Below are 41,335 nucleotides of genomic sequence, written 5' to 3' on the forward strand. Positions count from 1 at the left end.
CCTCAACCTGATCCTCATGAGCTGGGCCATCGGCTTGCTGGTCGCAGGAGTCGTCATGCGCTACGGCCTGGGCGCGGAAAGCATTGCCTGGGTGGCGATCTTTGCACTGCAACCCTTGAGCGGCGTGTACTACCCGATCAGCGTTCTGCCGGAATGGCTACAACCCCTCGCCTGGGCGCTGCCCTCAAGCCATGTGTTCGAGGGTTTGCGAGAGCTGCTGTTTCACCAGACGTTTAATGTCGGCATGCTGATTACCGCCGCGTGGATGAATATGTTCTACCTGGCCGGCGGCATCGCCGCTTTTCTGGCGTTTTTCCATGCGGCAAGGCAAAGAGGGCTGCTGCTGCACGTCGGGGAATAATGTAGCGCAGGCGTCCTCGCCTGCAACAAACCAGGCATCATTTGATCGAAATGCAGGCGAGGACGCCTGCGCTACAAGAAAAGGAGACTGAAAATGTTCAATCGCCGCTTGTTCCTGATTGCTCTTGTCACAGCCCTGTGCGCCACCAGCCCTGCCGTCGCCCAGGATATCCTGCAACAAAAAAACATCTCCCTCGCACTAGCTAGCGAAGCCGCCACCGCCGCGCTACAATTCTGTTCGGCCAAAGGATGGAAAGTTTCGGTCGCGGTCGTCGACCGCGCCGGCCAGCTTAAAACCCAGCTCCGCGCCGACGGCGCCGGCCCACATACTCTCGACTCCAGCCGCCGCAAGGCCTACACCTCGGCCTCACTGCGCGAAGGCACCAGCAAGCTGCTCGAAATCGTCCAGAAAACCCCCGGCGCCGCCACCTTGCCGATGATCGACGGCTTGCTGATTCTGGGCGGCGGCCTGCCGATCCGCGTGGGCGATGAAGTCATCGGCGCCATCGGTGTCGGCGGCGCACCCGGCGGACATCTGGACGACCAGTGTGCGGAAGCGGGGATTGCGAAAATCAGCGACCGGCTCCAGTGAGCGGAAGCAGGAAATCACCCCAGTGAAGAGATATCCATGAGCAAGGCCCATCCAGCTTTTCTGCTCTGCTCCCAACCTATCATTTCCATTGCGTGCTTTTCATGAAATATTTCCTCACCGCTCTACTCATGTGGCTAACCCTGCACGCCCATGCCGCCAATTGGGAAGATAGTCCCGCCGTCGGTGAGCTTTTCAGGAACGCCGGGGTGACGGGCACCTTCGTGCTTTACGATGTCAGCCGCCAGAAGTTTATCGGCTACGATCCAGCGCGTGCCGAAACGCGGTTTATTCCGGCCTCCACCTTCAAGATTCCCAATTCGCTGATCGGCCTTGCAACGGGCGCGATTCAAAGTGTTGATGAGGTGTTGCCGTACGGTGGCAAGCCGCAGCGTTTCAAGTTTTGGGAAAAGGATATGAGTCTGCGCGATGCCATCAGGATTTCAAACGTGCCGATTTATCAGGAGCTTGCCCGGCGCATCGGGCTGGAGCGCATGCGCGAGAATGTCATCAAGCTGGATTACGGTAACCGGGAAATCGGCAATACGGTCGATAATTTCTGGCTGGTCGGCCCGCTCCGGATCAGTGCCATCGAGCAGACTGAATTCCTCGCCAAATTGGCGCAGGATGAATTGCCTTTTGCTGCGGATACCCAGAAAACCGTGCGCGAAATCGTGCGTATTGAGCAAGGCGGCAACTGGACGCTCTATGCCAAGACCGGATGGGGCGGCGATACCAGCCCGGAAATCGGCTGGTGGGTGGGTTGGGTGCAAAAGGAAGGGCGCGTTTACGCGTTTGCGTTGAATGTTGATGTTTATCAGGCATCCGACGCCGACAAGCGCCTACCCTTGGGCAAGGCCAGTCTCAAAGCATTGGGCGTATTGCCCTGATGCCAGGCCAACCGCCGTTTATGACTAAGCCGTGCGCTCCGGCTGGCGATCCCCGCCTTCTTCCAGCAGCCTGATCTCCTGTTGCGGAAGCGGGATGACGATATTCCTGCTTCTGAAGGCTTCGACGATGGCTTTGTTCACCTCGCCTCTCGCCTCGATGTAATCCGGCACGCCGACCCAAGGCTTGACGGAAATGGTGATCGAGAATGGCGCAAGGGTGCTGACGGCAACAACCGGGCGCGGGTCTTTCAATGTGCGAGGATGCGCCTGCAGCAACTCGTTGACGACCGCCAGCGCACGGTCCAGATCGGTGTCGTAGGCGACACTCACCGCGATATCGAGCTGCCGTATCTCGCCGTAATTATGCAATATCTCGCCGACGATCTTGCGGTTGGGAATCACCAGCTGCGACAGGTCCGGGTGGCTCAACACCGTCGAGAAAAGGCTGATATTCTCGACCCGGCCTTCTTCTCCGACGATGGATATATATTCTCCGACGCGGAACGGCTTGGTAAAGATGATCGTCAGCCCCGCCACGATATTGCTGAGCACGCCCTGCATGGCCAGCGCGATGCCCGCCCCGGCGACACCCAGGCCGGCGATGAGGGGCAGCAGTTCCACCCCGAGATTCTGCAGCGCCATGATCGTGAACAGCGCGAGCACCAGCACCCGCACGATGCGCACTAGCAATTCCCGCACCGGCGGCTCCAGATGGAAACTGCTGAACCCTCTATCGGCCGCTTTGCCAGCCCAGCGCCCGGCATAAATACCCGCCACGATGATCGCAATCGCAACCAGCACCTTGGGGCCAAACCGCACCGCCAAGTCGATGGCCTCGCGCTGTACGTGAGTCAAGGTGTCGAGTTGATCGTTCATACGGATTGCCTCAATGAAATTCACTATGAATCAACTTGCAAAAAGTACGTAATATCGGTTCGATTGTACTAGTTTAGCGCCTGGCTTAGAACGCGCTCAGCAACATGCTGTCGACATCTGGTCTTTGTTCAGCCCAATTTGTTATCCGCGATGTGATAGTGCGGATCTTCAAAGGAGCTGACTTCGACCATTTCCTTTGCATTGTTCAGCAACTCCAGGCAGTCCGGGCTCAGATGGCGCAGGTGCACGCGTTTGCCAAAAACGCTATAGCGCGAGGCAAGGCCGTCGATGGCTTCGATGGCAGAGTGATCCATCACTTTTGCGCGCCGAAATTCGATCACCACGTCATCCGGATCTTCGCGCGGGGAAAATAGCGCCTGGAACCCAGCGGCCGAAGCGAAAAACAGCGAGCCTTCGAGCTCGTAAATCTTCCAGCCTTGGTCATCCACCCAGGTTTTCACGCCGATGTGCTTGGCGTGCTCCCAGGCGAACACCAACGCTGAAATGATCACGCCAGCCACAACCGCAACCGCCAGATCGGCCACCACGGTAATGCCCGCCACGGCGAGGCCAACCACGATATCGGGCTTGGGCACCTTGCCGAACAGCCGGAAGCTGCCCCACTCAAATGTTTTTTCGGAAACCACGAACATCACGCCAATCAGCGCCGCCAGCGGGATCTGTTCAATGAGGCTGGAGCCGAACAGGATGAACGACAGCAGGAACAATGCCATCGCGATGCCCGACAGGCGCTTGGTCGCGCCATTGTTCACGTTGATCATGCTCTGGCCGATCATCGCGCAGCCGCCCATGCCGCCAAAAAAGCCGGTCACGACGTTGGCCGCGCCCTGCGCCATCGACTCGCGATTCGGCTGGCCGCGCGTGTCGGTCATGGTGTCGATCAGGTTAAGCGTCAGCAGCGATTCAATCAGGCCGATGGCCGCAAGAATGACCGCGTAAGGGAAAATGATCTTCAGCGTTTCCAAATTCAGCGGCACATCCGGCAAATGGAAGCTCGGCAGACCGCCGGCGATGGAGCCGAGATCGCCCACCGTTTTGGTTTCGATCCCCATCCCCACCGCCAGCAGCGAAGTCGCGAGTATGCCCACCAGCGTCGCCGGCACAGCCTTGGTCAATTTTGGCAGCAGGTAGATGATCGCCATGGTCAGCGCGATCAGCCCCAGCATGGTGTAAAGCGGCGCGCCTTGCATCCACTGCTGCGTGCCGTCCACACCGGTAGTTTTGAAATGTCCGAATTGCGCCAGGAAAATCACAATCGCCAGCCCGTTCACAAAACCCAGCATCACCGGATGCGGCACCATGCGAATGAACTTGCCCAACTTGGCCGCCGCAAACAGTAATTGGAGAACGCCCATCAGCACCACGGTCGCGAACAGATATTCCACGCCATGCTGCACCACCAGCGCCACCATCACCACCGCCAATGCACCCGTCGCGCCCGACACCATGCCGGGTCGGCCGCCGAAAGCCGAAGTAATCAGCGCCACGATAAACGCCGCATACAGCCCGGTCAACGGCGAAACATGCGCCACCAGCGCAAACGCTATCGCCTCCGGCACCATCGCCAGCGCCACGGTCAGGCCGCTCAATAAATTGGTCTTGATTTCCTGCGGGTTAAGGGCAGTCAATGTGCTTCTCCTTCAGAACAAAACAGCTCCACACCAGAAAAACGGTGAGGAGTTACAGCAAATGGAATGAAATAGTCGTCCGGTCAAAATCACGGACAAAAACGGCAAATCTCGGGAAGGGGAATGCAGAGTTACATTGGTATGGCCGGGGGTTGTCTGGAAACTAAGCGAGACGACATTATCCTTCAAAACAGACACCTGCGTCGAGCATGCATCCCCCCTTTCCGGCCCCATACCCCATGCAGGAGAAGGTTCGCTTGCCGGGGGAAAAGGCCGCCAGGCAACACAATCTCGCCTTCTTCGGCAATGCTTTAATCAATCCGGGTCTGATTGTATGAATTCCTTTAAGCTTTATGAGCTCCGCACAGTTGATTCCGCCCAGGCCCCTCGCCTTCACTCAGAAGAGCGTTCGACAGGCTTGTCGTGAGCACTGTCGAACGACTCACCACGGACGGAGCCAACCAAGTTACCGTTCGTCAGCTTCCCTAGATTGACAGTCTAGTCTGCGACTTCGTCTAATAGACCAACCGTTCTATTGGAGCCGTACATGAAACCCTCCCCCACCCGCGAAGCCTTGCTCGAAGCTGCCTGCGTGCTGTTTTACCAGCGCGGAATTCATGCCACCAGCGTGGATGCGATTCTGGAAAAGGCTGGCGTGGCGCGGCAAAGCCTGTATTTGCATTTCACTTCCAAGGACGGACTGATCGCGGAATTTCTCAAAGTGCGGGACGAGCGCTGGCGCGGAGCGATGCAGCGGTACATCGCAACAGCCGGAGAGCCGGACCAAAAGCTGCTGGCGATTTTCGATTTTCTTGCGTCATGGTTCGCCGAACCGGATTTTCACGGATGCGCCTTCATCAATACCGCCGTCGAATACGCCGACCCGCAGCATCCGTTTCACCAGCTCTCCGCCGAGCACAAAGCGCGCGTTCGCGCAGACGTCCTCGCTCTTTGTCTGGAGGCCGGCTTGAGCGAAGCGGAAGCCGTCGCGGGTCAACTGGCACTGCTGATGGAAGGAGCGACAGTCACCGAGCAGGTTACGCGAGGCAGCCAGGCCGCACGCCAAGCCCGGCAAATCGCAGAAATTCTAATCTATCGTTCAAAAGGGGAAACCGATGCATGCGTTAATTGAAAAATTTCGCGGAGACAACGCCGCACTGCCCGCCAAGGCATCCAGCCGAGCCATTCTGCTTGCCTGGCTGGGCGGCTTCATTGCCATTGCGGTGATCGCCGGGCTGTTCGAAAGCACGGCCTGGCCGCTGGTGCTGGGCTCGTTCGGCGCGAGTTGCGTGCTCGTTTTCGGGTTCCCCGACGTGCCGTTCTCGCAGCCGCGCAATGTCGTAGTTGGCCATTTTCTCAGTTCGCTTTCCGGCCTGGTATTCCTCAGTTTGTTCGGTCCGCATTGGTGGAGCGTGGCGCTGGCCGTGGGAACCGCGATTGCGCTGATGATGATGACCCGCACCGTGCACCCGCCTGCCGGTTCCAATCCCGTCATCATTTACTTGTTGCAGCCGGGCTGGGGATTCCTGCTGATGCCGACATTGCTGGGTGCAGTGGTGCTGCTCCTGGTGACGCTGATTTACAACAATGCGGCGCATGAAGGACGCTATCCGAAGTATTGGTAGGCACTAAAACCCTGGCGATTTCGTTCGCCTTGTCCTACAGTTAGCCATGACTTCGCCCGTTAGCGCGTTGCGAGAGCGGGCCGCCACCTCCTGCAAACAAGGACACGTCATGGCTACTACCAGCTGGTTCTACTGGGCGCTGCTATCCGCCGTATTCGCGGCGCTGACGGCGATTTTCGCCAAGATCGGCATCCAGAATGTTGATTCCGACCTGGCGACGCTGATACGCACCGCCTTCATTATCGTGATCCTGGCGGGCTTCGTCTGGTTCGCGGGCAAGTGGAGCAATCCTTTGGCGCTTTCGGCCAAAACCTGGCTGTTTCTCGGCCTTTCCGCGGTGGCGACCGGGGCTTCGTGGGTATGCTACTTCCGGGCGCTCAAACTGGGCGATGCCTCCAAGGTAGCACCCGTGGATAAACTGAGCCTCGTGCTGGTCGCCGTGTTCGCCTTTGCGTTTCTGGGCGAGCAACTTACCTTGAAAGATTGGGCAGGCATCGCGCTGGTTGCTTCCGGCGTGCTGCTGCTCGCCATCAAAGGTTGAATGATCATGAAACCTCGTATTACCGTCATCACGCTGGGCGTGGACCATCTGGAAAAATCCGTGGCTTTCTATCGCGACGGGCTGGGCTTGCCGACCGAAGGCATCATCGGCCGGGAATTCGAGCATGGCGCGGTGGCGTTTTTCGATCTGCAATCCGGAATCAAGCTGGCGCTCTGGGCGCGCGATAATCTGGCATACGACAGCGGCCTGGCGAAGACGCCGCCCAGCCCGACCGAACTCTCGCTCGGCCATAATGTTGCCAGCAAAGCGGAAGTCGATGACGTCATGGCGCAAGCTGAACGCGCAGGCGCCACCATCGTCAAGCCTGCGGGCGATACCTTCTGGGGAGGATATGCGGGTTATTTCCAGGATCCGGACGGGCATTTGTGGGAAATCGTCTGGAATCCACAATTCGCTATCGAGCCATAACCGGCGCGCGGGTTACTATTGCAGGATATGCAAGCCGTCGGTAAAAGACAGGCTGCACGAGCGATACCGGAGAACGAAATGAATAAAAAACTTCGCACAATCCTGAGCGGCAGGCGATTCAAAATTGCGGCCGGACTGATCCTTGGCCTGACGGCCGCGTATTTCCTGCTCGGTTATTTTGCCGTCAATCCCATCGCCAAGCGCATGCTGCCGTGGGTGGCCGAGCACAAGCTGGCGAGCCGCATGACGATGGATCAGGTGAAATTCGATCCGCTGCGCCTCATCTTGACGGTAGACAATCTGCGCCTCAGCCAACCGGGTGGAAATGCGCTGGCAGGTCTTGAGCATCTGCATGTCGATCTTGAATCGGATGGGCTCTTCCGCCGCGCCTGGCATCTGAAAGATATCCGCCTTGCCGCGCCTTACGGTCATCTGGATATCGGCCCGGACGGCAAGCTCAACTGGGCCGATCTGCTCGCCAAGCTGAACGAGGATAAAGAGCCGGACGACGACAGGATTCCGCGCGTACTGATCGATCATCTGCTGATCGAACGCGGCAATCTGGAATATACCGAGCGCAATCGCCCCACCCCTTTCAAGGCCGAACTGACGCCGCTAGCGTTGGAATTGGATGGATTTTCTACATTGCCGCAGGATCGCGGCGATTACCTGATTGCTGCCCGTATGCCCGATCAGGGAGCCACGCTGCGCTGGAAAGGGACTTTCGGGGCGAATCCGCTGGTTTCCGTCGGTGCGGTGGACATCCAGGGCTTGAAGCTCGCAAAACTGATGGAAGTGGTACGCCGCGAGACGCTGCCGATCACATTCACCGAAGGCGCCATGGGCACGCGCTTCAATTACCGCTTTGCGATGGTGGACGGTAAAGCGGAGCCATACCCGCAAGCGAAGCTGAGCGACATCGCAGTCGAGATCGCACATCTGGCGGGAAAGCTGGGCACAGAAAACAACATGACGTTGGCAGAGGCAACGGCAACATTACCCGGCCTCGATCTGGCGTTGAATAAAGGCGAGCACATCCATGTGCAAGGGCTGAATGCAGCCGTCAAGCAACTGGCGCTGACAAACAATAGCGGGCACTTACTCAAGCTCGATCAGGCCGCAGTCAACGGTCTCGAATACAACCTCGCGCTCAATCAGCTCAACATTGCCGAGATTCTGCTGAAGCAAGGCGAGATCAACGCCACGCGCGCCAAAGACGGCAGCATCGATTGGCAGCATCTCGTGCCGTCCGGGCCGGAAGAAGCGGTTGCCGCAACGGAAGCGCCGCAGACTGAGGTGCAACCTTTCCGGTTTGCCATTGCCAACGTGCAACTGCAAGGCTGGAAAGCGGCCTATGAGGACCAGACGTTCGTGCATCCGCTGCGTGCGGAAATTCAGGATATCAACATTGGCCTCAATGTGCAGGAAGCGGAAAACGGCATCGCCGTCGCCGCACTCAATTCCGAATTGGCATCGCTGACGCTGCGTTCCGCGCTTTATCCGCAGCCGGTCGCGAGCCTGGCAAAAATCAGCCTCAAGGATGGAGCGGTAAGCCTGAAGGACAGCACGGTCAAATTACCCGGCATCCAGCTTTCCGGGATGCAAACCCAGGTGATGGTGGATGCGAAGAAAAACATCAACTGGCTCGCCGTGCTGGAGTCGGTGCCGCTGGCGGCTGCCAAAGCACCCGCCGAGAAAAACACGGCCCCGGGCTGGAAGGTCAACCTCGATACCTTGTCGTTGGACAACTCCACCGTGCATATCGAGGATAAAAGCACCGGCGCCGCGGTGGCGCTGGACGTGCAGGGCGCCATGCTGGAGGTGCGCGATGCATCGCTGGATTTCGCCAGGCCGGTGTCGGTCAAGGCCAGCTTTCAACTCAAGCAGGGCGGAAGGTTCGAGGCGGCCGGCAAGATGGCCCTGGCGCCGATCAAGGGCGATTTGCAGGTCAAGCTGAGCGGGTTGCCGCTCAAGCCTTTTTCACCCTACCTTTCCCGCTACACCTTGCTCAAACTCACGGGCGGCCAGGCCGGCCTGCGCGGCAAGCTGTCGCTCAAATCCGAAAAGGGCCTGAGCGGCCGTTTTGCGGGCGGCTTCAACATCGACCAACTTGCGATCAACGAAGAAGTCGACGACCGGCTGTTCCTGGGCTGGCAATCGGTTTCCAGTGACTCGTTGCGGCTTTCCCTCGCGCCCGACAAGCTGCACATGGACGAACTGCGCGTCGTGCATCCCGTCGGCAAGATCATCATCTTTGAGGACAAGACGATGAACGTGCAGCGCATCATGCGTCCACAACCGGCAGCAGAGACTCCTGCCCGCGCCGCCCCGGCGAAGGATCCGAACGCACCGGAAAAATTCCCGGTGACAGTGGACCGCGTCAGCGTGGACAACGGCGACCTCGAATTCGCCGACCTGTCGCTCGTCCCGCAGTTCGGCACGCACATGCATACGCTGGGCGGCGTGATCAATGGACTTTCCACCGACGCCGCCAGCACGGCGCAAGTCGAGCTCGACGGCAAGGTGGACGAATACGGCTCGGCGCGCATTCGCGGCTCTATCCAGCCTTTCCGCGCCACCGACTTCACGGACTTGACCCTGGCTTTCCGTAACCTGGAAATGAACCGGCTGACGCCGTATTCGGGCAAGTTCGCCGGACGCAAGATCGATTCCGGCAAGCTCTCGGTCGATCTCGAATACAAGATCAAGAATCGCCAGCTCACCGGCGAGAACAAATTCGTCATCAACACACTGAAGCTCGGCGAGCGCGTGGAAAGCCCGGATGCCGTCGACCTGCCGCTCGACCTCGCGATTGCATTGCTGGAAGACAGCAACGGCGTCATTGATCTCGATTTGCCTATCTCCGGCAGCTTGGACGACCCGCAATTCAGCTACGGCAAAATCGTCTGGAAAGCCATCGTCAACGTCATCGGCAAGATCGCCACGGCGCCTTTCCGCGCCTTGGGCAAGCTCTTGGGCATCAGCTCGGAAAAACTGGAAGCCATCGCCTTCGACCCCGGCAGCGCCACGCTCGCCCCGCCGGAGCAGGAAAAGCTCAAGGCCATCGCCGAGGCCATGAGCAAACGCCCGGCGCTGGCATTGCGCATCGCTCCGGCCTTCGACGCCGCCGCCGACAAGGCCGCCTTGCAGGAAGCCGCGACCCGCCGCGACGTGCTCAAGGAAATGGGCCTGACACTCAAGGAAGGCGAACAGCCCGGCCCGCTGGACCTCAACAACGTCAAGGTGCAAACCGCCGTGGAAAACCTGCTCAAGGATAGCAAGGGCGAAAAGCGCAACCTCAAGGCGCTGGACGCGGTGCGGGATTACTTCAAGAAACCCAAGCCGGAAGATATTCCGAAATACGAAACCATGCTGCAGCAGCTCAAGGCCACCGCCAATATCACCGATGCCGATCTGGCCGCGCTCGCCAAGGCACGGGCATCGGCCATTCAGGGCTATTTGATCGACAAGGCCGGGCTGGATGCCCGGCGCGTAAGCGCGCAGGAGCCCGAAAAAACCACCGGCGACGGCAAGACGGTTCCGGCAAAAATGGAACTGGGCGTCGCCAAGGGCGGAACCTCGTAGCGCAGCGGGGATGCCTGCGCTACCAGCTGACGAAGAACACTATTCCTGGCAAACGGATGAACTGAATTCCCAAAATGGCATCCATTCGATAAAGCTGCACTCCTGTTTTCATTCACTTGCGAGGTTCCCATGGTCGCTTGGCTTCCGGCATTCAAAACCATACTTCCCTACGTCACGCAGATCGTCACGCTGGCCGTGCCGGCCTTCACCACAAAAAGCGATGCCGGCGCATCGCAGGAAGTCGTCAGCAAACAGATTGCGGAACTGCAGGATGCCGCGACCCGCAACACCGAAGCCGTCAAGGTGCTCGCATCGCAGTTGCAGAAGGCAATTGCCGATATCGAAACGGGCGCCGCGCGCATCGAAAAGGAACTCCAGAAAACCCGTCAATTGTGTTTGGTGGCGATCACGGTTTCGGGCATCGCCATTTTGCTCGGGATAGCAGCACTGGTCGCAGGCAATTGACCGGTCATTCGAATCCATTCGCTTGGAAGGAGACAGCATGGCGACGCAAATTTTCGTCAATCTACCCGTGAAAGACCTGCAACGATCCGTAGCGTTTTTCACGGCATTGGGCTATGACTTCGACCTGAACTTCACCGATGAAAATGCCACTTGCATGATCGTCGGCGAGAACATTTTCGTCATGCTGCTGGTCGAGCCTTTTTTCCAGACCTTCATCAAAAAGGAAATCTGCGACGCGCGCAAAAGTACCGAGGTGCTCGTCTGCCTCTCGTGCGAGAGCCGCGCCAAGGTGGATGAACTGGTCGCCAAGGCTATTGCGGCCGGCGGCACGATACCGCGCGAAACGCAGGACCTCGGCTTCATGTACAACTGCGCCTTCGAAGATCTGGATGGGCATATCTGGGAGCTGGTTTACATGGAACCCACCGCTGTAGGCCAGGGCTGACGGCAAGCCCGGCCATCCGTTACGCCGCAGGAGTCGGAATGACCAGGTGCTGCTCCAGAAACCTGATCAGCAATTGCGTCTTCAGCGGCAGGTGGCGGCGCGAAGGATAGACCGCATACAGCGACTGCTGCCGGCCAGGACGGAACTGGGGCAATATCAGTTTCAATTCGCCGCGCTCGATTTCGTCGTGGATCTGCCAGTAGCACACCATGCCGACGCCCAACCCGTCCTTGATCGCGGCAACCAGCGCCTCGCTGTAGTTGGTCTGGAAGTTGCCGCGCACCTTCTGGTGCAACACCTTGCCTTCATGCACAAATTCCCAGTTGTAGTTTTCGTTGAGCACGATGCAATTGTGGTGCTCGAGGTCGGCGGGATGCGCGAGCAGCGCGGTGCGGGAGAGGTACTCTTCGGTAGCGCACAGCACTTCGGGCGAGGGGCCGAGTTTGCGCGCTATCAGACTGGAGTCGTTCATCTGCGCACCACGGATCGCGAGGTCTATGCCCTCGGCAACGATGTCCAGCACCTTGTCCGACAGCTCGAAACTGATGCGTATCGAGGGATAAAGCCGGATGAATTGCGTGATCAGCGGCATCAGGTACAACCGCGCGAACGAGGCCGAGGCGGTCATGCGAATCTGGCCGCTAGGCTGGGTTTTCTCGCCCCACTCGCTTTCGTACTGCTCCACCAGTTCCAGCAGGTTCACCGACTGCTCGAACAGCCGCTGCCCTTCGTCCGTAGGTTGGATGGTGCGGGTAGTACGGTGAAACAAACGCGTGCCAAATTCGGTTTCGAGCCGCGCCAGGCGCTTGCTGATTACTCCCGGCGTGGTCTGCGCGATCATGGCCACCGCCGACAGGCTGCGTTTTTCGTAGATCTGCACGAACAGCTTCAAGTCATCGATGGATTTGAACATTGGCCGCCTGCCGGTTCGCTTTCAGTATTCGTAAATCGAGAAATAATACCTGCCACAGGCTGACAGGCGCACCGCGATATCGTGCCACCAGCCACGCAAATGCCCTTCGCCATTTTTGCTGCCGTTTGCCGTGAATCTCATATCGCCTCCTCGCGTCGGATGATACGAATAAGGGCCGGTACGTTCCGGCCCAGGCCTTACATGGCCGTGACGAACGCGTGGCTCACCCAGACGAATCCGCAAGTGGTGATCATGAAGCTCAGTGCAGTGTAAACCTTCCACAGCACGTTATTCCAGAAGTCGGTCTTGAGCATCGCGATCACGAAGATGCTGGGATTGGTCATTCCGCCGATCACCACCAGCCAGCAGGCGGCAGCGGGCAAGTGATAGCCGCCGGCCGTCGCCGCGCCGTAAAACGCGAAGCAGAACAGCGCCATCAGGATGTAGTCGATGTGTGCCTTGATCAGCAGGCCATAGTCCTTGACCACCCCGCCATCCACGCCCTTGATCACGAACCAGCGCGCAAACGTGCCCAGCCAGGCGAGCACCAATGCTGCGCTCACCATCGCGATACCGCCTTTCAATAAAATTTCCATTTTTAACCCCTCCAAAATTAAGAATAGTGATTGATTGCCCTATGGCGTTCAGTGGCTGTGGAGGTGGAAGACCTTGTTCATGATTTTCCATTCGCCGTCCACTTTGAGCAGGTTGAAAAAGTCGGTGAAACGATGCCCGGTCCAGTTATCCGACTCCACCCGCACGCTCGCCACCGTGCCGACCACATCGATGTGCACGATGCGCGTCTGCAGATTGCTGGCCGGACCGTTCTCATCGTTCCAGTCGTACAGGTTCTGGATTGGGCCCGCGAACAGACTGTCCTCGACGTAGCCATAGATCGTGGCCTCCGCATGGAACGCCGGCTTCATGCGCTCGCCCTCGCCGCTGATCGCGCCATCGACGTAATGCTGGATGGTGGCGGCGATTTCTTCGTACTCCGTGATATCGGTTGCCGTATTCATGATGTCTCTCCGTGTTGGTGGTGAAACGCATCTTGTTCTTTTTCTTATTTGGGATAAATAACAGCATAGGAACAATACTTATCCCCAACTGGGAACAGTAGGCGCAAAAAAAGGCCGGGGAGGAGAGACCCGGCCAAGTGGCAAAACGGAGATGCGAAAAACAGGGAAATGCGGTTATCGGGTCGCGACTTCCTCTGTCGCTGTGCGGGAGCCCCAGCCGCCGCCCAACGCGCGGATCAAACCCACCGACGCCACCGAGCGCTGACCCATGCTCTGGCTTTGCGCCCGCTCGGCAGCGAGACTGGTCCGCTGCGCGTCGATGACCTCGAAGTAGCTCGCCGAACCGTTGCTGTAGCGCACTTCCGCCAGATGCGACGCACGCTTCGCCGATGCGATCGCCTCATCCTGAAAGCCGATCTGCCTGTCCAGCGTGCGCAATGCGCTCAGGTTGTTTTCCACCTCCTGAAAACCCACCAGCACCTGTTGCCGGTAATTGGCCACCTGCGTTTCATAGCCGGCATCGGCACGGGCGAGATTGGCCTTGTTGCGGCCGCCGTCGAAGATCGGCAGGCTCAGCGCGGTGCCGACCAGCGGCCCCAGCAGCCAGCTGCGGCTGGACCACTTGAATAGCTCCGACAATTCGTCGGAGGCGTAACCGCCCGACCCGGTCAGCACCAGCTTGGGAAAGAACGCCGCCTTGGCCACGCCGACACGGGCGCTGGCCGCCGCCAACTGGCGCTGCGCCTGCGCGATGTCCGGGCGGCGTTCCAGCAGTTCCGATGGCAGACCAGCCGGCACGACCACCGTAGAAGGTTGCAAAGACGCGAACGCCAGCGTGAATTGCGCGGGGGCTTTGCCGAGCAAAATCGCCAGCGCATGATCCTGCTGAGCGCGTAAGCGCTTCACGCTCTCCGCCTCCGCCTGCACAATGGAAAGCTCGGTACTGGCCTTGGCGACGTCGAGCTCGCTGGTATCGCCCATATCGAAGCGCACCTGTACCAGCCGCACCTCTTCCCGGCGCAGCGCGATGGTTTTTTCCAGGATCGCCAGCTCGGAATCGAGCGAGCGGATGGAAAAATACTGCTGCGCCACGTCCGCCTGCAACGCGAGCAGCACGGAACGGTAGGCGGCTTCCTGCCCCTCGGCGTCGAGTTTTGCGGCGCGGCTTTCATCCGACAGGCGACCGATCAGGTCGACCTCATACGAGGCGTTCACCTGCGCGCGCCATTCCGTCGTCGGCGACGTGGTGCTGTCCCGCAGGCGCGTTGGGCCGATGCCGCCGTTGAGCTGGAAGCCGCGATTGGCGTCCACCACCCCGGCCGTCGCCCGCGCCTCCTTGACCCGGGCCAGCGCAATCGCCAGGCCGGGGTTGGCCTCCGTCGCCTGGGTGATCAGGCCGTTCAGCTCCACGTCGTCATATATCTTCCACCACTCGCCGCGATCCGCCTGATCGGCGGGTGTGGCAGCCTTCCATGCGCCTTCCAGCCCGGCGGCTTCGCGGTACTGCGCCGGAAGATCGAGCGTCACCTGCTCCGGCGGCTTGACGGTGCTGCAGCCGGCCAGCACCAGCGTGGCCGCCAGTGCCGTCAGTTTCCAGTTGTATCGTGTCATGCTCAGACTCCCTTCTGCGGCTCGGCGGTCAGTACGGCGGCGGCCGGCGCGTCTATTGTTTTGGTTTCGTGCGTGCATTTGGCGACCAGGGTGCGCAGCAGCACGTAGAAAATCGGCGTCAGGAACAGGCCGAATATGGTCACGCCTATCATCCCGGCGAACACCGCCAGACCCATCGCGTGACGCATTTCCGAACCGGCACCGGTGGACAGCACCAGCGGCACCACGCCGGCGATGAAGGCGATGGAGGTCATCAGGATGGGGCGCAGGCGCAGGCGGGCCGCCTCGATCGCCGCCGCATAAATCTTGCGGCCCTCGAGCTCCAGTTCGCGCGCGAACTCGACGATCAGGATCGCGTTCTTGCATGCCAACCCCACCAGCACCACCAGGCTCACCTGGGTGAAGATATTGTTGTCGCCATCGGTCAGCCATACGCCGAAAATCGCCGACAGCAGGCCCATCGGCACGATCAGCAGCACGGCCAGCGGCAGCGTCAGGCTCTCGTATTGCGCGGCGAGCACCAGGAACACCAGCAGCACCGACAGCGGCAGGATCACGAACAGCGTGTTGCCGGCGATCTTTTCCTGGTAGGTCAGCTCGGTCCACTCGAAGCCGATGCCGCGCGGCAGGGTTTCTGCCGCGATGCGCTCCACCGCGGCCTGCGCCTCGCCGGTGCTGTAGCCGGGCGCCGCGCCGCCGTTGACGTCGGCCGACGGAAAGCCGTTGTAGCGCATGGCGCGATCCGGCCCGTAGCTCTGCGTCATCTTCAGCACCGACGACAGCGGCACCATCTCGCCCTTGTCGTTGCGCGCCTTCAACAGCCCGACATCCTCGGCATGCGCACGGAATTGCGCGTCGGCCTGCACGCGTACCTGATAGGTGCGGCCGAACTTGTTGAAATCGTTGACGTAGAGCGAGCCCAGGTAGATCTGCAACGTGTCGAACACTTCCGGGATCGAGACGCCCAACTGCTGCGCATGCGTACGGTCGACGTCGGCATACAGCTGCGGCACGTTGTTCTGGTAGCTGGAGAACATCCCGGCCAGCTCGGGCGCCTTCTGCGCCTTGGCGAGGAACGCTTGCAGCGCATCATTGAGCGCCTCGTTGCCCAGCGCCGCGCGATCCTGGATTTGCAGCTTGAAGCCGCCGATAGTACCCAGCCCTTGTACCGGCGGCGGCGGGAACACGGCGATGAACGCGCCCTGCACCGCGGCGTATTCCTTGTTGAGCTGTTGCGCGATGGCGAAGCCGTTCAGCTCGGGCGACTTTCGCTCGCTGAAGGGCTTCAGCGTTGCGAATACGATGCCGGAATTGGGGCTGTTGGTGAAGCCGTTGATCGACAGGCCGGGAAAAGCCACCGCCGACTCCACGCCGGGATGCTTCAGCGCGATCTCGCTCATCTGGCGGATGACGTCCTCGGTGCGGTCCAGCGAAGCAGCATCGGGCAATTGCGCGAAGCTCACCAAGTATTGCTTGTCCTGCGCCGGAATGAAACCCGCCGGCACCTTGTGCAGCAGAAACATCGTCGCGCCGATCAGCAGCGCATACACCGCCAGCATCACGCTCTTGTGTCGCAATACGGCCGTGACGCCGCCGCCGTAGTTTTCCGAGCCGCGCTGGAACATCCGGTTGAAGCGCGTGAAGAACCAGCCAAAGAGGCCGTCGATGGTGCGCTGGAAGGCGTCCTTTTTCGCGTCGTGCGGCTTCAGCAGCAATGCGGCCAGCGCCGGCGACAAGGTCAGCGAGTTAAAAGCCGAAATCACGGTCGAAATCGCGATAGTGAGCGCAAACTGCTGGAAGAACTGCCCGGTCAGCCCACTGACGAAGGCCAGTGGCACGAACACCGCGGACAGCGTCAGCGCAATCGCGACGATGGGGCCGGATACTTCGCGCATCGCGCGGTAGGTCGCTTCCTTGGCGCTCAGGCCGTGGGCGATGTTACGCTCGACGTTCTCGACCACCACAATGGCGTCGTCGACCACAATACCGATGGCCAGCACCAGTCCGAACAGGCTTAAGGTATTGATGGAAAATCCCAGCCCCAGCATGATCGCGAACGTACCGATAATCGACACCGGCACCGCCAGCAGCGGGATGATGGACGCGCGCCAGGTCTGCAGGAACACGATCACCACCAGCACCACCAGCGCGACCGCGATCAGCAGCGTCTCGATCACGGCGTGGATGGAGGCCTTCACGAACTGCGTCGGGTCGTAAACGATGCGGTATTCCAGGCCTTCCGGCATGTCCTTCTGCAGCTCGGCCATGGTGTTACGCACGTTGTCCGAAATCTGCAGCGCATTGGAGCCGGGCGCCTGGAAGATGGGAATCGCCACTGCCGATTTGTTGTTCAGCAGCGAGCGCAGTGCGTACTCACTGGCGCCCAACTCGACGCGCGCCACGTCCTTGAGGCGCGTGACCACGCCGGTATCGGAGGTACGGATGACGATATTTTCGAATTCCTCTTCCGTAGCCAGCCGTCCGCGCGCATTGACGGAAATCTGGTAGTCCACGCCGGGCAGCGAGGGCGAAGCGCCGATCACGCCAGCGGCAACATCGACGTTCTGTTGGCGGATCGCGTTGACCACGTCGTTGGCGGTGAGGCGGCGCTCGGCCACCTTGCGCGGATCGAGCCAGATGCGCATCGAGTAATCGCCGGCGCCGAACAGCCGCACTTGGCCCACGCCTTCGATGCGGCCCAGCCTGTCCTTGACGTTGAGCACCGCGTAATTGCGCAGATAGGTCATGTCATAGCGGTCGTTGGGCGAGAGCAGATGCACGACCATGGTCAGATCGGGCGAGCTTTTCACGGTGGTGACGCCCAGCCGCTGCACTTCCTCAGGAAGCCTCGGTAACGCCTGATTAACGCGGTTCTGCACCAGTTGCTGCGCGAGATCGGGCGAAGTGCCGAGCTTGAAGGTGACGGTCAACGTCATCAGGCCGTCCGAGGTCGCCTGCGAGGCCATATAGAGCATGCCCTCGACGCCGTTGATCTGCTCCTCGATCGGTGCCGCGACGGTCTCGGCGATGGTCTGCGGATTGGCGCCGGGGAACTGCGCCTTGACGATGACCGACGGCGGCACGACTTCCGGGTACTCGGAAATCGGCAGATTGAGCATGGCAATCAGACCGCCGACGAAGATGATCACCGACAGCACGCCCGCGAAAATCGGCCGGTCTACAAAGAATTTTGAAATATTCATTTTTTTGTTCCTGGTTGTCCGAGCAGGCTCAGATCAGTGTTTTCCTGGGCTTGTCCTTCAACTGCGAAGTCTTGAGATTGGCCTGCGGCGGCACCTCGCCGGCGACAACCGGGGCGACCACATCATTCGGATGCACCCGCTGCAAGCCGTTGACAATGACTTTCTCGCCTTCCTGCAAACCGGAACGCACCACGCGCTTGCCGTCGATCACCGGCCCCAGCACCACCGGGCGGTAAGTTGCCTTGTTGTCGGCGCCGACTACCATCACGTACTTCTTGTCCTGGTCGGTACCGACCGCCTTGTCGTCGATCAGCAGCGCAGCTTGCTTTCCGCCGCCGCCGATGCGGACCCGGGCATACATGCCGGGGGTCAGCAGGCTGGCAGGGTTGTTGACGATGGCGCGTACGCGGATCGTGCCCGAGGCCGTATCGACGCGGTTATCGAACGCCTGCAATTGCGCCGGATGCGGATAGCCTTCCTCGTTGCTCAGCCCAATCGCGACCGGAATGCGGGCAACATTGGCATTGCCGGCCGCGCCTTGCGTCGCATAGCGCTGAAAGGTCTGCTCATCGATCTCGAAATTCACATATACCGGCGAAACCGAAACCAGCGTCGTCAATGCCGGCACGCTGGGGCCGACGCCGACGAGGTTGCCGGTGGTGATCTCGGCACGCGAGACGCGGCCGCTTACCGGCGCGGTAATCGCGGTGTATTGCAGATTGAGCCGAGCGGTCATTACCGCCGCTTCGGCCGCCTTGAGGCGCGCCTCGGCTTCCTGCACTGCGCTATTGCGCTGATCCAGCTCGCGCCGGGCGACCGCATGTTCGTCGGCCAGGCGACGCGTGCGCTCGAGCTCGGTCTGGGATAGCCCCAAGGTCGCCTCGGCCTGGGCTTTTTCCGCCTCGGCACGCGCCAGTTCCGCTTCGTACGGACGCGGGTCTATGGTGAACAGCGGATCGCCTTTCCTGACCAGTTGGCCTTCGCGGAAATGCACGGCATCGATGGTGCCGGCCACGCGTGGACGGATTTCCACGTATTCGATAGCCTCGACCCGGCCGGAGAAGTCATCCCACTCGATGACCGAGCGTTCGACAACCGGCGCCACGGTGACGGGCGTGGGCGCTGCTGCCACAGCTTGTGGCTTGGCCGCTTCGCTGTTGAGCGAAATGCCGACAGCGCTGCCAACCAGCGCGAGGCCGATGGCAACCGCGATCAGCTTGCGGGAAAAAATCGGAGTAGTGGTTTCCATGATGAAAACTCCTTGTTATTGATAAGAAACGGGTTGGCAATTCATGCAGGATCGGCCACGAACTGGCCGACAATCTGCACGACTTGGTCGAAATTTGGGTGCTCGGGCTGGACCAGTCGGCCCTGGGCGCCTTGCAGCCGGCGCATCTGCACCGGCACGCCGGCGGCAATCAATTTGGCGGCGTATTGCTCTGCCTCGTCGCGCAATGGGTCCAGTTCCGCGCTGACGATCAAGGCCGGCGCCAGGCCGCCCAAGCGGCGAGAGGTGATGGGCGCGGCATAGGGATGCATCGCATCGCTGGCACAAGGCAGGTAATCACTCCAGGCTTTGCGGCACGGGCAGTCGCCCGCCTTCTGCATCGACTGGGTGGCTTGCTGCGGATCCAGCATGGGGCTGATCAATACCTGGCCCTGCAGTTTGACGGGGCCCATGCCGAGGCCACGATCGCGCGCCATCATGGCCACAACCGCGGCCAGATTGCCGCCCGCCTGATCGCCCGCGACGACGATGCGAGCAGCGTCGGCGCCGAGCCCGGAAGCATGGGCCGCCGTCCATAGCAGTGCCTCGAAGGCGAGTTCCACCGTCGCCGGGAAATGCAGCCTGGGCGCGAGCGGGTAGTCGACGCAGACGGTCACCGCCTCGTTCGCCAATGCGCGGGCCAGGCCGGCCGCGTCTTCCACGCTGCCGCAGTTGAACAGACCGCCATGGAAATACAGGACCGTCGGCCGCGCAGCCCCACCCCCGTCCTTGCCGAATACGCGCAGCCCCACCTTTTCATTGGTGTGTTGCGAGGCAAAATCCGTGAGCCAAGGCTGCATGTCGGCGGTGTTCAAGATCGGTTCCATGGTTGGTTATGAGGCAATAAGTTGTCCGCTCAGCGCAGGCCGCCGGCGATGTACAGCGCTTCGCCGGTAATCCATGCGGCATCGTCCGATGCCAGGAATACAGCAGCCGGCGCGATGTCCTGCACCTGGCCGATACGGCCCAGCGGCGTCTGGTTTTCGATCTGCGTGCGGAACTCGCCCTCGGCGAAGCCGGCGCCATGCAGGCCCTCGGTTTCCACCATGCCGGGGTTGATCGCATTGACGCGAATCTTGCGCGGGCCCAATTCCTTGGAAAGCGAACGGGTCACCGCATCGACGGCGGCCTTGGTCGCGCTATAGACGGCACCGCCAGCGAGGGCATACGTGCCGGACACGAGCGAGCTGATATTGACGATGCTGCCGCCGGCCTCGTTGAAATGCTTGAGGGCTTCCTGCGTGGTGAGGATAAGACCCAGCACGTTCAGGTTGAACTGCTTGTGGAAGTGCTCTTCGGTGACTTCGTCAAGCGGCGAGAATTCGTAGACGCCGGCATTGTTCACGAGGATATCCACCTTGCCGTAAGCCTGGGTGGTTTGCGCGAACAGCCGCTCGATATCGGCCTTGTTGGCGACATTGGCCTGCACGGCAATGGCCTTGCCACCCGCGCGAGTGATATCGGCCACCACTTGTTCGGCGGCCGTCTTGCTGGAGGAATAGTTGACGACCACCGATGCGCCCTCAGATGCATACAGCTTGGCAATGGCAGCGCCTATGCCTTTGGATGCGCCCGTGACAACGGCGACTTTGTTGGCGAGTTTGTTGGCCATGATGTTTCTCCTTTTTGCGAGATTGCAGATGCTTGGAACTGGTGCCCACTATATCTATGCGTTATTTATAGATAAATAAGCCATCAGTAGAAATACTGTCCATTTAAACTGGACAATAGGATCATGGTCAGCCAAAGTCATGGCAGCCCACACTGGTGGATTCAGAGGAGGAATTGCAGTGCCCGTCTTTAAATGCAACGGGCACAAAAAAGGCCTGCTCGCATGACGCGGCAGGCCTCGTATATATCCAGATCAGAGTATCGGGACGATCAAGAGCGCCACGATGTTGATGATCTTGATCAATGGGTTGATCGCCGGTCCGGCGGTATCCTTGTAGGGGTCGCCCACCGTATCACCGGTGACGGCCGCCTTGTGCGCGTCGGAACCCTTGCCGCCGTGATGGCCGTCCTCGATGTGCTTCTTGGCGTTATCCCACGCGCCGCCGCCGACCGTCATCGAGATCGCAACAAAAAGCCCGGTGACGATGGTCCCGATCAAAAGGCCGCCCAGCGCCTGCGCGCCGAGGAACTTGCCGACGATAATCGGGGCCAGCACCGGCAACAGCGAAGGAACAATCATTTCCTTGATCGCGGCCTTGGTCAGCATATCCACCGCACGCGAGTAATCCGGCTTCTCGGTGTGATCCATGATCCCCGGCATTTCCTTGAACTGGCGACGCACTTCCACGACTACCGAGGAAGCGGCGCGACCGACCGCCTCCATCGCCATCGCACCGAACAGGTAGGGAATCATGCCGCCGATGAAGAGACCGATAATCACCATGTGGTTGGAGAGGTCGAATGTGGTTTCGACCCCGCTATGCACGCCCAGCTCGTGCGTGAAATCGGCAAACAGCACCAGCGCAGCCAGACCTGCCGAACCGATGGCATAGCCCTTGGTGACAGCCTTGGTGGTGTTGCCGACCGCATCCAGCGGATCGGTGATGTCGCGGATCGCCTTGGGCAAATGCGCCATTTCGGCGATGCCGCCGGCATTGTCGGTGATGGGGCCGTAAGCATCGAGCGCCACGATGATGCCTGCCATCGACAGCATAGCCGTAGCGGCAATCGCGATGCCGTACAAGCCAGCCAGGTAATGCGCCCCAAGAATGCCGAGGCAGATCACCATCACCGGCGCGGCCGTGGCTTTCATCGAGATGCCCAGACCGGCAATGATGTTGGTGGCGTGACCGGTGGTGGAAGAGCCGGCAACGTGTTTGACCGGGCCATATTCGGTTGCGGTGTAATACTCGGTGATCACCACCATTGCCGCGGTCACCGCCAGGCCAATCAGCGTGGAAAAATAGATATCGAGCGCGGAATAGCCGAGCCCGCTATCCGCCATCATCCAGTTGGTCACCGGGTAAAAGGCAACGGCCGACAGTACGCCGGAAACGATCAGCCCGCGATACAGCGCGTTCATGATCTTGCCGCCTTCGCGCGCCTTGACGAAGAATGTACCGATGATGGAAGCCACAATGGAAATGCCGCCCAGCACCAGCGGATAGGTCAGTGCATTTTCCGAACCCGGCATCAACAACGCGCCGAGCAGCATAGTGGCGATGATGGTCACGGCGTAGGTTTCGAACAGGTCCGCCGCCATGCCAGCGCAGTCGCCGACGTTGTCGCCCACGTTATCCGCGATCACCGCCGGATTGCGCGGATCGTCCTCGGGAATGCCGGCTTCGACCTTGCCCACCAGGTCGGCGCCAACGTCGGCACCCTTGGTGAAAATGCCGCCGCCGAGACGGGCGAAGATGGAAATCAGCGAACTGCCGAACGCCAGGCCGACGAGCGGGCCGGTATTGACCGCTTCTCCTTCGGGCGTGAGCAGCAGGAGGAACAGGTAATATCCCGCAACGCCGAGAAGGCCAAGCCCAACCACCAGCATGCCGGTAATCGCTCCACCGCGAAACGCCACGTTCAGCGCGGCGTTGATGCCGTTATGTGCCGCCTGCGCAGTGCGAAGATTGGATCGAACCGAGATGTTCATGCCAATGTAACCGGCAGCGGCGGAAAGCACGGCCCCGATCGCGAAACCGAACGCCGTCAATCCCCCCAGGGCCACCCAGATGATCGCAAACAACAGCAATCCGACCAGGCCGATGGTCCCGTACTGCCGGTTAAGGTAAGCGGAAGCGCCTTCCTGGATGGCCGATGCAATCTCCATCATTCGGGCGTTTCCCGCCGGTTGAGCCAATACCCACATGATCGTCACGCCGCCGTAGATGATTGCGAGTACAGCACATGCCAAAGCAAACATGATACTTTCCGACATCAACATCTCCTCCTTAGCTGACAGGGCCGAGTCATGGGTCAGCCCAAACCCTTCTTCTAGATCACATCCAAACTGCCTTTCTCAAAACACAAAACGTAGTGCAGGCGTCTCGCCTGCGCTAAAAATTGCGACCACGCTTGCTACTCATTGCGCAAGATAAAAAATGCCGTCTGGGTAGACGGCATTGCATTTACAAACTGAACTCCGGCAACCGCCGTTCCACCGGCATGTTTTTCAGCGAAACGTACACAGGCAAACCATCTTCGTATTTCGGATAATCCTCGCCCTGAATCAGGGGACGCAAGTAGCGCTTGCACTTTTCGGTAATGCCGAAACCGTCCTTGCTGATGAAGTCGAGCGGCATGAATTTTTCGACGTTGGCGACATCCTTCAACTCGGCGTGGCCGATCCTGTATTTATAAGGCTCATCCGACACGCGGATAATGGCCGGCATCACCGAGTTCTTGCCCTTCAAGGCCAGATCGACGGCGGCCTTGCCCAGCTCGTAGGCTTGCTTGACGTCGGTTCTCGAGGCGATATGGCGTGCGGCGCGCTGCAGGTAATCTGCCACGGCCCAGTGAAAGCGATGTCCCAGGGCATTCTTGATCATATTGGCGACGATGGGCGCGGCCCCGCCCAGTTGCGCATGGCCAAAGACGTCCTTGATCCCCTGCTCGGCGATGAACTTGCCATCGGGATAATGGCAGCCCTCGGAAACAACCACCGTGCAATGGCCGTGTTTTTTCACCATCTTGTCCACGCGGGCGAGGAATTTCTCCGGGTCGAACTCGATTTCCGGAAAGAGGATCACCACCGGGAAGCCGTAGTCCTCCACCAAACCGCCTGCCGCCGCGATCCAGCCGGCATGGCGACCCATCACTTCAATGACGAATATCTTGGTCGAGGTCTTGCACATCGAGCGCACGTCGAAGCTGGCTTCCAGCGTGGAGATGGCAATGTATTTTGCGACGGAGCCGAAGCCGGGACAGTTGTCCGTGATCGGCAAATCGTTGTCCACGGTCTTGGGCACGTGGATCGCCTGCACCGGATAACCCATGGTCTCGGAAAGCTGGGAAATCTTGTAGCAGGTGTCGGCAGAATCGCCGCCGCCGTTATAAAAGAAATAGCCGATGTCGTGCGCGCGGAAAACTTCGATCAGGCGCTCATATTCGCGACGATTGGTTTCCAGGCTCTTGAGCTTGTAGCGGCAGGAGCCGAAAGCGCCGGAAGGGGTGGAGCGGAGAGCCGCGATGGCCGCGTCGCTTTCCTTGCTGGTATCGATGAGATCTTCGGTCAGCGCGCCGATGATGCCGTTGCGGCCGGCGTATACCTTGCCGATTTTATCGGGATGCTTGCGCGCGGTTTCGATGACGCCGCAGGCCGAAGCGTTGATGACGGCCGTCACACCGCCGGATTGCGCGTAAAACGCATTCTTGATTTTCTTCGACATCTCTAAAGCCCCACTTCTACTCACGCGTTACACAACCCCGCGCGGAATCCAGCAGGGAACGTCAGAAACCGCTTGGGTGTTGCAGGAACATCCCCAATGGGGATGGGCTAGCTTAACGCAAAACAGGGAGAGGCGGAAGCAGAATGGGCAGGCTGAAATACATAGCCCGGCAAAAGCCGGGCTATGTTTATTGATATTGAAGCTGCAATCAGAACGCCGGCTTGTCCTCGGCGCTATTGTAGCGCTCGACGCCGGCCAGAATTTCCTGGCGGGCGGCGTCGATGCCTTCCCAGCCATCGACCTTGACCCACTTGCCCTTGTCCAGATCCTTGTAGTGCTCGAAGAAGTGGCAAATCATCGTCAGACGCCAGGCGGAAACGTCGTTGTAATCCTTGAAGTGGCTGTACAAGCCGCACACCTTGTCTACCGGCACGGCTAGAACCTTGGCGTCGGGGCCGGCTTCATCGGTCATCTTCAGCATGCCGAGCGGACGGCAGCGCACCACGACGCCCGGGATCAGCGGCACCGGCGTAATCACCAGCACATCGACCGGGTCTCCGTCTTCGGAAAGCGTATGCGGAATATAACCGTAATTGCACGGATACTGCATGGAAGTGCCCATGAAACGGTCGACGAAAATCGCGCCGGTTTCCTTGTCCACTTCATACTTGACCGGATCGCCTTGCATCGGGATTTCAATAATTACATTGAAATCGTTGGGTACGTCCTTGCCGGTCGGCACATTGGTGAATGCCATGTCGAGTTCAGCCCTTCAAGAAAAAGTCCGTAATTATAAAGGATTTAGACTTTGACTTCCTTAGTCCGTGTGGCTATCAGGCTGGCAATGACCGACAGCGTCAGAATCAGCGCAACGAAAGCCAGCGACAGCAGTACCGGCACATGATAGAAATCGGCAATCAGCAGCTTGATCCCGACAAACACCAGCACCACCGCGACACCGTATTTCAGCAGATGGAAACGGTCCGCCATGTCGGCCAGCATGAAATACAGCGCGCGCAGGCCGAGAATCGCAAAGATATTGGAAGTGAACACGATGAACGGATCAGTGGTCACCGCGAAAATCGCCGGGATCGAATCCACCGCGAAAATCACGTCGGAAATCTCCACCATCACCAGCACCGCGAACAGCGGCGTAAAGTAACGGAGCCCGTCCTTCACCACCGTGAAATGCTCGCCGCTGTATTCGTTGGTCATGCGCAGGTGCGAACGCATCCATTTCAGCACCGGATTTCTCTCCAGGTCGGGCTTGTGCTCGGCAAACAGCACCATCTTGAGACCGGTGATCACCAGGAATGCGCCGAAGACATAGAGAATCCACGAAAACTGGCTCACCAGCCACACCCCGGCCAGGATCATCACCGCGCGCAGCACGATCGCACCCAGCACGCCATACAGCAGCACGCGTCGCTGGTATTCCGCCGGCACCGCGAAAAAGCCGAACAGCATCAGGAACACGAACAGGTTATCGACCGACAGCGATTTCTCGATCAGATAGCCGGTAAAGAATTCCATCGCCTTGGTATTGGCGATCTCACGCCCGACGCTGCCGTCGAGATACCACCACAGCAGCGCGTTGAACACCATCGCCAGCGTGAACCAGCCCAGCGACCAGGCAGCAGCTTCCTTCACGCTCACCTTGCGCGGCTTGTTGCCGCCCAGGGCGAACATGTCCAGCACCAGCATGGCGATGACGAAGGCGACGAACGCGCCCCACATCCAGCCTTGTGCGACTGTTTCCATCATTCGATCAACCTTCCGCTTTCAGAACCGCGATACGCTCTTCCAGCGGGGGGTGCGTCATGAACAAACGCTTCAGCCCACCGCCGTTATGGCCGCTGATACCGAAAGCCGCCATTTTCTCCGGCAACGGCTCAGGATGCGCCTGCTTCAGACGCTCCAGCGCATTGATCATCTTCTGGCGTCCGGCGAGGCTGGCACCGCCGCGATCGGCGCGGAACTCGCGCTGGCGCGAGAACCACATCACGATGATGGACGCCAGGATGCCCAGCACCATTTCGGCGACGATCATCGTCACGAAAAATGCCGGCCCCTGACCGCGCTCGGTCTTGAACACGATCTTGTCGACCAGGTAGCCGATCACGCGCGACAGGAACATCACGAAGGTATTCACCACGCCCTGGATCAGCGCCAGCGTCACCATATCGCCGTTGGCGACGTGCGAGACCTCGTGCCCCAGCACCGCCTCGGCCTCCTCACGCGTCATCGATTGCAGCAGCCCGGTGGAAACCGCGACCAGCGCGTTGTTCTTGTTCATGCCGGTAGCGAAGGCATTGACCTCCGGCGAGTTGTAAATCGCCACTTCCGGCATGCCGATGCCGGCTTGCTGTGCCTGACGGCGCACGGTTTCCACCAGCCAGCGCTCACCTTCGTTGCGCGGCGTTTCGATCACCTCCGCGCCGACGGAACGCTTGGCCGTCCATTTGGAAATCGCGAGCGAAATGAACGAACCACCCATGCCCATCACCGCGGCAAAGATCAGCAGGGAGCCGAGATTCAGCCCTTGCGCGTTCAGATAAGGCTCAACGCCCAGCAAACGCATCGTGACCGACAGCACCAGCACGATGGCGAAGTTGGTAGCCAAAAACAGGAATACGCGTTTCATGATGAATTTCCTTTCAATAAGATCGCAGATCAGCTGCCTGCGCCATGCTTCTTGTGTTCGCCCAGCTTGTCCATGACGGCGAACATCAACCCGGAGAATACGAAGGTGACGTGTATGCCCACCTTCCAGGCCAGTTGGTGGTCATCGAAGCTGTTGACGTTGACGAAGGCCTTGAGCAATTCGATACCCGAAATCGCAATAATGGAGCCGATCAGTTTCATCTTGAGATCGGCAAAATCCACATGTCCCATCCAGTCCGGCCTGTCCTCGTGATCGCCGGTATGAATCTTGGACACGAAATTTTCGTAACCCGCAAAAATAATGATCATCAGCAGATTGGCGACCAGCACCAAGTCGACCAGCGACAGCACGCCGACGACGATGCTGCCCTCACCGTGCAACAACATGTGTATCAGATGCACGAACTCCACGCCGAAATACCACAGCAGCACGCCGACCGCACCCACCAGCCCGAGATAGAAAGGTGCAAGCAGCCAGCGACTGCCGAACAGCAGGCTTTCCAGCCAGCCTTCGATTTTTTCCATAGCAGACACTCCTCGATGACGGGATGCGACGCACACGAGCCGCATCTTTTTAAGATACCGGCAATTCTATTCCTAAGTTCTAATCATAAAAATTCGAATATACTTTAATCAAACATCGAAAAAGCCGATCAAACACGCATGAACTACAAACACCTTTATTACTTCTGGACTGTGGCCAAAGCAGGGAGCATCGCCCGCGCGAGCGAACAGTTGCATATCACGCCGCAAACCATCAGCGGTCAATTGAGCCTGTTCGAAAACGTCCTCGGCGAAACCCTGTTCGACCGCTCCCGTCGCCGGTTTGCGCTAACGGATGCCGGGCGCACGGTGCTGGGCTATGCCGAGGAGATTTTTTCCTTGGGTAAGGAGTTGGAAGATGTACTGCGCCACAGCCCGGGCGGACGACCACTGCAATTTCGCGTGGGCGTTTCGGATGCCGTGCCTAAGGCATTGGCCTACAAGCTGATTGAACCCGCACTGCGCGCTACGGAGAATTCTCGCATCGTATGCCGCGAAGGCAAGGTAGCCGGCCTGATGGGGGAACTGGCAATCCACCAGCTGGATATTGTGATCGCGGACAGCCCGATGCCGCCGCGCATCGATGTGAAGGCATTCAATCACTTACTGGGTGAGTGTGGGCTTACTTTCTTTGCAACTTCCCGACTGGCAAAAGAGTTTCCGGGGGACTTCCCGCAGCGTTTGAATGGTGCGCCCTTGTTGTTGCCGGGCGACGATGTCGCAGTGCGCCCCAAGTTGATCCGCTGGTTCGACCAGAACCGCATCCGTCCGCGCATTACCGGCGAGTTCGACGACGGTGCGTTGATGGCCGCGTTCGGTCAGGCCGGCGCAGGGATTTTCTCGGCACCCAGTGCGATTGCGGACCGAATCAGTGATCAGTACGGAGTGGAGGTAATAGGCGCCACGGAGGAAATTACCGAGAGTTTTTATGCGATCTCGGTGGAGCGCCGCTTGTCACATCCTGCCGTCGTCGCCATCAGCGAAGCGGCGCGGCAGGAGCTGTTTCTTTAAGTCAAGGATTCGAACTTGCCGGTGGAGGCATCGTAGGCCACCAGCTTTCCGTGTTCCAGGTCGAACAGCCAGCCGTGCAGATTCAATTTGCCCTGATCGACGCGCTCCTTCAGCCACGGGAAGGTCAGCAGGTTTTCCAGCGACACCAGAATGGATTGCTCCTCGCAGGCACAGACCCGCTCTTCCGCCGAGGCGTCAGGCAGGTCGGCAAGCACGCGTTCCTTGGCACGCCTGGCGATATTGACCCAGTTGCCGATAAATTCTCCCTTGGACTCCGGGGTGCCGTCCTGCATCAACGCACCGATACCGCCGCACTGGCGATGGCCGAGCACGATGATGTGCTCCACTTCGAGCGAGCGCACGCCAAACTCCAGCGCGGTACTGACGCCATGCAGGCCGGCGCCTTTTTCATAGGGCGGTACCAGGTTGGCTACATTGCGGACGACGAACAGGTCGCCCGGTTCGCAATTGGTGAGAATGGCAGGGTCGACGCGCGAGTCGGAACAGGCGATAACCAGAGTACTCGGGCGCTGGCCTTGTTTCAGTTCTTTGAATAGCGCCTTGTTATCGCCGAAGTAGTTCTGCTGGAAACGTCTGAATCCTTCAATGAATTTCGCGATGTCATTCATGCTTGCTCTCCAATTCTTGTCTGCAAGACTCGACGATACCTGCCGGGATCAGCTTGAGCGCGGCATACACCAGCGCCGGCACGATCACCAGATCATCGAGGTGCCCGATCACCGGGATAAAATCCGGGATCAGGTCGAACGGCAGCAGGATGTAACCCACAGCCAGCCCGAGCAGTATTTTTGCCAGTAGCGGCGTTTCAGGATGTTTAAGTACGAGCCGATAGACGGCGAATTCTTTCTTGAGTCTCGCCGCCGTGTCGCGCAACACGCCCATGGTCAGCTGGCCAGGTCGCGGCCTGTCAGCTGCTTCAGTGCCTCGCGATATTTCTCGCCGGTTCCGGCAGCCACGTCTGCTGGCAACTCAGGCCCCGGTGGCTGCTTGTTCCAGCCGGAAGCTTCCAGCCAGTCACGTACGAACTGCTTGTCGTAGCTGGGCGGATTGCTGCCGACCTTGTACTGGTCAGCCGGCCAGAAGCGGGAAGAGTCCGGCGTCAATGCTTCGTCGATCAGATACAGCTTGCCGTCCGCATCCAGACCGAATTCAAACTTGGTATCGGCGATGATGATGCCCTTGGTGAGCGCAAACTCCGCAGCAGCCTTGTACAACCGAATCGCAACATCGCGCACTTTGGCAGCCAGCTCGGCACCCATCAACTCGCAGGCCTTCTCGAAAGTGATGTTCTCGTCGTGCGCGCCGACTTCGGCCTTGGTCGAGGGCGTAAAAATCGGCTCAGGCAACCTGGAGGCCTCTTGCATACCCGTGGGCAATGGAATACCGCAGACCGATCCAGTCTTCTGATACTCCTTCCAACCGCCGCCCACGATGTACCCGCGCACCACTGCCTCGATCGGCAACGGCTTCAGTTTGCGCACAACGATGGCGCGACCAGCTACTTGCGCCTTCTCGTCCTCGCTCACTACAGTGGCCGGATCGATGCCGGTGAGATGATTCGGAATGATGTCCTTGAGGCGGTCGAACCAGAAATTCGCCACCTGGGTCAGTACCGCGCCCTTGCCTGGAATCGCGGTCGGCAGCACCACGTCGAAAGCAGAAAGGCGGTCGGTCGTCACGATCAGCATCTTGTCGGCGTCGATGTCATAGATGTCACGCACCTTGCCCTGATTAATCAGCGGCAGGCTCTTGATGCTGGATTGCAGTAAGGGTTGTGTCATCGCATTCCCGAAGCAAAAACTTTGAAAAGACTCGAATTATCGCCTTTCAGGCGACGCATGAAAAGCTGAGTTTCATTCGCAATACGAATTTCACGCATAGCGATGGGCTATAATTCGGGCTTCGCAATACCCCTACTTCATAAGAGGAACCATGTCCGCGACTCCCGCCTGCCCGCAATGCACGCTCGAAAACACTTACCCTGACGGCATCAACTATGTCTGCGCCGACTGCGGCTACGAATGGCCGATGAACGAAACCGCCGCCACGGAAGAAGAGGATGGCCTGGTCATCAAGGATGCCAATGGCAACGTGCTGAAGGATGGCGACTCGGTCGTGCTGATAAAGGATCTCAAGGTAAAGGGCTCTTCGACCACTTTGAAGCAAGGCACCAAGGTCAAGAGCATTCGTCTGGTCGGCGGAGACCACGGCGTGGATTGCAAGATGGACGCAGGCAACTTCATGCTGAAGGCGGAGTTTCTGAGGAAGGTGTGATTTACTCGCACGAGCCCATTGAGCAAAGAAAGAATCCCACAGGATAGACCATGCGCCGAACGGAATATTTTCGAATAGTGCGGGGGCTATCGGATGAACGTCTCTTCCAATATGCGGACGTCTTGAGTCTACCGCACGCAATGGTCTTAGAAGTTCAAGGCTACCTGTCCATGTTGTTGCAGCAAAAAACGCTAAATTCGTCCGCAGCAAGTGGCTTACTAAAATAATAGCCTTGTATGTGGTCGCACCCTTCCGTTTCCAGAAATACCAATTGCTCCGCCGTTTCCACGCCTTCCGCAATGACTTCCAATCGCAAGCTATGCCCCATGTTGATGATGGTGCGGGCAATCGCGGCATCGTCCGGGTCGGAAGCGAGGTGGCGTACGAACGACTGGTCTATTTTTAGCTTATCGATCGGGAAGCGTTTGAGGTAACTCAGACTGGAGTAGCCAGTGCCAAAATCGTCAATGGCGAGTTGCAAACCCATCGCCTTCAATGTTTGCAACATGGTAATGGTCTGCTCGGCATCTTGCATGAAGGTGCTTTCGGTCAACTCCAGTTCCAGATAGCGGGGCTCAAGGCCGGTCTCTTCGAGAATCGCATGGATTTTATCGGGCAAGTTCTGTTGCAGAAATTGCAAAGCCGAAAGATTGACGGCTATCGGCACCGGCGGGAGTCCCTGCACCTGCCAAGCGCGGTTTTGGCGGCAAGCCTCGCGCAGCACCCAATCGCCAATGGAGACAATCAGCCCAAGTTCTTCGGCGAGTGGAATGAAACTGGCAGGGGACACCATGCCCCGGACAGGGTGCTGCCACCGGATGAGCGCTTCCATGCCGATAACTTTTCCGGTTTCGGAGGAAATCTGTGGTTGATAATGCAAACGAAATTCGCCAAGCGCCAACGCCTGGCGTAGATCGATTTCCAGCGCCAAGCGGGCAAGCGCTTGCTCATTCATGTCCTGCGTGAAGAACCGGTAATCGTTCGGCCCCCGGTTTTGGCCGAATACATGGCGCTATCCGCATTCCTGATGAGTATGTCGCTATTGCGTCCGTCTTCAGGGAAGAGACTGATACCGATGCTTGAGGTCACATATAAAACGTGCTCGCCGAGACTGAATGGGACAGCAAGCTCGTCGACAATTTTCTGTGCGACATATGCGGCATTGTCTGATTTTTGAATGTCCAGCAGGACAACAACGAACTCATCGCCGCCCAGGCGCGAGACCGTATCTCCTTCACGAACACACCCTTGCAGCCGCTCCGCCACTGCTTGCAGCAACAGGTCGCCGACATCATGGCCGAGCGAATCGTTAATATTCTTGAAATGGTCGAGATCGAGGAATAACAACGACAGCTGCTTCTTGTGGCGACTGGCAGCCGCAAGCGCCTGCTTGAGGCGGTCTTGCAGCAGCGCCCGATTTGGCAAGCCGGTCAGTGAATCGAAATGCGCCAGATACTGGATTTTGCCTTCTGCTTCCTTGCGCTCGGTGATATCCGCGAAGATCGCGATATAGTTGGCAACGATATCGCGTTCACCCAAAACCACTGTGATCGCCAGCCATTTTGGATACTCTTCGCCGTTTTTACGCTTGTCCCAGATTTCACCTTGCCAGTGACCAGTGGTATTGAGGGTATCCCATAGTTCCTGATAGAACGCTGCGTCATGCCGTTCGGAACGCAACAGTCGCGGATTCTTACCAATCACTTCACCGGCCTCATAACCGGTAATGCGTGTGAACGCTGCATTAACGGAAACGATATTGTTATCACCGTCGGTGATCATGATCGCCTCGGCCGCGTTTTCGAACACCTGGGCGGCCAAACGCTGTTGTTTATCGGCATGCACGCGCTCGGTGATGTCAGTGGCAATGCCATCCAGGCGCACAGGTACACCCTCGCCGTTATGCACGGCGTATCCACGGTCATGCAACCAGCGTACCTCGCCGTTCGGGCGCAAAATACGGTATTCGAGATCGAGCTTGCCGGTTTCGAGCATCGCTTCGTAAGCCGCCAGTGCGCGCTGCTTGTCATCCGGGTGCAGCGATTCCAGCCACAGATTGGTATTGCGGAAGAAATCGCCTACCGGGCGCTGGTATATTTTTTCGGATCCGGGGTTAAGGTAAAGGAGCTGCGTGCCATCCGGCGTGATGGACCATACCCCATCGTCCAGCGAGGCAAGAATGCCCTGTAGCCGCTGTTCCGTATCGCGCAATGTACCCTCGGCTGCTGCTCGCCGGGCATTCATGACGTAACTGTCCATGGCGAACGAAATGTCGATAGCGATCTGGTTCAGCAGCCCGATCCAGCCCTGCGTAAAAAACCGGGGCTCCACGGCATGCAGGTTGAGTGCGCCCACGGTTGCCCCATCCATTTGCAGAGGAAAGGCCGCCCAAGCCAACAGGCCGCGTTGCGCCATTTCATCGCGCCAAGGCAAGAGAGATGGGTCATTGCTGCAGTCGTTGCAGATAGAAGGGCTGTTCGTGCGAATCGCGGCACCGGTTGGGCCTTGGCCTTCCGGCAGCGCCGCGTCGGTCGAAATGTGGATATGATCGAGAAAATCTGTGCCGATACCGTAACTGGCGGCAGGATATACCTTGTTGTCACCTTCTTGGATAAAGCCAATCCATGCCATTTTGAAGCCACCATGCTCGACCCCGATGCGACAGATTTCGGCAATCAGGAAGTCTTGGCCGCTGCTGCGCACGATGGCCTGATTGGCATGGCTTAACATGGTATACAACCGGTTAATGTTTTCCATGCGGCAACCCCCTCAGTCAGGCGTTTTTATGCGGAATGGGTGCAAAATACTGAAAAACCTGTCAACCGCACCATGGCAATGGTTCTTTACTTTTAAGTCATTAAAAATACGCTACATTTTCTTGTTCAGCAAGTAAGTTACCCTCCTCATCCGCATGGATGATTTGAGATGAGCAGAGTCTTCAGGCAATCTACCGCAAGCTTTCACCCGCACGGCGAGGGGCGCTACTGGAATTTCTCAAACGGTGGGGATGAATAGCGTTGCAACGAATGGCGCCCTTTTAGCCACCTGCCGCATTATTTGGTCAGTGCCAAAAACACCTGCGGCAGCTTTTCCGGCAAACGCTCCACCTGGTCGACCACCGTGTAGGCATTCCCGAAAATATCGGTGACATACTCGTCGGCCTTGGGGTCGAGGTTAATGCAATACGTATAAATCCCCTGCTCGTCGAGCTCCTGCACCGCCTTGCGAGCATCTTCGATCAACAGTCGGCTGTCGGCGATGTCCACGTCGGACGGTTCGCCGTCAGTGAGGATCAACATCAATTTCTTGTCAGCCTTGCGATGCTCCAGCGTATGCGCGGCATGGCGCATCGCAGCGCCCATGCGGGTCGAATAGCCCGCCTGCATCGCGGCAAGGCGTTCCTTGACCGCATCGTCCCACACTTCTCCATACCCCTTGATATGCAGATAGCGCACCTCGTGGCGGGTATTGGAATGAAAGCCGGCAATCGCGAACTTGTCGCCCAGCTGCTCGATTGCCCAGCCTAGCAGCGTGACGGCCTCGCGGCTAAGTTCCAGCAACGTCTGGCCGGTGCCACTGACGGTTTCGTTGAGCGACGCGGATAAATCCAGCAGCAGCATGACGGCAATATCGCGGCCATCGTTGCGGTGGCTCATGTTGATGCGCTGATCGGGCGCGGCGCCGCTCTTGTAGTCGATCAGGGAGCGCACCGCCACGTCCAGGTCGAGCTCGCTCCCCTCCTCCTGATAGCGAATGCGCACCTTGTTCTGCGGCTTGAGCATGTCGAGGATGCGCTGCAGGCGTTTGGCAAGTGCTGCGTGTTTTTCCAGCAGGCGGTCGATGTCCGATGCGTTGCCTGCCGGGTGCAAGGCTTCGTAAACGCTAACCCAGTCCGGACGGTAGCTCTGGCTTTGATAGTCCCATTCGTCGTAATGACGCGGCGGCAGGCCGCTGGCCGTATCTTCAGCGACCGTCTGGCGCTGCTGTTCGAACTGCTCTTCGTCGTCGCTATCCTCGTGGTAGCGCCACAGGTGGCGGTTATCGTCGCGATAACCCACCTCGGTATTGTCGAAAAACACGTTGGGCAACTGATCGCTCTGGCGGCGCGTGCGGGCGCCGAATGCAATAGCCAGATCGGCGATGGCCTGCGTGCCGGGATCACCTTCAACCATCATGGCGTGAAAACGCGCGGCAAACTCGGTCACGTCCGGGTTGCGATAGCCATGCCCATCATCAAGAATGGCGCGCGACAGCATCGCCAGCCGATGGCGCACCGCCGATACGCGCTCCGGGTCGCATGCATCTTCGTCCGGCGCGGGATGCAGCGCCAGGAAGATGCGGCGCAGGCCTAGATATTCGCGCATGGCCAGATATTCCACGCGGCTATCCTCCAGGCATTCGATGGCCATGCGCTGGAATGGGCTGTAGTTGTCGGCGAAGATCGGCGTCGTCCAGCGGCGATGGGCCGCCATATGCGCCAGTGCCGCGCGGTAACGGTCCAGCCCGCTCACGCCACGGTCGTCGTCGTAGACGTCCGGCAGGCGGATACCGAGCGCGTCGTAATATGGCATCGGCTTGCGCAACTCATCGAAAGCAGTGGAATACGGCACGAAATGATCGCTGTCGCGCCACAAGCTGCGGAGATACAGATCGAGTTGCCGCTCGTGGTCGGCCAGCAAGGTGCCATGACGCTCCCGCTGCAGCATCGCCCGGCTGTCCGCCGATTGCAGGCTGAAGTAATCCCGCTGGCGTTCGGGATGCGTGCGGTAATTGCGTATGCCATATTCCACCCAGTTTTTCAGGCCCCCGAACGACAGCTGGCTGGCAAGAAACGGTGTCTTGGCGAAAAAATCCGGCAAGCCCGGGCTGGGGATGGTGGCCTGCTTGCCGTGAATTGAGCTGGACGTGCGCTGCATGAAATCGATCACCAGCGCCAGATAATCCTCGATTTCGGGCTGCGAATGCAGACGGCGCGCGACAGCCGGCAGGGACTGCAGGAAAGGCGCAATCGCGTTGCCGTTGGGCGATTTGAACATCGCACGGATGGCGCCCGAAATCGCCGGCAAAGCCGATTCGCCGAGCACGACGGCGACCGATGGCCACTCTTCGAGAAAAATCAGGATGGGCTCGGCGCCGCGCCCCATGCGCCCGAGAAAATGTGCTTCGTCCAGATACGCCTGCAGGCCCTCCGGCGTCAGCAGCTTGAGCGCATCCTCCATGCAGGCGGCGAATACCTCGCGCACTTGCGGGAAGCCGTTGTTGAGCTTCGTCCAGTAGGTTTGCAGTTCGCTCTCGAATACAGGCGGGGCTTGGGTTGCCATGCGTCAGAGGCCCTAAAGTGAGCGCTTACGCGAACACGGCATCGATGGCGTGATCCAGCGTGACGCGAATGTCCGCGTCATCCGTGATCGGCCGCGCCAACGCCATGCGACAGGCGTCCAGCGGCGCGACGCCATCGTTGATCAGCGTGGCGGCGTACACCAGCAGCCGGGTGGAAATGCCTTCCACCAGGCCGTGGCCCTTGAGATTGCGCGCAGCGATGCCGATCCGGACCAGCTTGCCGGCAGTCTCCGCATCCAGGCCGGTTTCCTTCGCCAGAATGGCCGTTTCCAGTTCCGCCGATGGGTACTCGAAATCGAAGGCAGTGAAACGCTGCCGAGTCGATTGCTTGAGATCCTTCATCAGGCTCTGGTAGCCGGGATTGTAGGAAATCACCAATTGGAAATCCGGATGCGCCGCGATCAGCTCGCCCTTCTTGTCGAGCGGCAGCGTGCGGCGATGATCGGTCAATGGGTGGATCACCACGGTGGTGTCCTGCCGTGCCTCGACCACCTCATCCAGATAGCAGATCGCGCCGTAACGCGCTGCCAGCGTCAGCGGCCCATCCAGCCAGCGCGTACCGCCGGCATCCAGTAAGTAACGCCCGACAAGATCGGAAGCGGTCATGTCCTCGTTGCAGGCCACGGTAATCAGCGGCTTGCCCAGCTTCCATGCCATATGCTCGACGAAACGCGATTTGCCGCAACCGGTGGGGCCTTTCAGCATCACCGGCAGACGCGACCTGTAAGCGGCCTGGTACAACTCTACCTCGTTGGCCTGCGGCTGGTAGTAGGGCTCGTCTTTGATGCGGTATTGATCGATGTCAAAGGTCTGGCTCATGGTGTGTGCTCAGTGATTATCTGGAATTGGAAAAAAGCCCCTATCGACGAAGTCGCAGGGGCTTGAAATCTACTTCACCGGAATCGCAATTTCGGGATGATTTCAATTCAAGACAAGGCGCAGGGGCGCGGACAGTACGCTTAGTACGGCAAGCCCCTTGCAACGCAGTATTGGATTGAAAGCGCCTGAAATTACTTGTGGACGCCGAGCTTTTCGCGCCACCCCGGGAACAGTTTGTCCGCATCCTTCGGGAAAGACTCGAATGCACGGGCGAATTCGCGGTGCTCCTTGGCGAACTCGATCGGGTCGGCACCGGCCTTCCAGCACTCATAGGACTGGCGCAGCGAAACCGCGCCGGCTGCCGGGCTGTCAATGTGACCGTAGGAGCCGCCGCCAGCAGTGTTGATCACGTTGCCGTGGCCCAGGTTTTCGAAGAAACCGGGCAGGCGCAGCGCGTTCATGCCGCCGGAAATAATCGGCGTAGTGGGCTTCATGCCGTACCACTTCTGGAAATAAACCGGGCCTTGGCACTCGTCGCGCTCGATCATGTAGGCGATGTTTCTGTCGTCGCCCTCGCCTTCCATCTTGCCGTAGCCCATGGTGCCGACGTGAATGCCGGAAGCGCCTTGCAGACGCGACATTTTCGCCAGCACGAACGCGGTATAGCCGCGCTTGGCGGAGGGACTGGTCACGGCGCCATGACCGGCACGGTGGTAGTGCAGGTACTGATTCGGGTACTGGCGCCGCGCGGTGGTAATCATGCCGGGGCCGCCGACATAGCCATCCACGAGGAATGCAACCTTGTCCGCATCCGGGCCGAACTGCTCGAGAATATAGTCGGCACGGGCACACATTTCATAATGATCGTCGGCCGTGATGTTGGCGGAGAACAGCTTGGCCTGGCCGGTTTCGTCCTGCGCGCGCTTCATCGCATCGACCACCAGCGGAATGACCTTCTTCATCGGGCAGAAGGTCTGATTGCCTTGCGGTTCGTCGTTCTTGATGAAATCGCCGCCCAGCCAGAATTGATATGCGGCGTGAGCAAACGGCTCGGGGCGCAAACCCAGCTTGGGCTTGATAATGGTGCCAGCGATGTAGCCGCCGTCCTTGACCGGACGGCCGAGGATGCGCCACATGTCGCTGATGTCCTTGGACGGGCCGTCGAACAGCTGAATTGCACGCTCCGGCACATAGAAGTCGATAATCTTGGCATGCTCGATATCGCCCATGCCCTGATTGTTGCCGATCGCCAGCGTCAGGAAGGAAACGATCATCATGCGGCCGTCGGTGATGTTGCGGTCGAACAGTTCCAAGGGATAAGCGATCCGCATGTCTTCCGTGGCTTCGTCAATGTAATACACCAGCGCGTCGACGCCCTTGGTGAAATCATCGGTCGTGGAGACTTCCACGTTGGTGCCGGTAGAGGATTCGGCGGCAAAGTGCGCGGCAGCTTCGAGATAGCCGTGGCCGGACTTGGGCTTCATCTTGTACGCGACCAAAATGTGCTTACCGCCCTTGATAAGCTCTTCTTCCTTGAGACTGAGATCCGAATAACGCGCCGACTGATCCATCATTTACCCCCTAATCGTAGAACCGTGCATTGAAAGTGGATTGACTATAATCGACACAAAACATAATTAAAAATTAATAGTTATTATGATTAGTATAAAATTATCTTATACATGCTGCGCCTGACACTACGCCAACTGGAAGTCTTCGAAGCGGTGGCCCACCACCTCAGCTATTCGCGCGCCTCGGAGACGCTCCACCTGACTCAGCCGGCTGTTTCCATCCAGATCAAGCAACTGGAAGAAGCGATCGGCATACCGCTGTTCGAACAATTGGGTAAAAAGATTTACCTGACCGAAGCCGGGCAGGAACTGCGCCGTTACAGCCGCAATATCGTGCAGCAACTGGAAGAAGCGGAATCGGTATTCGAAGAAATGAAAGGCATGCGGCGCGGCAAGCTGGCAATTTCAGTCGCAAGCACAGCCGGCTACTTCATGCCGTTTCTGCTGGCGCAGTTCAGCAAGCGCTTCCCTGAGGTGGCGATCACCCTCAACGTCAGCAACCGGGAAGTGCTGTTGCAGGAGCTGGCGCAGAACTCCATGGATTTCGCCATCATGGGGCGTCCGCCCGACGGGCTTGGGTTGGATTTCACGTCATTTCTGGAGAACCCGCTGGTTGTCATCGCCCCGCCCGACCACTCGCTGGTCACCGAACACGGCATTCCTCTGACGCGGATTCAGCAGGAAACTTTTATCGCGCGCGAGTTGGGCTCTGGCACGCGCAGCGCGACGGAACGATTTTTTGCGGAAAAAGGCATCAAGCTCACCACCGGCACGGAAATGAGCAAAAACGAATCGATCAAGCAGGCGGTACAAGCCGGGATGGGGGTCAGCGTCCTGTCGCTCAATACGGTGATGCTGGAACTGGAAGCCAAACGCCTGGCAGTACTGGATGTGGAATCCTTCCCCATCCAGCGTCACTGGTATCTGGTGCATCGCAGCAAAAAACGCCTGCCCGGCGTGGCGCTCGCATTCAAGGAATTCATCCTGAACGAAGCCGCAGCCCTGCTCGAATCGGAAGCCGGCTATGTGCAGCCGGCCAGGCCCTGATTATTCGTTAAACCAGCGGCGCAACAGCGCCAGATCCACGTAAGCCTTCCCTGCCGCATTGCCCTGGAGCACCTCGAACGGCGCATCCGGTTCGCCCAGATCGCTGAGCACGGCCAGTGCATCCTCAAATTGTTCGTGGGCAGTGTAACCGTTAACGGTGACCACGGTTTTCACACCGGCGCCGCGACTCGCGCGCAGGCCGTTATGCGAATCCTCAAACGCCAGACATTGCTCCGGAGACAGCCGCATCTCGTCCATGGCCCAATGGTAAATGTCGGCAGCCGGCTTTTTGGCCGGGACGATATCGCCCGCCGCGATCACTTCGAACCAGGATTCGGCATCTTCGGCCAGACTGTGCTTCAAGAGCTCCGTCACATTCTGCGGCGTCGTGGTTGTCACTACCGCCAGGCGCATCCCGGCCGCGCGCGCTTCGTCCAGCAGGCGACGAACGCCGGGCCGCACGGGAATCGCCCCGCCGGCGAGCATAGTGGTGTAATGCTTTGTTTTCGCCTGATGCAGTTGGGTTACCAGCGCATCGAAATCGTCGGGTTTGACGTAATCCGGCAGGAAATGATCGACGTAATAACGGATGCGCTCCTTGCCGCCAGTCACGGCAAGCAACTTGCCATACAACTCGGCATCCCAATGCCAATCCAGCCCGAACTCTTCAAACGCCCGGTTGAACGCCGGCCGATGGCCGTCGCGCTCGGTATCCGCCAAGGTGCCATCCACGTCGAACAATAATGCTTCCAATGCCATAAGTACTTACTCAGTAAAAAACAAATGTGTGCAGGGCATACCTTGAAGGCTTCCCCACAAAAGGCGCCTGCAGCCCCGTTCAAACAAAAGGCGGCCGGAGCCGCCTTTCAAGCCGCCATCAATAAAGTTACTTGATGATCGCCGCCAACTCACCCTTCTTGTAGCGTTCCGCCATCTTGTCGCAGGCGAGCGCCTTGATCCGGCTGGCCTGGCCGGCGGAGCCGAAGGCTTCGAAGCGCGCCTGGCAGATCTCCGCCATCGCCTTGGTCGAGGCGAGCAGGAACTTGCGCGGGTCGAATTCCTTGGTGTTGGCCGGATCATTGAGGTAGCGGCGGATCGCGCCGGTGGAGGCGAGGCGCAGGTCGGTGTCGATGTTGACCTTGCGCACGCCGTGCTTGATGCCTTCGACGATCTCTTCCACCGGTACGCCGTAGGTCTCGGGGATTTGCCCGCCGTTGGCGTTGATGATCTTGAGCCATT

General features: G+C 59.0%; 39 protein-coding genes (1 of these 39 running past the window's edge). 13 read left to right on the forward strand and 26 right to left on the reverse strand.

Annotated elements, in window-relative coordinates; genetic code table 11:
• The 3 genes from A7976_RS13035 to blaOXA all read left to right on the forward strand — a co-directional run.
• Positions 1-361 carry the end of an ABC transporter permease gene (locus A7976_RS13035; RefSeq protein WP_240483885.1) on the forward strand. It extends 461 nt beyond the left edge of the window, so the window shows 361 of its 822 coding nt (coding positions 462-822); the start codon falls outside the window, past its left edge; its stop codon occupies positions 359-361.
• Between the two features lie 93 nt (positions 362-454).
• Positions 455-952 carry a heme-binding protein gene (locus A7976_RS13040; protein ID WP_067112686.1) on the forward strand — a complete coding sequence of 166 codons (498 nt, stop codon included), beginning with the start codon at positions 455-457 and terminating at the stop codon, positions 950-952.
• A 101-nt stretch (positions 953-1,053) separates the two neighbouring features.
• The gene (gene blaOXA, locus A7976_RS13045) at positions 1,054-1,839 is read left to right on the forward strand and encodes a class D beta-lactamase (protein WP_067112689.1); all 786 of its coding nucleotides are present in this window, start codon (positions 1,054-1,056) and stop codon (positions 1,837-1,839) included.
• A 24-nt stretch (positions 1,840-1,863) separates the two neighbouring features.
• Here blaOXA and A7976_RS13050 read toward each other — a convergent pair whose 3' ends face one another.
• Positions 1,864-2,715: a mechanosensitive ion channel family protein gene (locus A7976_RS13050; protein ID WP_067112692.1), complete on the reverse strand. Its 852-nt coding sequence runs from the start codon at positions 2,713-2,715 to the stop codon at positions 1,864-1,866.
• Positions 2,716-2,843: 128 nt separating this feature from the next.
• Positions 2,844-4,364, reverse strand: coding sequence for a SulP family inorganic anion transporter (locus A7976_RS13055; RefSeq protein WP_067112697.1), 1,521 nt, complete (start codon positions 4,362-4,364; stop codon positions 2,844-2,846).
• A 547-nt stretch (positions 4,365-4,911) separates the two neighbouring features.
• Between A7976_RS13055 and A7976_RS13060 the strand changes: the two genes are divergently transcribed.
• The 7 genes from A7976_RS13060 to A7976_RS13090 all read left to right on the forward strand — a co-directional run bounded on the left by A7976_RS13060 (position 4,912) and on the right by A7976_RS13090 (position 11,454).
• The gene (locus tag A7976_RS13060; protein ID WP_067112882.1) at positions 4,912-5,496 is read left to right on the forward strand and encodes a TetR/AcrR family transcriptional regulator; all 585 of its coding nucleotides are present in this window, start codon (positions 4,912-4,914) and stop codon (positions 5,494-5,496) included.
• The gene (locus A7976_RS13065; RefSeq protein ID WP_067112700.1) at positions 5,480-5,989 is read left to right on the forward strand and encodes an HPP family protein; all 510 of its coding nucleotides are present in this window, start codon (positions 5,480-5,482) and stop codon (positions 5,987-5,989) included. Before A7976_RS13060 ends, A7976_RS13065 begins: the two co-directional genes overlap by 17 nt.
• A 109-nt stretch (positions 5,990-6,098) precedes the next feature.
• Positions 6,099-6,530, forward strand: coding sequence for an EamA family transporter (locus A7976_RS13070; protein WP_067112703.1), 432 nt, complete (start codon positions 6,099-6,101; stop codon positions 6,528-6,530).
• A 6-nt stretch (positions 6,531-6,536) separates the two neighbouring features.
• Positions 6,537-6,959, forward strand: a complete 423-nt coding sequence (locus A7976_RS13075) for a VOC family protein (protein WP_067112885.1) — start codon at positions 6,537-6,539, stop codon at positions 6,957-6,959.
• 78 nt (positions 6,960-7,037) lie between these two features.
• Positions 7,038-10,544, forward strand: coding sequence for a DUF748 domain-containing protein (locus A7976_RS13080; RefSeq protein WP_067112705.1), 3,507 nt, complete (start codon positions 7,038-7,040; stop codon positions 10,542-10,544).
• 129 nt (positions 10,545-10,673) lie between these two features.
• The gene (locus tag A7976_RS14985; protein WP_067112708.1) at positions 10,674-11,009 is read left to right on the forward strand and encodes a hypothetical protein; all 336 of its coding nucleotides are present in this window, start codon (positions 10,674-10,676) and stop codon (positions 11,007-11,009) included.
• A gap of 37 nt (positions 11,010-11,046) precedes the next feature.
• Complete coding sequence (locus A7976_RS13090) at positions 11,047-11,454, forward strand: VOC family protein (RefSeq protein WP_067112711.1); 408 nt, start codon at positions 11,047-11,049, stop codon at positions 11,452-11,454.
• 19 nt (positions 11,455-11,473) lie between these two features.
• Here A7976_RS13090 and A7976_RS13095 read toward each other — a convergent pair whose 3' ends face one another.
• The 14 genes from A7976_RS13095 to A7976_RS13160 form a co-directional block, all read right to left on the reverse strand.
• Positions 11,474-12,367, reverse strand: a complete 894-nt coding sequence (locus A7976_RS13095; RefSeq protein ID WP_067112714.1) for a LysR family transcriptional regulator — start codon at positions 12,365-12,367, stop codon at positions 11,474-11,476.
• Positions 12,368-12,564: 197 nt separating this feature from the next.
• On the reverse strand, positions 12,565-12,963 hold the full coding sequence (locus A7976_RS13100) for a hypothetical protein (RefSeq protein WP_067112716.1): 399 nt from the start codon (positions 12,961-12,963) through the stop codon (positions 12,565-12,567).
• Positions 12,964-13,011: 48 nt separating this feature from the next.
• Positions 13,012-13,386 (reverse strand): nuclear transport factor 2 family protein, encoded by a 375-nt coding sequence (locus A7976_RS13105; protein WP_067112720.1) that lies wholly within the window; start codon positions 13,384-13,386, stop codon positions 13,012-13,014.
• Between the two features lie 174 nt (positions 13,387-13,560).
• Positions 13,561-14,997: an efflux transporter outer membrane subunit gene (locus A7976_RS13110; protein ID WP_067112724.1), complete on the reverse strand. Its 1,437-nt coding sequence runs from the start codon at positions 14,995-14,997 to the stop codon at positions 13,561-13,563.
• Positions 14,998-14,999: 2 nt separating this feature from the next.
• Entirely contained in the window at positions 15,000-18,200 is a 3,201-nt protein-coding gene (locus tag A7976_RS13115) for an efflux RND transporter permease subunit (protein WP_067112727.1), read from the reverse strand.
• 28 nt (positions 18,201-18,228) lie between these two features.
• Positions 18,229-19,449 carry an efflux RND transporter periplasmic adaptor subunit gene (locus A7976_RS13120; RefSeq protein WP_082878138.1) on the reverse strand — a complete coding sequence of 407 codons (1,221 nt, stop codon included), beginning with the start codon at positions 19,447-19,449 and terminating at the stop codon, positions 18,229-18,231.
• Between the two features lie 41 nt (positions 19,450-19,490).
• The gene (locus A7976_RS13125) at positions 19,491-20,294 is read right to left on the reverse strand and encodes an alpha/beta hydrolase (RefSeq protein ID WP_067112730.1); all 804 of its coding nucleotides are present in this window, start codon (positions 20,292-20,294) and stop codon (positions 19,491-19,493) included.
• Between the two features lie 29 nt (positions 20,295-20,323).
• Positions 20,324-21,079 (reverse strand): SDR family NAD(P)-dependent oxidoreductase, encoded by a 756-nt coding sequence (locus A7976_RS13130; protein WP_067112733.1) that lies wholly within the window; start codon positions 21,077-21,079, stop codon positions 20,324-20,326.
• Between the two features lie 252 nt (positions 21,080-21,331).
• Positions 21,332-23,356: a sodium-translocating pyrophosphatase gene (locus A7976_RS13135; RefSeq protein WP_067112736.1), complete on the reverse strand. Its 2,025-nt coding sequence runs from the start codon at positions 23,354-23,356 to the stop codon at positions 21,332-21,334.
• A 190-nt stretch (positions 23,357-23,546) separates the two neighbouring features.
• Positions 23,547-24,806 carry a 6-phosphofructokinase gene (locus A7976_RS13140; RefSeq protein ID WP_067112739.1) on the reverse strand — a complete coding sequence of 420 codons (1,260 nt, stop codon included), beginning with the start codon at positions 24,804-24,806 and terminating at the stop codon, positions 23,547-23,549.
• A 208-nt stretch (positions 24,807-25,014) separates the two neighbouring features.
• Positions 25,015-25,563, reverse strand: a complete 549-nt coding sequence (ppa, locus tag A7976_RS13145) for an inorganic diphosphatase (RefSeq protein ID WP_067112741.1) — start codon at positions 25,561-25,563, stop codon at positions 25,015-25,017.
• Between the two features lie 44 nt (positions 25,564-25,607).
• Complete coding sequence (locus A7976_RS13150; protein ID WP_067112887.1) at positions 25,608-26,567, reverse strand: TerC family protein; 960 nt, start codon at positions 26,565-26,567, stop codon at positions 25,608-25,610.
• A gap of 7 nt (positions 26,568-26,574) precedes the next feature.
• Positions 26,575-27,450 carry a protease HtpX gene (gene htpX, locus A7976_RS13155; RefSeq protein WP_067112743.1) on the reverse strand — a complete coding sequence of 292 codons (876 nt, stop codon included), beginning with the start codon at positions 27,448-27,450 and terminating at the stop codon, positions 26,575-26,577.
• Positions 27,451-27,479: 29 nt separating this feature from the next.
• Entirely contained in the window at positions 27,480-27,995 is a 516-nt protein-coding gene (locus A7976_RS13160; protein ID WP_067112745.1) for a TIGR00645 family protein, read from the reverse strand.
• Positions 27,996-28,133: 138 nt separating this feature from the next.
• On the opposite strand from A7976_RS13160, the gene nhaR reads away from it, so the two are divergent.
• A complete protein-coding gene (nhaR, locus tag A7976_RS13165; protein ID WP_067112747.1) occupies positions 28,134-29,024 on the forward strand; it encodes a transcriptional activator NhaR in 891 nt (296 codons plus the stop codon).
• On the opposite strand, the gene A7976_RS13170 is transcribed toward nhaR, so the two are convergent.
• From A7976_RS13170 to A7976_RS13180, 3 genes are read right to left on the reverse strand one after another with little or no spacing between them, the layout of a single operon-like run.
• On the reverse strand, positions 29,021-29,653 hold the full coding sequence (locus tag A7976_RS13170) for a carbonic anhydrase (protein WP_067112750.1): 633 nt from the start codon (positions 29,651-29,653) through the stop codon (positions 29,021-29,023). The genes nhaR and A7976_RS13170 overlap by 4 nt on opposite strands.
• Positions 29,646-29,927: a YkvA family protein gene (locus tag A7976_RS13175; RefSeq protein ID WP_067112753.1), complete on the reverse strand. Its 282-nt coding sequence runs from the start codon at positions 29,925-29,927 to the stop codon at positions 29,646-29,648. The genes A7976_RS13170 and A7976_RS13175 overlap by 8 nt, the downstream gene beginning before the upstream one ends.
• A gap of 2 nt (positions 29,928-29,929) precedes the next feature.
• Positions 29,930-30,826, reverse strand: a complete 897-nt coding sequence (locus tag A7976_RS13180) for a phosphoribosylaminoimidazolesuccinocarboxamide synthase (protein WP_067112755.1) — start codon at positions 30,824-30,826, stop codon at positions 29,930-29,932.
• 151 nt (positions 30,827-30,977) lie between these two features.
• Here A7976_RS13180 and A7976_RS13185 point away from each other — a divergent pair, with 151 nt between their 5' ends.
• Positions 30,978-31,319 carry a zinc ribbon domain-containing protein YjdM gene (locus A7976_RS13185; protein ID WP_067112758.1) on the forward strand — a complete coding sequence of 114 codons (342 nt, stop codon included), beginning with the start codon at positions 30,978-30,980 and terminating at the stop codon, positions 31,317-31,319.
• Positions 31,320-31,479: 160 nt separating this feature from the next.
• Here A7976_RS13185 and A7976_RS13190 read toward each other — a convergent pair whose 3' ends face one another.
• The 5 genes from A7976_RS13190 to A7976_RS13210 form a co-directional block, all read right to left on the reverse strand.
• Positions 31,480-32,274: a bifunctional diguanylate cyclase/phosphodiesterase gene (locus A7976_RS13190; protein WP_067112761.1), complete on the reverse strand. Its 795-nt coding sequence runs from the start codon at positions 32,272-32,274 to the stop codon at positions 31,480-31,482.
• On the reverse strand, positions 32,271-34,076 hold the full coding sequence (locus tag A7976_RS13195; RefSeq protein ID WP_067112764.1) for a diguanylate cyclase domain-containing protein: 1,806 nt from the start codon (positions 34,074-34,076) through the stop codon (positions 32,271-32,273). Before A7976_RS13195 ends, A7976_RS13190 begins: the two co-directional genes overlap by 4 nt.
• Positions 34,077-34,372: 296 nt before the next feature.
• Entirely contained in the window at positions 34,373-36,640 is a 2,268-nt protein-coding gene (locus tag A7976_RS13200) for a nitric oxide reductase activation protein NorD (protein WP_067112768.1), read from the reverse strand.
• A 25-nt stretch (positions 36,641-36,665) separates the two neighbouring features.
• A complete protein-coding gene (locus tag A7976_RS13205; RefSeq protein ID WP_067112778.1) occupies positions 36,666-37,478 on the reverse strand; it encodes a CbbQ/NirQ/NorQ/GpvN family protein in 813 nt (270 codons plus the stop codon).
• Between the two features lie 191 nt (positions 37,479-37,669).
• Positions 37,670-39,049: a ribulose-bisphosphate carboxylase gene (locus tag A7976_RS13210; protein WP_067112890.1), complete on the reverse strand. Its 1,380-nt coding sequence runs from the start codon at positions 39,047-39,049 to the stop codon at positions 37,670-37,672.
• A 111-nt stretch (positions 39,050-39,160) separates the two neighbouring features.
• On the opposite strand from A7976_RS13210, the gene A7976_RS13215 reads away from it, so the two are divergent.
• The gene (locus A7976_RS13215; protein ID WP_205633527.1) at positions 39,161-40,096 is read left to right on the forward strand and encodes a LysR family transcriptional regulator; all 936 of its coding nucleotides are present in this window, start codon (positions 39,161-39,163) and stop codon (positions 40,094-40,096) included.
• On the opposite strand, the gene A7976_RS13220 is transcribed toward A7976_RS13215, so the two are convergent.
• Positions 40,097-40,855, reverse strand: a complete 759-nt coding sequence (locus tag A7976_RS13220) for an HAD family hydrolase (protein WP_067112781.1) — start codon at positions 40,853-40,855, stop codon at positions 40,097-40,099. It abuts the gene before it with no gap.
• 127 nt (positions 40,856-40,982) lie between these two features.
• On the reverse strand, positions 40,983-41,335 hold a 353-nt coding region (locus A7976_RS13225; protein ID WP_205633528.1), incomplete at its 5' end, for a class II fructose-bisphosphate aldolase.

It is taken from the genome of Methylobacillus sp. MM3, from assembly GCF_001645185.1.
Taxonomy (GTDB): Bacteria; Pseudomonadota; Gammaproteobacteria; order Burkholderiales; family Methylophilaceae; genus MM2.

Coding starts and splice junctions, on each gene's coding strand:
- htpX (WP_067112743.1), bottom strand. CDS start 27,450: ATGAAACGCGTATTCCTGTTTTTGGCTACCAACTTCGCCATCGTGCTG.
- A7976_RS13110 (WP_067112724.1), bottom strand. CDS start 14,997: ATGACACGATACAACTGGAAACTGACGGCACTGGCGGCCACGCTGGTG.
- A7976_RS13075 (WP_067112885.1), top strand. CDS start 6,537: ATGAAACCTCGTATTACCGTCATCACGCTGGGCGTGGACCATCTGGAA.
- A7976_RS13100 (WP_067112716.1), bottom strand. CDS start 12,963: ATGGAAATTTTATTGAAAGGCGGTATCGCGATGGTGAGCGCAGCATTG.
- A7976_RS13105 (WP_067112720.1), bottom strand. CDS start 13,386: ATGAATACGGCAACCGATATCACGGAGTACGAAGAAATCGCCGCCACC.
- A7976_RS13095 (WP_067112714.1), bottom strand. CDS start 12,367: ATGTTCAAATCCATCGATGACTTGAAGCTGTTCGTGCAGATCTACGAA.
- A7976_RS13080 (WP_067112705.1), top strand. CDS start 7,038: ATGAATAAAAAACTTCGCACAATCCTGAGCGGCAGGCGATTCAAAATT.
- A7976_RS13060 (WP_067112882.1), top strand. CDS start 4,912: ATGAAACCCTCCCCCACCCGCGAAGCCTTGCTCGAAGCTGCCTGCGTG.
- A7976_RS13180 (WP_067112755.1), bottom strand. CDS start 30,826: ATGACACAACCCTTACTGCAATCCAGCATCAAGAGCCTGCCGCTGATT.
- blaOXA (WP_067112689.1), top strand. CDS start 1,054: ATGAAATATTTCCTCACCGCTCTACTCATGTGGCTAACCCTGCACGCC.
- A7976_RS14985 (WP_067112708.1), top strand. CDS start 10,674: ATGGTCGCTTGGCTTCCGGCATTCAAAACCATACTTCCCTACGTCACG.
- A7976_RS13210 (WP_067112890.1), bottom strand. CDS start 39,049: ATGGATCAGTCGGCGCGTTATTCGGATCTCAGTCTCAAGGAAGAAGAG.
- A7976_RS13090 (WP_067112711.1), top strand. CDS start 11,047: ATGGCGACGCAAATTTTCGTCAATCTACCCGTGAAAGACCTGCAACGA.
- A7976_RS13130 (WP_067112733.1), bottom strand. CDS start 21,079: ATGGCCAACAAACTCGCCAACAAAGTCGCCGTTGTCACGGGCGCATCC.
- A7976_RS13070 (WP_067112703.1), top strand. CDS start 6,099: ATGGCTACTACCAGCTGGTTCTACTGGGCGCTGCTATCCGCCGTATTC.
- A7976_RS13065 (WP_067112700.1), top strand. CDS start 5,480: ATGCATGCGTTAATTGAAAAATTTCGCGGAGACAACGCCGCACTGCCC.
- A7976_RS13115 (WP_067112727.1), bottom strand. CDS start 18,200: ATGAATATTTCAAAATTCTTTGTAGACCGGCCGATTTTCGCGGGCGTG.
- A7976_RS13160 (WP_067112745.1), bottom strand. CDS start 27,995: ATGGAAAAAATCGAAGGCTGGCTGGAAAGCCTGCTGTTCGGCAGTCGC.
- A7976_RS13175 (WP_067112753.1), bottom strand. CDS start 29,927: ATGGGCGTGTTGCGCGACACGGCGGCGAGACTCAAGAAAGAATTCGCC.
- ppa (WP_067112741.1), bottom strand. CDS start 25,563: ATGGCATTCACCAATGTGCCGACCGGCAAGGACGTACCCAACGATTTC.
- A7976_RS13140 (WP_067112739.1), bottom strand. CDS start 24,806: ATGTCGAAGAAAATCAAGAATGCGTTTTACGCGCAATCCGGCGGTGTG.
- A7976_RS13215 (WP_205633527.1), top strand. CDS start 39,161: ATGCTGCGCCTGACACTACGCCAACTGGAAGTCTTCGAAGCGGTGGCC.
- A7976_RS13040 (WP_067112686.1), top strand. CDS start 455: ATGTTCAATCGCCGCTTGTTCCTGATTGCTCTTGTCACAGCCCTGTGC.
- A7976_RS13170 (WP_067112750.1), bottom strand. CDS start 29,653: ATGAATGACATCGCGAAATTCATTGAAGGATTCAGACGTTTCCAGCAG.
- A7976_RS13135 (WP_067112736.1), bottom strand. CDS start 23,356: ATGTCGGAAAGTATCATGTTTGCTTTGGCATGTGCTGTACTCGCAATC.
- A7976_RS13050 (WP_067112692.1), bottom strand. CDS start 2,715: ATGAACGATCAACTCGACACCTTGACTCACGTACAGCGCGAGGCCATC.
- A7976_RS13150 (WP_067112887.1), bottom strand. CDS start 26,567: ATGGAAACAGTCGCACAAGGCTGGATGTGGGGCGCGTTCGTCGCCTTC.
- A7976_RS13195 (WP_067112764.1), bottom strand. CDS start 34,076: ATGGAAAACATTAACCGGTTGTATACCATGTTAAGCCATGCCAATCAG.
- A7976_RS13205 (WP_067112778.1), bottom strand. CDS start 37,478: ATGAGCCAGACCTTTGACATCGATCAATACCGCATCAAAGACGAGCCC.
- A7976_RS13200 (WP_067112768.1), bottom strand. CDS start 36,640: ATGGCAACCCAAGCCCCGCCTGTATTCGAGAGCGAACTGCAAACCTAC.
- A7976_RS13190 (WP_067112761.1), bottom strand. CDS start 32,274: ATGAATGAGCAAGCGCTTGCCCGCTTGGCGCTGGAAATCGATCTACGC.
- A7976_RS13120 (WP_082878138.1), bottom strand. CDS start 19,449: ATGGAAACCACTACTCCGATTTTTTCCCGCAAGCTGATCGCGGTTGCC.
- A7976_RS13185 (WP_067112758.1), top strand. CDS start 30,978: ATGTCCGCGACTCCCGCCTGCCCGCAATGCACGCTCGAAAACACTTAC.
- A7976_RS13125 (WP_067112730.1), bottom strand. CDS start 20,294: ATGGAACCGATCTTGAACACCGCCGACATGCAGCCTTGGCTCACGGAT.
- nhaR (WP_067112747.1), top strand. CDS start 28,134: ATGAACTACAAACACCTTTATTACTTCTGGACTGTGGCCAAAGCAGGG.
- A7976_RS13220 (WP_067112781.1), bottom strand. CDS start 40,855: ATGGCATTGGAAGCATTATTGTTCGACGTGGATGGCACCTTGGCGGAT.